The 57,671-nt window shown below is 69.4% G+C and carries 43 protein-coding genes and 1 tRNA gene (2 of these 44 running past the window's edge); 13 read left to right on the top strand and 31 right to left on the bottom strand.

Annotated features, from left to right (window positions below):
• From ACIQCZ_RS30690 to ACIQCZ_RS30650, 9 genes are all read right to left on the bottom strand, one after another.
• Window positions 1-2,058: the 5' portion of a hypothetical protein gene (locus tag ACIQCZ_RS30690; protein WP_402286934.1), read on the bottom strand. The gene continues 183 nt to the left of window position 1, outside the view; 2,058 of the gene's 2,241 nt are visible here — the first part of the coding sequence; it begins with the start codon at window positions 2,056-2,058; its stop codon lies beyond the left edge, outside the window.
• The gene (locus tag ACIQCZ_RS30685; protein WP_402286932.1) at window positions 2,055-2,756 is read right to left on the bottom strand and encodes an ABC transporter ATP-binding protein; all 702 of its coding nucleotides are present in this window, start codon (window positions 2,754-2,756) and stop codon (window positions 2,055-2,057) included. The genes ACIQCZ_RS30690 and ACIQCZ_RS30685 overlap by 4 nt, the downstream gene beginning before the upstream one ends.
• A 686-nt stretch (window positions 2,757-3,442) precedes the next feature.
• A complete protein-coding gene (gene rbsD, locus ACIQCZ_RS30680; protein WP_402286929.1) occupies window positions 3,443-3,832 on the bottom strand; it encodes a D-ribose pyranase in 390 nt (129 codons plus the stop codon).
• Window positions 3,829-4,749 carry a ribokinase gene (locus ACIQCZ_RS30675; protein WP_402287237.1) on the bottom strand — a complete coding sequence of 307 codons (921 nt, stop codon included), beginning with the start codon at window positions 4,747-4,749 and terminating at the stop codon, window positions 3,829-3,831. The genes rbsD and ACIQCZ_RS30675 overlap by 4 nt, the downstream gene beginning before the upstream one ends.
• Window positions 4,750-4,789: 40 nt before the next feature.
• A complete protein-coding gene (locus tag ACIQCZ_RS30670) occupies window positions 4,790-6,763 on the bottom strand; it encodes a substrate-binding domain-containing protein (protein WP_402286927.1) in 1,974 nt (657 codons plus the stop codon).
• Complete coding sequence (locus ACIQCZ_RS30665; RefSeq protein WP_402286925.1) at window positions 6,753-8,303, bottom strand: sugar ABC transporter ATP-binding protein; 1,551 nt, start codon at window positions 8,301-8,303, stop codon at window positions 6,753-6,755. The genes ACIQCZ_RS30670 and ACIQCZ_RS30665 overlap by 11 nt, the downstream gene beginning before the upstream one ends.
• Window positions 8,300-9,316, bottom strand: coding sequence for a LacI family DNA-binding transcriptional regulator (locus ACIQCZ_RS30660; protein WP_402286923.1), 1,017 nt, complete (start codon window positions 9,314-9,316; stop codon window positions 8,300-8,302). Before ACIQCZ_RS30660 ends, ACIQCZ_RS30665 begins: the two co-directional genes overlap by 4 nt.
• A gap of 652 nt (window positions 9,317-9,968) precedes the next feature.
• Entirely contained in the window at window positions 9,969-12,086 is a 2,118-nt protein-coding gene (locus tag ACIQCZ_RS30655; protein WP_402286920.1) for a PQQ-dependent sugar dehydrogenase, read from the bottom strand.
• A gap of 63 nt (window positions 12,087-12,149) precedes the next feature.
• Complete coding sequence (locus tag ACIQCZ_RS30650) at window positions 12,150-13,112, bottom strand: hypothetical protein (protein ID WP_402286918.1); 963 nt, start codon at window positions 13,110-13,112, stop codon at window positions 12,150-12,152.
• 734 nt (window positions 13,113-13,846) lie between these two features.
• Between ACIQCZ_RS30650 and sph the strand changes: the two genes are divergently transcribed.
• A complete protein-coding gene (gene sph, locus ACIQCZ_RS30645) occupies window positions 13,847-14,827 on the top strand; it encodes a sphingomyelin phosphodiesterase (protein ID WP_402287235.1) in 981 nt (326 codons plus the stop codon).
• A 203-nt stretch (window positions 14,828-15,030) separates the two neighbouring features.
• Here the strand turns inward: sph and ACIQCZ_RS30640 are convergent, their stop codons facing one another.
• Genes ACIQCZ_RS30640 through ACIQCZ_RS30630 form a run of 3 tightly spaced genes read right to left on the bottom strand, consistent with a single transcriptional unit; the run spans window position 15,031 to window position 19,497 of the window.
• Entirely contained in the window at window positions 15,031-16,680 is a 1,650-nt protein-coding gene (locus tag ACIQCZ_RS30640) for a GMC oxidoreductase (RefSeq protein ID WP_402286915.1), read from the bottom strand.
• 19 nt (window positions 16,681-16,699) lie between these two features.
• The gene (locus ACIQCZ_RS30635) at window positions 16,700-17,644 is read right to left on the bottom strand and encodes a cyclase family protein (RefSeq protein WP_402286913.1); all 945 of its coding nucleotides are present in this window, start codon (window positions 17,642-17,644) and stop codon (window positions 16,700-16,702) included.
• The gene (locus ACIQCZ_RS30630; protein ID WP_402286910.1) at window positions 17,605-19,497 is read right to left on the bottom strand and encodes a glycoside hydrolase family 15 protein; all 1,893 of its coding nucleotides are present in this window, start codon (window positions 19,495-19,497) and stop codon (window positions 17,605-17,607) included. The genes ACIQCZ_RS30635 and ACIQCZ_RS30630 overlap by 40 nt, the downstream gene beginning before the upstream one ends.
• Before the next feature lie 546 nt (window positions 19,498-20,043).
• On the opposite strand from ACIQCZ_RS30630, the gene ACIQCZ_RS30625 reads away from it, so the two are divergent.
• The 3 genes from ACIQCZ_RS30625 (at window position 20,044) to ACIQCZ_RS30615 (ending at window position 24,418) form a co-directional block, all read left to right on the top strand.
• A complete protein-coding gene (locus ACIQCZ_RS30625; RefSeq protein WP_402286907.1) occupies window positions 20,044-20,883 on the top strand; it encodes an SDR family oxidoreductase in 840 nt (279 codons plus the stop codon).
• 169 nt (window positions 20,884-21,052) lie between these two features.
• A complete protein-coding gene (locus ACIQCZ_RS30620; protein WP_402286905.1) occupies window positions 21,053-22,888 on the top strand; it encodes a molybdopterin-dependent oxidoreductase in 1,836 nt (611 codons plus the stop codon).
• A gap of 507 nt (window positions 22,889-23,395) precedes the next feature.
• The gene (locus ACIQCZ_RS30615; RefSeq protein WP_402286902.1) at window positions 23,396-24,418 is read left to right on the top strand and encodes a tellurite resistance/C4-dicarboxylate transporter family protein; all 1,023 of its coding nucleotides are present in this window, start codon (window positions 23,396-23,398) and stop codon (window positions 24,416-24,418) included.
• Between the two features lie 247 nt (window positions 24,419-24,665).
• Here ACIQCZ_RS30615 and ACIQCZ_RS30610 read toward each other — a convergent pair whose 3' ends face one another.
• Window positions 24,666-25,343 carry a GAP family protein gene (locus ACIQCZ_RS30610; RefSeq protein WP_402286900.1) on the bottom strand — a complete coding sequence of 226 codons (678 nt, stop codon included), beginning with the start codon at window positions 25,341-25,343 and terminating at the stop codon, window positions 24,666-24,668.
• 561 nt (window positions 25,344-25,904) lie between these two features.
• Between ACIQCZ_RS30610 and ACIQCZ_RS30605 the strand changes: the two genes are divergently transcribed.
• From ACIQCZ_RS30605 to ACIQCZ_RS30570, 8 genes are all read left to right on the top strand, one after another.
• Window positions 25,905-26,495 (top strand): hypothetical protein, encoded by a 591-nt coding sequence (locus ACIQCZ_RS30605; RefSeq protein ID WP_402286897.1) that lies wholly within the window; start codon window positions 25,905-25,907, stop codon window positions 26,493-26,495.
• A gap of 109 nt (window positions 26,496-26,604) precedes the next feature.
• Window positions 26,605-27,963, top strand: a complete 1,359-nt coding sequence (locus tag ACIQCZ_RS30600; RefSeq protein WP_402286894.1) for a Dyp-type peroxidase — start codon at window positions 26,605-26,607, stop codon at window positions 27,961-27,963.
• Window positions 27,964-28,014: 51 nt separating this feature from the next.
• The gene (locus ACIQCZ_RS30595) at window positions 28,015-29,145 is read left to right on the top strand and encodes a catalase family protein (RefSeq protein WP_402286891.1); all 1,131 of its coding nucleotides are present in this window, start codon (window positions 28,015-28,017) and stop codon (window positions 29,143-29,145) included.
• A gap of 537 nt (window positions 29,146-29,682) precedes the next feature.
• Window positions 29,683-30,720 (top strand): NlpC/P60 family protein, encoded by a 1,038-nt coding sequence (locus tag ACIQCZ_RS30590; RefSeq protein ID WP_402286888.1) that lies wholly within the window; start codon window positions 29,683-29,685, stop codon window positions 30,718-30,720.
• A gap of 197 nt (window positions 30,721-30,917) precedes the next feature.
• Window positions 30,918-31,616 carry a DUF1326 domain-containing protein gene (locus tag ACIQCZ_RS30585; protein ID WP_402286885.1) on the top strand — a complete coding sequence of 233 codons (699 nt, stop codon included), beginning with the start codon at window positions 30,918-30,920 and terminating at the stop codon, window positions 31,614-31,616.
• Between the two features lie 1,082 nt (window positions 31,617-32,698).
• On the top strand, window positions 32,699-33,550 hold the full coding sequence (locus ACIQCZ_RS30580; RefSeq protein ID WP_402286882.1) for a hypothetical protein: 852 nt from the start codon (window positions 32,699-32,701) through the stop codon (window positions 33,548-33,550).
• Window positions 33,551-33,658: 108 nt separating this feature from the next.
• The gene (locus ACIQCZ_RS30575) at window positions 33,659-34,189 is read left to right on the top strand and encodes a carboxymuconolactone decarboxylase family protein (protein WP_402286880.1); all 531 of its coding nucleotides are present in this window, start codon (window positions 33,659-33,661) and stop codon (window positions 34,187-34,189) included.
• Window positions 34,190-34,276: 87 nt separating this feature from the next.
• Window positions 34,277-35,551 (top strand): MFS transporter, encoded by a 1,275-nt coding sequence (locus ACIQCZ_RS30570; RefSeq protein WP_402286877.1) that lies wholly within the window; start codon window positions 34,277-34,279, stop codon window positions 35,549-35,551.
• A 557-nt stretch (window positions 35,552-36,108) separates the two neighbouring features.
• On the opposite strand, the gene ACIQCZ_RS30565 is transcribed toward ACIQCZ_RS30570, so the two are convergent.
• The 5 genes from ACIQCZ_RS30565 to ACIQCZ_RS30545 form a co-directional block, all read right to left on the bottom strand.
• Window positions 36,109-37,704, bottom strand: a complete 1,596-nt coding sequence (locus tag ACIQCZ_RS30565; protein ID WP_402286874.1) for a multicopper oxidase family protein — start codon at window positions 37,702-37,704, stop codon at window positions 36,109-36,111.
• 73 nt (window positions 37,705-37,777) lie between these two features.
• Window positions 37,778-38,212 (bottom strand): hypothetical protein, encoded by a 435-nt coding sequence (locus tag ACIQCZ_RS30560; RefSeq protein ID WP_402286871.1) that lies wholly within the window; start codon window positions 38,210-38,212, stop codon window positions 37,778-37,780.
• Window positions 38,213-38,447: 235 nt separating this feature from the next.
• On the bottom strand, window positions 38,448-39,359 hold the full coding sequence (locus ACIQCZ_RS30555) for a M56 family metallopeptidase (protein WP_402286868.1): 912 nt from the start codon (window positions 39,357-39,359) through the stop codon (window positions 38,448-38,450).
• Window positions 39,356-39,724, bottom strand: coding sequence for a BlaI/MecI/CopY family transcriptional regulator (locus ACIQCZ_RS30550; protein WP_376219597.1), 369 nt, complete (start codon window positions 39,722-39,724; stop codon window positions 39,356-39,358). The genes ACIQCZ_RS30555 and ACIQCZ_RS30550 overlap by 4 nt, the downstream gene beginning before the upstream one ends.
• 474 nt (window positions 39,725-40,198) lie before the next feature.
• Window positions 40,199-40,283, bottom strand: a tRNA-Leu gene (locus ACIQCZ_RS30545).
• 138 nt (window positions 40,284-40,421) lie between these two features.
• On the opposite strand from ACIQCZ_RS30545, the gene ACIQCZ_RS30540 reads away from it, so the two are divergent.
• Window positions 40,422-40,853 carry a hypothetical protein gene (locus ACIQCZ_RS30540; protein WP_402286864.1) on the top strand — a complete coding sequence of 144 codons (432 nt, stop codon included), beginning with the start codon at window positions 40,422-40,424 and terminating at the stop codon, window positions 40,851-40,853.
• Here the strand turns inward: ACIQCZ_RS30540 and ACIQCZ_RS30535 are convergent.
• The 13 genes from ACIQCZ_RS30535 to ACIQCZ_RS30475 all read right to left on the bottom strand — a co-directional run.
• Window positions 40,823-41,974, bottom strand: coding sequence for a sugar phosphate isomerase/epimerase family protein (locus ACIQCZ_RS30535; protein ID WP_402286861.1), 1,152 nt, complete (start codon window positions 41,972-41,974; stop codon window positions 40,823-40,825). The genes ACIQCZ_RS30540 and ACIQCZ_RS30535 overlap by 31 nt on opposite strands.
• A 49-nt stretch (window positions 41,975-42,023) precedes the next feature.
• The gene (locus tag ACIQCZ_RS30530) at window positions 42,024-43,433 is read right to left on the bottom strand and encodes a nucleotide pyrophosphatase/phosphodiesterase family protein (RefSeq protein WP_402286858.1); all 1,410 of its coding nucleotides are present in this window, start codon (window positions 43,431-43,433) and stop codon (window positions 42,024-42,026) included.
• Complete coding sequence (eboE, locus tag ACIQCZ_RS30525) at window positions 43,430-44,605, bottom strand: metabolite traffic protein EboE (RefSeq protein ID WP_402286855.1); 1,176 nt, start codon at window positions 44,603-44,605, stop codon at window positions 43,430-43,432. Before eboE ends, ACIQCZ_RS30530 begins: the two co-directional genes overlap by 4 nt.
• A 4-nt stretch (window positions 44,606-44,609) precedes the next feature.
• Window positions 44,610-45,458, bottom strand: coding sequence for a TatD family hydrolase (locus tag ACIQCZ_RS30520; RefSeq protein ID WP_402286853.1), 849 nt, complete (start codon window positions 45,456-45,458; stop codon window positions 44,610-44,612).
• Complete coding sequence (locus ACIQCZ_RS30515; RefSeq protein ID WP_402286850.1) at window positions 45,458-46,123, bottom strand: EboA domain-containing protein; 666 nt, start codon at window positions 46,121-46,123, stop codon at window positions 45,458-45,460. Before ACIQCZ_RS30515 ends, ACIQCZ_RS30520 begins: the two co-directional genes overlap by 1 nt.
• Before the next feature lie 22 nt (window positions 46,124-46,145).
• A complete protein-coding gene (locus ACIQCZ_RS30510; protein ID WP_402286849.1) occupies window positions 46,146-47,003 on the bottom strand; it encodes a sugar phosphate isomerase/epimerase family protein in 858 nt (285 codons plus the stop codon).
• The gene (locus ACIQCZ_RS30505) at window positions 47,000-48,202 is read right to left on the bottom strand and encodes an SCO3242 family prenyltransferase (RefSeq protein WP_402286846.1); all 1,203 of its coding nucleotides are present in this window, start codon (window positions 48,200-48,202) and stop codon (window positions 47,000-47,002) included. The genes ACIQCZ_RS30510 and ACIQCZ_RS30505 overlap by 4 nt, the downstream gene beginning before the upstream one ends.
• Complete coding sequence (locus ACIQCZ_RS30500) at window positions 48,199-49,317, bottom strand: inositol-3-phosphate synthase (protein WP_402286844.1); 1,119 nt, start codon at window positions 49,315-49,317, stop codon at window positions 48,199-48,201. The genes ACIQCZ_RS30505 and ACIQCZ_RS30500 overlap by 4 nt, the downstream gene beginning before the upstream one ends.
• A gap of 151 nt (window positions 49,318-49,468) precedes the next feature.
• Window positions 49,469-53,197: a ThuA domain-containing protein gene (locus ACIQCZ_RS30495; RefSeq protein WP_402286841.1), complete on the bottom strand. Its 3,729-nt coding sequence runs from the start codon at window positions 53,195-53,197 to the stop codon at window positions 49,469-49,471.
• A 349-nt stretch (window positions 53,198-53,546) separates the two neighbouring features.
• A complete protein-coding gene (locus tag ACIQCZ_RS30490) occupies window positions 53,547-54,551 on the bottom strand; it encodes a sugar phosphate isomerase/epimerase family protein (RefSeq protein WP_402286838.1) in 1,005 nt (334 codons plus the stop codon).
• Between the two features lie 12 nt (window positions 54,552-54,563).
• Window positions 54,564-55,802, bottom strand: coding sequence for a Gfo/Idh/MocA family protein (locus ACIQCZ_RS30485; RefSeq protein ID WP_402286835.1), 1,239 nt, complete (start codon window positions 55,800-55,802; stop codon window positions 54,564-54,566).
• A gap of 68 nt (window positions 55,803-55,870) precedes the next feature.
• The gene (locus tag ACIQCZ_RS30480; protein ID WP_402286832.1) at window positions 55,871-56,908 is read right to left on the bottom strand and encodes a substrate-binding domain-containing protein; all 1,038 of its coding nucleotides are present in this window, start codon (window positions 56,906-56,908) and stop codon (window positions 55,871-55,873) included.
• A 135-nt stretch (window positions 56,909-57,043) separates the two neighbouring features.
• Window positions 57,044-57,671, bottom strand: the 3' portion of a protein-coding gene (locus tag ACIQCZ_RS30475) for an ABC transporter permease (protein ID WP_402286831.1). Its footprint extends 422 nt past the window's final position; 628 of the gene's 1,050 nt are visible here — the last part of the coding sequence; its start codon lies beyond the right edge, outside the window — the gene reads right to left on this strand; the stop codon is at window positions 57,044-57,046.

Here is a 57,671-nt window from a genome sequence, read left to right as displayed (position 1 = left end):
CAGGACCGCAGCGACGCAGAGGGGCACGGCGAGGGTCCACGCGGCCACGCTCGCGTACACCCTTCTGCTGCCGCTCACCACGGAGACCGGGGCGATGGAACGGGCGAATCGCACGACCTCGGCGAGACAGTTCAACCCTGCCGCCAGCGCCACCAGGGCCACTCCCGCAACGCCGAGCAAGGTCACCCACCGCAACTGGGAGGACAGCAGGGCGGCGCCCCCGATCCATCCTTGTCCCACGCTCTCCACCAAGGCACCGGGCCCCAGTACGGCCAAAGCGTCGCGTTTGAGCTTGCCCAGCGGCAGCGCATCGCCACTCGGCGAGTACACGACGAACAAGTTGCCCTGACGCGGAGCAAAGGGGGCACGACTCACGCCAACCTGCTTGACGGAGGCAGGCAGCAGGGCGCGCAGGGCCGATGTCGCTCCGGAGAGAGGCACATCCCGGTCGCCCCGCGCGCTCGGGCACTCAAGGCCAAGGCCCCTCAGAGCACCGCAGCTGCCGCTGACCGTGACGGCTTGTTTCACCTCGACGGGGCCGTCCGGCCCCTCCCTCACCTCGCCCGCGCCGTTCGCCAGTCCCAGTGTCGAGTCCAGCAAGGCCACCTCGGCCCCGGGGGGCAGCTTCTCCAGCCATGGTCCGGTCCTCTTTTCGGCACCGTGCGGCAGCTGGACCGTGAGGATGCTGTGCCCGAACCGTTCCCGCATGTCCAGGGCTCCCTGAACGGAGGCGCTGTGCATGCTCGGATACACCTGCACCACGCTCAACAGCCCAACCGCTATCACCACGCCCGCCACCAGGCGTGACAGATAGCCGGGGCGTCCTTGAGTCCAGCGGCCCGCGAGCAGTGTTCCCGGATACCCGCGGCGGCGCCCCAGTTCCGTGACGCCACGGCCCGCTGCGGCGAGCAAGAGGGCAATAGCCGCAGGCAGGGTGGCCAGTGCACCGACCGTGCCGAGCAGCGATACGAGTACGACGGTCTGGCTGGCGCCGTAAGTCGCGAACGCCGTCGGCGACCAGCTCAGGATCCCCAGGAACACAGGGCACAAACCGGCCCCCACCTTCACCAGACGCCCCCGGCCCTCGCCGCGTGGGCGGGTGGACCGGCCGGGCCCCGCCCACTGGTGCATCAGGACCACCAGAAGGGCGAGCAGCACCGGAGCGACCACCACGGAACAGACCAGTTGCCCCGCGTGAGCCCGCATGTCGGCGGCTGCCAGCACATAGCCGACCCAAGGAATCCGCAGATCCGTTACCAGGGCCGCTGTCATCACCGGCACCGTCAGTACCGTGCCGAGAAGCAGAGCGGGTGCCGCCTCACCGGTGCTCAGCAGCGCCAGTTGTCGGCGTGAGCCACCCATTGCACCAAGCAGCGCCGTACGGCGGTCACGTCCCGCGGCACCCAGCCGGGTGGCCACCACCGCGAACAGGCCCGCAGGCAGACCGAGCATCGCGACCAGCAAAGTGAGGAAGACGGACAGCGATCGCACCGTGGCAAGGTCCCCGAAACCTCCCGCGTCCTTGGCCCCGAACCCTGTGGCGAGCATGGCGTGCTCAACCGTGAGTCGCCCCTGGACCGGTCGCGCATAGGCGTAGCGCTCGCCTGGACTCGCCAGCCCTTCCGGCCCGATGCCACCCACAACATGCCCGTACCGGTCTCCGATCCCGTCGGCGGCGAGCGCCGGCGACAGCACCGCCTCGCCGGGGCCCGGCCAGCGTGCCACCCCAGGGGGCAGCGGGGCGTCGGAGGTCACCGGGTCCACAAAGACGACCTCGACCTGACGGTCATTCACATCATCGAGGAACAGCTGGATTCGGAGCGGAGCCTCTGCGAGCGCCCGACCTTCTTGCAGACGCATGACGGGCGTGCGCGCCGCCCCGCGTTCCGTGCGCTCCTCGTATGTGGCGACGGCCGCCGCCGCGGCCAGCAGGGTAACCGCGAGCACCGCCGTGGCGATCGTCAGGGCAACGAAGCGCACACGACCGTCCACGGAGCCGTGACCGGCAGCACGTCCCATGCGCAGCAGCTGGCTTCCCAGGGAACTGTTGGCTCTCACCGGGCGCCGCCTCGGAGCACTGACGCCCCCTGCTCCACGAGCCGGCCCTCGTGAAGGGCGAACCGTTGGTCGGCGCGCGCCGCCACCGACTCGTCGTGCGTGACCACCAGAACCGCGCATCCCCACTGTTCGGGGAGGGAGAACAAAAGGTCAGCCACGGCCTCCCGATTGCGCGCGTCCAGCGAGCCCGTGGGCTCATCGGCCAGGAGCAGAGCAGGACGGTTCACCAGGGCTCGCGCCACCGCGGCCCGCTGCCGCTCTCCACCGGACAGTTCCGCGGTCGTGGTTCCCTCCACGGGCACGCCGAGTTCCAGGAGCAACCGACGTGCCCGGCCGAAGGCCTCACCCCGCTTCACACCCGCCAGGAGCGCGGCCAGCGCGACATTCTCAACCGGCGTCAACTCGGGCAACAGTAAGCCGAACTGGAACACCATGCCCATGGTGTCGCGCCGATGCCTGGCCAGACTCCGCGGCTTCAGCCGAGCGAGGTCCTGGCCGGCTATACACACTTCGCCGTGATCCCAACGGATCAGCCCGAGAACACAGTTGAGCAGAGTGCTCTTTCCTGTGCCACTGGGCCCGGTCACAGCCATCGACCGACCGGCGGGGAGAGTGAGATCCACCCCATCGAGCAATGCTCTGCCTGCCACGGAGTAGCAGAGGTCGCGGACTTCCAGAACGGGGTGGTTCACTTGCATCACACGGTCTCTCTCAGCCGGCCGGTCGGTCGCGAGGGCGACAACAGGTTGCGGACGCGATACCAATCGGGCTGACCGTCGCGACGGAGCCCCTCAGTACGCCTCGGGTCAGTGACTCATCGCCACATATACGGAGCAGTCGTCCGGCTGGGCCATCTGGGATTCACATATCCTCGCCTTGATGACCCAACTCCCAGTACCGGAGTAGGTCTCGGTGCCGGACCCGAGCTTGTTCCACAGGTTCCGTTGGGTGCCGGAACTCGCACTACGGTAGTACTGAGCGTAGACCGGGTTGGCATCAGAAGTACTGTCCCAGGCTCCCACCTTGGCACCGTTGGCCGTCGAATTGTCATAGACCCGAGCCTGGCCGGTGCCGGAGAGCGTCGCTGTCTGGTATGCGAGCGCCGGAGCCGCCCCAACGAGCACGAGAAATCCGAGCACCGACGCGGCGATCGCTCGGCCGGACCGTCCACACGGGCGTCCAGGTCCGCGCGCCGGCTGTGGCGGCTCTTGACCATGAGCGGATAGCCGTTCTCCGGCCGCTCCGCTCCGTGGAGGGCTTCGGACAGCGCGACCAGGGTCCTGGTCCGGGCGTCGGCAGGCCGGCACCTTCGGTCAGGGCGGTGATCCGGCTCCATTCCCGGCACGGCTCCCTCGCAGCGGCCCCCAGTGTCTCGCGGCCTCTGTCAGAAGAAGACCCCGCAGCGCAGCAGCACGTTCGCGTACGGTCGCGCCTCCCCGGTCCGTACCACCAACCGGGCGCCCGCCGAGAGCGACTTGAGTTCCTCGTGCGGTACGTGGGTGAGTTCCGGGAGGCGCTCGTCCAGGAGCCGTGCGGCCTCCGGGTTGGCCTTGCGGACCTCGTGCGCCGCCGTCGCGCCCTCCACCACCAGTTCGTCCAGCAGCCCGTCGACCACCTCGGCGAACGACGGGACACCGGCCCGGAAGGCCAGGTCGACCACCCTGGGACCGGGCGGAATGGGCATGCCCGCGTCGCAGATCAGTACCCCGTCGCCGTGGCCCAACTCCGCCAGCGCCCCGGCGAGATGGCGGTTGAGGATTCCCTTCTTCTTCACGGCCCGGAGACTTCCTCTGCGGTCGGGAACGACGCCTGCGCGCCCTGTCTGGTGACGGCTGCCGCGCCCACCCTGACGGCGAAGGCCGCAGCTACGGTGAGCTCCTCGCCCAGACCCAGGCGCCAGGCCAGAGCGGCGGTGAACGCGTCACCCGCCCCGGTCGTGTCCACGGCCTCGACCTGAGGGCTCGGGACGGTGACCAACGCACCCGTACGGCTGTCGGCGACGAGCGCGCCCGCCGCGCCCAGCGTGACCACGACCGACCGCGGGCCGAGCTTCAGCAGCCCTCGCGCCCACTCCCGGGGCGTGGCCCCAGCGGCCTCCCCCAGTATGTAGCGCGCCTCGTGCTCATTGACCACCAACGGGTCGCAGACGGCGAGCACGGAGTTGGGCAGGGGCGCGGGCGGGGACGGGTTCAGTACCAGCCGGGTGCCGGGTGACATTGCACCCGCCACCTCGGCGACGGTGTCCAGCGGGATCTCCAGCTGCACGGAGACGACCCGGGCCGCCTCGAAGAGGGGCCCGGCCGCCCGGATGTCCTCGGGGGTCAGCCGGCCGTTGGCCCCGGGCGACACCACGATGCTGTTGTCGCCCGAGGGGTCCACGGTGATCAGCGCGACTCCGGTCGGTGCCCCGCCCACGAGCACGCCACTCGTGTCGACTCCCGCCGCCCGCTGCGAGTCCAGCAGCAGGCGGCCATGGGCGTCGTCGCCGACCCGGGCAAGCAGGGCGGTGCGGGCCCCGAGACGGGCGGCGGCGACCGCCTGGTTCCCGCCCTTGCCGCCCGGGTGGACGGCCAGATCGGAGCCGAGCACGGTCTCACCGGCGGCGGGGCGGCGTTCGACACCGATGACCAGGTCGGCATTGGCCGAACCCACGACCAGCAGGTCGTACCGGTCGTGCTCGTTCTCGTGCATCATTCCTGCTTTCCGTGGTCGGACAGTGCTCGGGTCCCGCTCAGGAGAAGTCGGCGACGTTCTTCTCGGTGACGACCTTGACCGGCACCTTCACCGTGCTGTCGACCTTCTTGCCCTCGGCGGCCTTCACCGCGTTCTGCACGGCGATCCTGCCCAGTTCCCTCGGCTGCTGAGCCACGGAGGCGTACAGCGTGCCCCCCGCGACCGCCTTCAGGCCGTCCGGGGTTCCGTCGAATCCGACGACGGACACGGACGTTCCCGCCTTGCTGCCGAGTGCCTTGACCGCGCCGAGTGCCATCTCGTCGTTCTCGGCGAAGACACCGGCGACGTCGGGGTGGGACTGGAGCAGGTTGGTCATGACGTCCAGACCCTTGGTGCGGTCGAAGTCCGCGGGCTGCTTGGCCACGACCTTGATGCCGGGGTACGCCTTGAGTCCTTCGGCGAAGCCCGCTCCGCGCTCCCGGCTGGCCGAGGTGCCCGCGGTGCCCTGCAGGATGACGATGTCGCCCTTGCCGCCGAGCTTGTCGGCCAGCGCCTTCGCCGCGAGCTTGCCTCCCGCGACGTTGTCGGAGGCCACCAGCGTCGCGGTCTTCGCCTTGTTGACGCCTCGGTCCGCGGCGATCACCGGGATGTCCGCCTGGTTGGCGCTCCGGACGGCGGGGCCCGCCGCGTCGGAGTCCACCGGGTTGACGATGATGGACTTCACTCCGGAGCTCGTGAAGTTCTGCAGCTGGTTGGCCTGTTGCGACGCGTCGTTCTGCGCGTCGGTGACGGTGAGGTCGACCCCGTCCGCCTTCGCCTCCGCCTGCGCGCCCGCCTTCATCTGGACGAAGAACGGGTTGTTGAGCGTGGAGAGCGACATGCCCACCTTGGTGATCCCGCCGGAGGAGCCACGGTTGAGGTACGACACCCCGCCCACGACGACGGCCACACACAGCGCGGCGATCCCGAACTTCACCGCTCCGGCTCCCTTGCGGCCGGACCCCGGCGAGCCCGGGGCGCCGGAGGAACCTGTCGAGGTGGCGGCCTTGGCCCCGGCCTTGCGGCGCAGCGTGTCCAGCAGCACCGCGAGGGCGATGACCACACCGATGACGACCTGCTGCCAGAAGGCCGAGACGGACAGGAGGTTGAGTCCGTTGCGCAGCACGGCGAGGATGAGCGCGCCGATCAGGGTGCCGGACGCCTTGCCGACGCCTCCGGCCAGGCTGGCGCCGCCGATGACGACCGCGGCGATCGCGTCGAGCTCGTACCCCTGCGCGGCCTGCGGCTGGGCGGAGGTCAGACGGGACGCGAGAACGATGCCCGCGACCGCGGCGAAGAGCCCGGACAGGGCGTAGATGGCCAGCTTCTGGCGCTTGACGCGCAGTCCGGAGAGGCGGGCCGCCTCCTCGTTGCCGCCGATCGCGTACATCGAGCGTCCGATGTAGGTACGGGCGAGGATCAGTGCCGTGATCAGGCCCATCGCGACCATGACGAGGACCGGGACGGGCAGCCAGCCGCCGAGCGTGTCACCGAGGACGGAGACCGAGTCGGGGAAGGCGATCGGGCTGCCCTGGGAGATGACCAGGGACAGGCCGCGCGCGATGGAGAGCATGGCCAGTGTCGCGATGAACGGCGGCAGTTTGCCGTACGAGACGAGGGCGCCGTTGACGAAGCCACAGGCGATGCCCGTAGCGACGGCCAGCACGACCGCAAGCCAGACGGGCACGCCTTCCGACGTCGCCGACCAGGCCAGCACGGTCGCGGAGAGCGCGGCGACCGAGCCCACGGACAGGTCGATGCCGGCCGAGACGATGACGAAGGTGACGCCGAACGCGAGGATCGCGGTGACAGCGGCCTGCACACCGACGTTCAGCAGGTTCTGGGTGGTGAGGAAGTCGCCGGAGAGCAGCGACATCGCCACCAGCAGGACGACCAGGGCGCTGAGGGCGCCGTTGTCGAGCAGGAGGCGGCGGATCGTGCGTCCTGCGGCGCCACTCGCGCCCGAATCGCTCTTGAGCGTGTCAGTGGCCACGGGGGCTCTCCTCTTCGTTCACAGCCGGAGTTGTTGCGGGAGTCGCTATGGGGGCCGCGCTGACGGCGAGCGCCATCACCGCGTCCTGGGTCGCTTCGTGCGCGGGGAGTTCCCCGGCGATGCGACCCTGGGCCATGACCAGCACCCGGTCGCTCATGCCGAGGACTTCGGGCAGGTCGCTGGAGATCATCAGAACGGCGTGGCCGGCGGCCGTCAGCTCGTTGATGAGCTGGTAGATCTCGACCTTGGCGCCCACGTCGATGCCGCGCGTCGGTTCGTCGAGGATCAGCACCCGGGTGTCGGCGAGCAGCCACTTGCCGATGACGACCTTCTGCTGGTTGCCGCCGGAGAGCGTGCGGACGTGCTGGCCGAGGCCCGCCATCCGTACCCCGAGCTGTTCGGCGATCCGGGCGGCGGCCGTGCGCTGTCCCTTGAGGTCCACGAGCCCGGAGCGGCTCGCCGAACGCAGGGTGACCAGGCCGAGGTTCTCCTGCACGGAGGCATCGAGGACCAGCCCCTGGGCCTTGCGGTCCTCCGGCACGAGACCGATCCCGGCGCCCATGGCAGCGGTCACGTCGTACTTGGCCAGCCGCCGGCCCCGTACGTCGACGGTGCCCGTGTCATAGGGGTCCGCGCCGAACACGGCACGCGCGACCTCGGTGCGTCCGGCGCCGACGAGACCTGCGAGGCCGACGACCTCGCCCGCCCGTACGTCGAAACTGACGTCGTGGAAGACGCCGTTGCGGGTCAGCCCGCGCACGGCGAGCAGGGGGTCTCCCGCTTGCGGGCGCTCCCTCGGGTACTGCTGCTCGATGCTGCGGCCCACCATGAGCTGTACGAGCTCCGCCTCGGGGGTCGAGGCGGGTACCTGGTCGATGCTGCGGCCGTCGCGCAGCACCGTGACCCGGTCGCCGAGCGCCGCGATCTCTTCGAGGTGGTGGGTGATGAAGATGATGCCCACGTCCTCTTCGCGCAGCTGTCGCACGATCCGGAAGAGTTTCTCGACCTCCTCGGACGTGAGTACCGCCGTCGGCTCGTCCATGATCAGCACGCGTGCTTCGAGGCTGAGCGCCTTGGCGATCTCCACCATCTGCAGCCGGGCGATGCCCAGTTCGCGCACCTTGGCCTTCGGTGAGACGTGCAGGCCGACACGGTGCAGCAACACCTCGGCGTCCGCCTCCATGCGGCGCCGGTCGATCATCCCGAGGCGGCGCGGCTGCCGGCCGAGGAAAATGTTCTCGGCGACGGTGAGATCGGGTACCAGGTTGAACTCCTGGTAGATCGTGGCGATTCCGAGCCGTTCGGCGTCCTGTGCCCCGTGGATGCGGACCTCACGCCCCTGGGCCAGGATCCGGCCGCTGTCGGGGCGGTAGGCACCGGAGAGCATCTTGATGAGGGTGCTCTTTCCCGCTCCGTTCTCACCGAGCAGGACATGCACTTCGCCGCTCCGCAGGTCGAAGTCGACGCTGTCGAGGGCGACCACGCCGGGAAAGGTCTTGCGTACGCCTTCGATGCGCAGCAACTCGTCCTGGGTGCTCACAGGCTGCTCCTCCGGTTCGAAGCGTGTTCGCCGCAGGAGCTGCGTACGACGAGACGGGCGGGAAGGGTCACGGACTGCGGGGTCCGTCCCTCGATGAGGTCGACCAGCGCGCGCACGGCGCAGCGGCCGAGCTCTCCGGTCGGTTGGGCGATCGCCGTGATCGGAGGGGCGGTGTGCACGAACCACGGGATGTCGTCGAAGGCCGCCAGCCCGATGTCCTGAGGAACGCTCAGCCCGTGCGCGCGGATCGCGTCCAGCGCGCCGAGCGCCATCAGGTTGTCGGCGGCGAACACGACCTCGGGCGGTTCGGGAAGGGCCAGGAAGCGTTCGGTGACGCGGCGCCCGCTGTCCGCCCGGAAGTCACCCTGGCCGATGTAGGCGTCGGGCAGCGCGAGCCCGTGCTCGCGCAGTGCCTCGCGGAAGGCGTCGACCCGCTCGTTGCCCGTGGTGGTGGCTGCCGGACCCGCGATGATGGCGAGCCTGCGGTGACCGAGACGGTGCAGGTGGGCGACCAGGTCCCGGATCGCGTCGCGGCCGTCGGCGCGCACCACGGGGACGTCCACGCCCTCGATCCAGCGGTCCACGAAGACCATCGGCGTACCGCTGTCGCCCGGGCCCGGCAGGAGCGGGGAACTTCCGTCGGCCGGGGAGACGAGGAGTCCGTCGATCCTGCGGTCGAGGAGCGTCCGGACGTGATGGTCCTGCAGGTCGGGCTGTTCGTCGGCGTTCCCGATGATGACGCTGTAGCCGAGCGCGCGGGCCTCTTCCTCGACGAAGCGGGCCAGTTCGGTGAAGTACGGGTTGAGTACGTCACTGATGACCAGGCCGAGGGTGCGCGTCTGATCGGTGCGCAGCGAGCGGGCCACGGCGTTGGGCCGGTAGCCGAGGGAGTCGACAGCGGCAAGGACGCGTCTGCGCGCGTCGGGGCTGACGGAGGGATGGCTGTTGAGAACGCGGGAGACCGTGGCGACGGACACTCCCGCCTCGGCCGCGACATCCTTGATGCTCGCCATTTCCGGACCACCTCCTTGTGGTTTCCGTGAGCCTCGAAACCAGCAGCTCAGCGCCGTGGAATCGATTACAACGATGATTGGAAACGATTACATGGCTGAAAACAACCCCCTTCTGAGCGTCCGAGATCGGATCGTGACCAAAGTGGGGCGCGTCACACGAAGCCTCTGCCACGCGACGTCGAGGACGCCGGCTCCACTGCCCGCGGACCCGAAGGAACGGAGCGGCCGGGAGGGGCCAGGAGTAGCCGGGAAGGGGCCGGGGAGAGAGGCCGGCGGCAGAAGGGCCGCGAGAGGCTGGAGGGCGAACAGACCGCGAGGGGCCATGAGCGGCCGGAGGGCGAACAGCCCGGACTCCGGCAGCCGATGGACACCCGCTTCCACACGACACGATTCCGCGGATGGTCGGGGCCGGGCGCACGGCTCACACCGGTGCCCACAACATGGTGGCACCCGAAGCCTGATACTTCGTCGACATGCGTACCGGCACCCACGAAGGGGCCGGTCCCGCACGGGGCCTCGACGGCGACGGTCAGCGGCGGTGAGTGACCGCCGGCCCGGGCGTCGTCGCGCGACGGGTCCGCCGAACCGATGCGGACGGTGTGACGGCGCGGGAGCGGGAGCGGGCCGATGGTGTCAGCCCGCTCCCGCGAGGTCAGTCGCCGGCCGGAGTGCCCGTCACCTTCAGGTGACGGATGCGGCCCGTGTTGTCGAAGGATCCGAAGCCCACCCGACCCGAGGCGAAGACCGGGTCGGTGGCGGTGATCAGGGGGTTGGGGCTGCCGTCCAGGTAGACGGCGGTCTCACCGGTGTCGGCACAGTGGGTGAGGCGCACCTTGTGCCATCCCTCGTCCTTGATCGCCGGAGGAGCGCCGAAACTGCCGTTCCACTGATCGTCGATGCGCAGCCGGTCGGCGTCGTCGACCGTGAACATACCGTTGTGCGGGTAGATGCTGTTGTCGCTCGACAAGTGCGCGTACTGGTATCGGGTGTCCGACTGATAGTCCCAGATGAGAATGACGTCACGGTTGGTGATCTCGACGGGGGTGTCGATCCGCACCTCCGCCTCGACGGTGACGGAGGAATGGCGCGGGCCGGCGGTCAGGACGGCGTACTCGAAGGGACGCCGCGGCCCGGGGCGGGCGACGCCCGGCTCGGTCAGGATCGTCTCGCGTTCGGTGTAGGCCCACTTGGCCGGGGTGACCGGCGCCCAGTTGTCGGGGCCGGTGGTGTGGGTGGAGGGGGTGTTGCCGACCTCGCAGTCGGCGAAGGTGCGGGTCCCGGTCACCTTCCAGACCTTGCCGTTGGCCTTCGAGACGATGTACAGGCCGCCGCTGCGGTCGGAGCCGAAGCGCAGGTCGACACGTTGGTCCCCGGCGAGGTCGCGCATGGTGACCGTCTTCCCGGTGGACTTGTCGAAGAGCATCAGTTGCTCAAGCGGCGCGAGCCCGGCGCCGCGGCGCATGTCGCGGGTGTCCGCGGCCAGGATCCGGCCGTCCACGAGGTCGCCGAAGATGTACTTCCCGCGCAGCGCCGGCGCGTCCTTGCCGCGGTAGACGGAGCCGCCGGCGATGGCGCGGCCCACGTCGGACCGGCAGTTCCAGTCGGGTCCCGGGTCGTGGTCGTAGGCGGCGACCGGGTAGGTGTAGCCGTACTGGGCGTCATCGGCGGGGAGGGGGAGGATACGGGCGCACGGGTCGGTGGCCTCCTTGTCGAACACGAAGGGGCCCTCGCGCTCGCTCCAGCCGAAGTTGTCACCGGCCTTGACCTCGTACACCGACTCGATGGCGTGCTCGCCGATGTGACCGAGATACATACGGTGGCTGCCGCCCGTGTCCCAGCTGAAGCGGTGCGGGTCCCGCATGCCTATGGCGTAGATCTCCCCGAGGGCACCGGACTCGCCGACGAACGGGTTGGACGCGGGGATGCCGTACCGGCCGTTGGCGCTGTCACGACCCGCGGGGTCGATCCGCAGGAGCTTGCCGTGCGGGAGTGTCAGGTTCTGCGGCTCGCTGTTGCCGACACCCTGCCCTCCGTCGCCCACCGCGAGGTAGAGGAGGCCGTAGTCCTCGTCGTGGGGCTTGGCCGTCGGGTTGAAGTCGATCTGCTGAATGCCGTGCACCTGGCCGGAGAAGCCGATCCGCAGCACCTCGCGACGGGTGCCGTGGAAGACGGCAGCGGAGGGGTCGTCGGCGGTCCACTCGGTGACGATGCCGTGATACGTGAGTGTGCCCGCCTGCCGGTAATCGGGGATCTCGGTGGCCTGCGAGGCGAGTTCGGTATGAACGGTGTAGAACCGCCCGTTCGCCGCGAACTCCGGGTGGAACGCTGCGTACCCGAGACCCTGGCCGAGACCGCGGCCCGAGAAGAAGTGCGAGAACGCCGCCTTGACGTCCAGGTAGGGGTGCGGGGTACCCCCGGACTTCCGCGTCGCGGCACCGGGGTCGGTGAGGTAAAGGGTGCCGTTGAGGTCGGGGGTCGCCATCCGGCCCGAGCCGTCGGGAAGTTCATTGATGGTGTTGATCCGGGCGTGGCGCACCAGGCGCGGATCCGTCGGCGCCGGGACGGGATCCGACTCGGGGAACTGTGCGAACTCCTGCAGGACGAGGCCTGTCCTGGACTGGACGGGCTTCTGCGGAATGGGGTCGGTCAGGGCGGCTGTCGTTGCGGCGGGCTCGTCGGCGTGGGAGGGCGCGGCGAGACCGCCGACAGCGAGGGCTGCGACGGCGGCCACGGCCGCCCAGCTCTTTCGGTACGTACGTCGTGAGGCCATGCGGATCCCTTCGGGCTGGCGCGACAAGGAGGTGAGGAAAGGACGATCCGAGGACGAGAACGGTCAGTGGCCCCGCGTCATGCGCCGGTACTCCGCCGCCACCGCTCCGGCCGGCACCGGGCGGTCCAGGAACAGGAGGTCGTCCATGCGGCAGTCGCAGGCATTGCTCTCCCGGGTGTTCTGGGGAAAGCTCCCGCCGATCTTGATGCCGCGGGGATCCGTGGGCGAGGCGCGGTGGGGCGCAGGCGTGGTGGCGAGTTCCCAGGGGTCGCCCGGCGTGACGTAGAACCCGTCCAGGGGCTTGCCGTCGCGGTAGAGGGCGAGGGTGCCGTCACGGAAGTCGAATGTCGCAGCCAGGTGGACCCATTCACCGAGGGGCAGCAGTTCTTCCCAGGGGGCGTCGGCGGCGAAGGTCTGGGAGGCGCCGCCGTCCAGGCGCCTGCCCAGCGCGACCAGCTTCAACTCACCTTTGACCTGAATGAGTTCGAGCAGAGCCCGCACCGCGTGGCCGTCAGAGGTTCCGGACAGTACGCCGGCCAGCCCGATCGCGTTGTAGCGGTCGCCCGGGTCGGCCGTGTTGGAGTTGAGGGCGGGATTGTCGCCCGTCATCTTGAACCAGCCCATGACGGTGGCACCCCGGGCACTGTTGAAGGCCCCGAGGGACGCCATGCCCTCGGCGTCCCAGGCCCCGGCCTTCCAGTCGTCGTTGCCCGCGGTGGCCGGATTCTGCTGGCGTACTTGCAGGGCGGGTGAAGCGCCCGGGTACGCCTCGTCGGCCACGCGCATCGCGGAACCGCCGTTGATCAGGCTGAGCGTGGTGCCGGAACGTCCGATGTCCTGCTCGCGACCGGGGTCGGCGGGGTCCGGGTGTCCGAAGTCGTACGCCGCCACGGCTTGGGCCCGCAGCGGTGTGTGAACGGTCGAGGGGCGGGCCGCCTGGGCCGGAACCGTGGCGGCGGCGAGCGAGGCGGTCGCGGCGAGCGCGGCGACGGCGAGTGAGTAGCGTCTGGTGCGGGGCGGTGTCATTCAGCCTCCCAGCGGCAGCGAAGGGACGGTCGACCGGGGTTTCCCAGCCGACAGAAAGCGCTTTCGTCCGCGTGCAACGACCATGTTGGTCCCTCGCGACAGCCCTGACAATGGGCGTGTACTCGCCAATTTTTTGCGCACCCTTCCGCGGCGGCGCAAACCTCCTCGTGCACCAGAACGCAACCCGCGAGCGACTCGTCGGAACGCGGGCGCCGCCGGCTCACCGCGGTGTACGAGCCGCTCGCCCGAGGTCCGGGCGGGTACGGCGGATGGGCGAAGCGGCCCGATGCGCGACCGCGCAGGCGCCGGTTCACGACGGACTGCAACGACCCCTGCGACAAGTTGGCGCTCAAATACGCCAGTTGACCACGACTCCGATCACGACCACTGCCGGCCGGACGCCCGCTACGGGCGAATCGAAAGGGCTCCCTGGCGGCCTACCACGGCATCACGTTGCTCAAAGTGCTTCCGCGGGCGGGGACTTGGCCGGACCGAGGCGTCCAAGCCCCGTACCGACGGACCCACCACGGTCCGTCAACAGCGTCCACCCCACGCCTTCACACCTGTACAGCCGGGCCATGAGCCGCACGCACATATCCGCGCCGACCAAGGTTTCGTTCGTCGGTACGCCCATGGAAAGAGTCCCGGCATCCGATGTCTACCCATGGGTAACTCCCGCTGGTTGGATGTGTGTCGCCTGTTCCACCCCCCGTCAGCAGAAGCAGGAGACCACCGTGCCGCTCACCGCGCTCCGCCGCACCTCCGGCGTGACCCTGTCCGCCGCGCTCGCCGCCGTCACCCTGATCGCCAACGCCCCTCAGGCATCGGCGGCCGACGTCCCCTCCCTGCGGGTGCTCACGTACAACACGTTCCTCATGAGCCAGAACCTCTACCCGAACTGGGGACAGGACCACCGAGCGGCGGAGATACCGAAGGCGTCCTTCTTCCAGGGCCATGACGTGGTCGTGCTCCAGGAGGCGTTCGACAACTCCGCCTCCGACTCGCTCGCACGGAACGCTTCCACTCAATACCCGTATCAGACACCGGTGGTGGGCCGGAGCAGGAGCGGCTGGGATGCCACGGGAGGTGCCTACTCGGCCACCACTCCGGAGGACGGTGGGGTCACCGTCCTGAGCAAGTGGCCGATCGTCCGCAAGGAGCAGTACATCTACAAGGACGCCTGCGGCAGCGACTGGTGGTCCAACAAGGGCTTCGTCTACGCCGAACTGAATGTCGACGGCAACAGGGTCCATGTGGTGGGGACCCACGCGCAGTCGACCGACTCCGGATGCAAGGCCGGCGAGGCGGCGCAGATGCGCAGCCGGCAGTTCAGGCAGATCGACGCCTTCCTCGACGCCAAGAACATCCCGGCTTCCGAACAGGTCATCGTGGCGGGCGACATGAACGTCGACTCCCGCTCCCCCGAGTACGCGTCGATGCTCGCCGACGCCGGACTGACCGGAGCCGATGCCCGCACCGGGCACGCCTACTCCTTCGACACCCAGGACAACTCGATCGCCGCCGACCGCTACCCCGACGACCCTCGCGAGGACCTCGACCATGTCCTGCACCGCGCCGGGCACGCGAAGCCGGCCGGCTGGACGAACGAGGTGATCAAGGAGCAGACCGCGCCCTGGACCGTCTCCAGTTGGGGCACGAAGTACACGTACACGAATCTCTCCGACCACTACCCGCTGATCGCTTCCGCCCGATAGCGGATCCGAGCCCCGCACACCCGTCACCCCGCACACCTGTCACCCCGCTCGCCCCGACCGAACCCCGTCGGCAAGACCATCGGATGCTGCGAGGCGGAGTGCCGCACGCCCGGCCCCGCCGCTCGGATCCAGCGCCGACAAGCCGTCGCAGGCCGCATCGATCAGTACCACCGAGCAAGCTGATCGCCCGGCAGAACCACGGCTCACGGGCTGCGCAGACATTCTGGAGCCGTACGGGGGGAGGAGGCACCGAGGCGTTCGGTGATGTGGTCGCCGACACGCAGGGCGTTGGCGATGGCGGTCAGGGAGGGGTTCACTGCGCCGATGCTCGGGAAGAAGCTGGTGTCCACGACGTAGAGGTTGTCCAGGTCGTGGGTCTTGCAGCTGGTGTCGAGCGCTGAGGTGCGCGGATCGTTGCCGAAGCGCACGGTGCCGGCCTGGTGGGCGGTGGCGCCGATGGGCATGTCCTTGTGCAGGTAGAGGGTGTGCGGCAGCAGGTAGTGCCTGTGCATGCCCAGGTGGCCGAGGATGCTCTGCAGCTTGCGGCGCAGGTGGGTGACGGCGGTGGTGTTGTTGGTCTCGTCCAGAGCCAGGTGGATGTTGCCGTCGCTGTCGAGGGTGACGCGGTTCTCCGGGGCGGGCAGGTCTTCTCCGCACAGCCAGAAGTCGACCGCGTGCTGGGCAAGGACTTCGAAGGGCATGTCCGGGGAGGCGAGGCCGGCCCAGCGGGGTGCTTCGCCGCGGATCTGTTCGGCGTCGGACTTGCCGAGCATCTGGATACCGCCGAGCGGGTAGTCGAAGTCGTCCGCACCGAGGTACCAGTCATTGACGGCGAGGGTCTTCTGGAAGCGGGTGTTGTTGGGCTCGTGGGAGACGGCCATCAACGCCAGGTTGTTGTGGCGCATGTAGTGGCGGCCGACGACGTCGGAGCTGTTGGCAAGGCCGCGCGGGTGACGGTCGTTGGCGGAGCGCAGCAGCAGGGCGGCGGAGTTCACCGCGCCGCAGGCGACGGCCACGATGTCGCCATGGAAGCCGGCGGAGGAGCCGTCGGGGAGTTCGGCGACGACGTTGGTGACGTTGCGTCCGTCGGCGTCGGTCTCCAGGCGGCGCACGTTGGCACCGGTCACCAGGGTGACGTTGGGGTGTTCCAGCGCGGGGTCGACGCAGATGACCTGGGAGTCGGACTTGGCGCCCAGCAGGCAGGGGAATCCGTCCACCCGGTCGCAGCGGATGCAGGCACTGCGATGGGTGGGGCGCCCCTGCTCATCCTGGGTGAGGTTGACGCCGATGGGGAGGTGGAAGGGGCGCAGTCCCTGCTTCTCCAGGTCGTCGCTGAGTTGCTGGATCCTCGGCTCGTGCTGGACCGGGGGGTGAGCGTACTGGGCGCTGGTAGGTCCTTCGGTCGGGTCCTCTCCGTGGCGCCCGTGGACGAGGTAGAGGTGTTCGGCCTGGGTGTAGTACGGCTCGAAGTCCTGGTAGCTCAGGGGCCAGGCGGGAGAGATGCCGTCGTGGTGGCGAAGTTTGCCGAAGTCCTCGGGGCGCAGCCGGAACAGTGCGGCCCCGTAGAACTTGGTGTTGCCGCCGACGTAGTAGTTGACCTCCGGTGGGAAGGTCCTGCCGTTCTGGTCGTACCACAACTCAGGGGCGCGGTACTTGGCCTTGACGAAGACCGCGGAGGATTCCCAGTTGTCGCGCTCGCGCGGCAGGTAGTCGCCGCGTTCGAGAATGAGAATGCGCTTGCCGGTGCCGGCGAGGCGGTAGGCGAGTGTGCCACCGCCCGCGCCGGTGCCGATGACGATGACGTCGTAGTGCTGTCCTGTGTCGGGGTGCGGGCCGGTCGGTTCGTCCTGCATGGTGTTTCACCTTCTTCACTCAGAGGATGGCGATCGGGTTCACGGGGGAGCCGGTGGCACCTGGGAGCCGCAGCGGCGCGACGACGCACAGGAAGGACCAGCGGCCCTGCTGCGCGCACTGCGGCGCCAGCTCTTCGAACTGCAGGTAGTCGAGGAGGTGCAGTCCCAGGGCATGGACGGCGAGCACGTGTACGGGAAAGGCGACGCCGTCGACGGTGCTGGGTGCCGGGTCGCTGTTGCTGTCACAGCCGAGCGCGGCGATCTGCCGTGCGGCGGCGAACTCCATGGTGGTGGGGTGCAGCCCGGCGCGTGCGCGGGTCACGTCCCAGGCGCCCAGGTCGATGCGACGCCGCCGGTGCCCCACGCGCACGAAGAGCAGGTCGCCGCGGCCGACCCGGACGCCCTGGGCCGCTTCGGCGGCGGCGAGTTCCTCGGTGGTGACCTGGGTGCCGGACTCCAGCCACGGCACGTCGTTCAGCCGGGGGATGTCGAGCAGTACGCCGCGTCCGACGATGCCGTCGTGGGCGAGGTCGAGGGAGAGGGCGTCGGCCCCGGTGGTGGTGAAGGAGTCGGCGGGGAGGTTTCCGTAGAGTGTTCCGTCCCAGATGACATGGCAGAGGGCGTCGATATGACTGTCGACGTCATTGTGGACGTTCATCGCGAAGCGGTCCCGGGCGAAGTGGAGCCCGTCGCCGAGCGGTTCGCTGTCGACCGGGGCGGTGAGCCGGTGCCGAGCCGGGTCCGGAGCATCGGGTGCCGGGGCCGTCTGCACCGGCGCGGCCAAGGAGACTGCGCGTCCGGTGCGGACTTCCGCAGCGGCGGTGAGCACCTGCTGTGGGGTGATCGTGGCCAGGGCACCGCGCTCCGGTCCGCCTGCGCGTGCGGCCTGCAGACGGCCGTGCAGCAGGCGGAAGTCCGTGGCGCTCAGAGCGAGCGGTCCGCCGGATTCCGTCCGGTGAGCCATGGGGCTGGTTCCTCGCGTTCAGGCACGCCGCCGTCCTGCCGGCGGCGGTCGAGGGCGTCGTCGAGGTTGGAGGCGGCCATGATGAGCGAGAGGTGGGTGAAGGCTTGGGGGAAGTTGCCCAATTGGGCACCGTCCGGGCCGATCTCCTCCGCGAACAGGCCCACGTGGTTGGCGTAGGTGTGCATCTTCTCGAAGGTGTAACGGGCCTGGTCGAGCCGACCGGTCCGGGCGAGTGCGTCGACATACAGGAAGGTGCACAGGCTGAAAGTGCCTTCCGAGCCGCGCAGGCCATCGGGTGAGGCAGCCGGGTCGTAGCGGTAGACGAGGCTGTCGGAGACCAGCTTGCGGTCGATGGCGTCCAGGGTGGACAGCCAGCCCGGGCCCAGCGATGGCAGGAAGCCCACCCGGGGGACCAGCAGCAGCGAGGCGTCGAGCACATCGCCGTCGTAGTGCTGCACCAGGGCCTGCTCGGTCTTGCTCCAGCCGCGCTCCATGACCTGGGCGAGGATGGCGTCGCGAGCCGCGGTCCAGCGTTGGACGTCGGCCGGGCGACGCCATTCGTCGGCCAGGCGCAGCCCGCTGTCGAAGGCGGCCCAGCACATCACCCGGCTGTAGGTGAAGTTCTGGCGTCCGCCACGGGTCTCCCAGATGCCTTCGTCCGGGCGGTCCCAGGAGTCGGCGAGCCAGTCGAGGGTGCGGGCGAGCGCCGTCCATTCGTCGTAGCCCACGTGCATGCCCAACTGGCGGCTCTCTGCCAGGGCGTAGAGGGCCTCCCCGTAGATGTCCAGCTGCAGCTGGTCGGCGGCGGCATTGCCGGCTCGCACCGGGGATGAGCCGCGGTAGCCCTCGAAGTGGTCGAGGATCTCCTCGTTCAGCCGGGGGTCGCCGTCGACCCGGTACATGATCTGCAGGGGCTCACTGCCGGGGCCGCCCTGCTCGTGCAGCCGCTGGCCGAGCCAGCGGACGAACGCGACCGCCTCCTCGACGAAACCGAGGTCGACCAGGGCCCGCACCGACAGCGCACCGTCCCGGACCCAGGTGTAGCGGTAGTCCCAGTTGCGCTCGCCACCGACCTGCTCGGGCAGGCCCATGGTCGCCGCCGCGACGGGGGCGCCGGTGGGGGCATAGGTGAGCAGTTTCAGGGTGATGGCGGAGCGGTGCACCATGTCCGGCCACCGGCCACGGTAGCGGGAGGTGAGCAGCCAGCGGTGCCAGAAGCCGACCATCCCCCATAGTTCGCGGGCGAGCTCGTCCTCGGTCGGCTGCGGCGGAGCGGGGCCGCCTGCGCGGCAGACGGTGAACAGTGCTCCGGCGACCTGCCCCTCGCGCAGCGTCACCTCACCGCGGACGTCCCGGCCGTCGCGCTGCAGCGGGAAGGTGCTGCGCAGGTGGGCGGTGAGGTGGGGGCTGTGGAAGGTTGCCCCGTCAGGTCCCAGGTCGAGGGTGTGCTCGGCGCGGGCGTAGTCGAAGCGCGGTCGGCAGTCGAGGGTGAAGCGCACGGTGCCGCGTACTGCCCGGACGACCCGCACGAGGGTGTGCCGGTCGGTGGCCCGGCTCGAGGTGTCGGGGATCATCCCGTCGATCACCTCTCCGACCCCGTCGGGGGACATGAATCGGGTCACCAGTAGCGCGCTGCCCGGGTAGTACAGCTGGCGCCAAGTGCCCTGACCGCTGTCTTCGGGCGCCAGCCGGAACCAGCCACCGCGGTCGTGGTCGAGCAACGCGGCGAAGACGCTTGGCGAGTCGAACCGCGGGGCCGCGAACCAGTCGACGACGCCATGATCCGTGATCAGAGCGGCTGTCTGCAGGTCCCCGACCAGTCCATGGTCGGCAATGGGAGGATAGCGATCCATATCGCCAGTATCAGACCCATTTGGGTTAATTGCACACCGGGAATGACGCCGAGGCGAGCGCCCGGAGTTGTCATTCGGACACGATCCGCATTGCTGGCGGGAGGCCGCAGCTGACGGGCGGAGGAGTGAGTTGGTCCGCCTCCGCGTGATGAACCGCCCGGAGCCCATCGCCCAGGCTATGGCGCTGCCGGCCGGCAATCCCCGCCTGCTCAAGCTGCGGCTGTGCCGGGTGCGCGCCCCCGAAAGGAGGCGCGCGGCTCGCTGTTCCAGCTGCTGCCGAGCGTCACCGTCCTCAGCGTGGCGGGTTCGGCCACGCTCGGGACATAGCGAGCGGCCTGGCGGCGGCTCGCCGCGCGCCCTGGGCCTCGCCGCGCGCCCTGGCGCTGACGCCTCGCCCCCACCGTACGGGCGCGCTCCGCGTGCGGGGTCTGCCGACGCACCCGAAGGTGGGCTGCATGAACCTGGACCACCGCGCGGGCGGCGCTCCGGGGAGCAGCTTGCATCCCGGGCCGGGCCCGGGCGACGGACAGAGACGGAGACCCACCCGTGGCAACCACCGCCAGCGAAACCCGGCCGCTTGCCGCCTTGCCGCTGCTGAAGGGACAGAAGGCACTGGTGACCGGCGCGAACTCCGGCATCGGCAAGGCCACCGCCATCGGCCTGGGCCGGGTCGGCGCCGATGTCGTGGTCAACTACGTCGCCGGCAAGGAGGCCGCCGAGGAGGTCGTCCGGGAGATCCAGAACTTCGGGGTGCGCGCTTACGCCCACGAAGCAGACGTCTCCCAGGAGGACCAGGTCGTCGCGATGGTCGCGCGCGTGGTCGAAGAGTTCGGCACCATCGACATCATGGTGGCCAACGCCGGGTTGCAGCGGGACGCGCCGGTCACCGACATGACTCTGGCCCAATGGCACAAGGTCCTGGACGTCAACCTGACCGGGCAGTTCTTGTGCGCCCGCGAAGCGGCCAAGGAGTTCATGCGCCGTGGCGTCGTCCCCGAGGTGTCCTGCGCGGCAGGGAAGATCATCTGCATGAGCTCGGTCCACCAGACCATCCCCTGGGCCGGGCATGTGAACTACGCGGCTTCCAAGGGCGGCGTGCTGATGATGATGCAGACCCTGGCCCAGGAGCTCGCACCCCACCGGATCAGGGTCAACGCGGTGGCGCCCGGCGCGATCCGCACCCCCATCAACCGCAGCGCCTGGGACACCCCCGAAGCCGAGGAAGCCCTGCTGCGGCTGATCCCTTACCGGCGGGTGGGCGACCCGGAGGACATCGCCCATGCCGTCGCGGTCCTGGCCTCGGACTTCATGGACTACGTGGTGGGCAGCACCCTGTACGTGGACGGCGGTATGACACTCTTCCCCGGCTTCGCCACCGGCGGCTGACGACGGCGCATGTGGAGAGCCTGCCGGCGCAGACCCCGGCCCAGGAACTGCCCGGGCGGGAACCAACCGATGGTCTTCACCCTCGCCGCCCACCCCACCCTGATGCCGCTCGCGGTGGCACTGCCTGAGCACACATCTGCACGCAGCTATTTGGAGTGACGAGGTCCTCATGAGTCGACCTGCGGGTCAACCAGACAGAAGGGGCAGGGCGGAGGAGGCGCGCGCGGCCACTGGCGCGGCATCGGGTTCCGACCCTCTCGGCGCCCCCGATCCCCTCGAGAGCGAACTCAGCCCTGCCGAGGACCGCGTCGTCGTCGCGGAGTGGTCGCGGCGGATTCCCCCGGTCAGGGCGCGGATCCCGGAAGTGCGCATCGGCAAGCGCTGGTACAGCACCGCCTGGCTGATCCCGATCAGCGTCGCGGGGCTGATCGTCTGGATCGGTGTGTGCCAGCAGTTGCGTACCTATTCGGCGGTGCAGAGCTGGATCGCCAGTCATCCCGGAACGGGCGACTTCCAGCCGCCGGTCACCAGCGGGTTCCCGTTGTGGCTGCGCATCCTGCACTTCCTGAACTTGCTGTTCATGCTGTTCATCATTCGGGCTGGGATCCAGATCCTGGCCGACCATCCACGGCTGCAGACGGACGCCGGGTGCATGCCCGGCCGGGAGCGACTGCGATTGCGCGGCCCGGTACCGCCTGACCGGATGGCACAGGAACCGCCGGAGCGTGCGTGGACGGCAAAGGACGACGCGGTCACCCTGCCTCGCTGGCTCGGCCTGCCGGGGATCCGGCACTCGATCGGCCTCGCCCGCTGGTGGCACTTCAGCTGCGACTTCCTGTGGGTCCTCACCGGTGTGACGTTCTACGTGCTGCTGTTCACCACGGGGCAGTGGGCGCGGCTGGTGCCGGTCGACTGGAGCGTCATCCCCAATGCCATCTCGACTGCCATCCAGTACGGGTCTCTGGACTTCCCCGCGAATAAGGGCTGGACGCAGTACAACGGCATGCAGATCATCGCCTACTTCGTTGTGGTCTTCATCGCCGCGCCACTGGCCTTCATCACCGGTCTGCTGCAGGCGCCGGCCATCGCCGCCAAGTTCGGGCTGGGCTGGGGTCGGGTCAACCGCCAGACAGCCCGCATCGTCCACTTCATGGCGCTGGTAACTTTTGTCGGGTTCATTTTCATCCACACCGTCATGGTCTGGATCACCGGGCTGCTCAAGAATCTCAACCACATCACCATCGGCATGAACACCGCTTCCTGGACCGGATGGTGGCTGTATGTCGTCTGGATGGCCATCGTGGTGGCCGTCTGGTGGGCCGCTTCACCGCTCACGCTGCGCTATCCGCGGGTAGTGCAGAAGACCGGCAGGTTTCTTATCGGCTGGGCAAAGGCGCTGTTGGAGAATGCGGATCCGCGCGCAACCTACCCGGACAAAGCGATCTCGCCGTTCTTCTGGCCCAACGGCACGCTGCCTGACAGTCAGGAATACGCAAACCTGAGGGACAACGGCTTCCGCGACTACAGCCTGCGCATCGACGGACTCGTGGACAAGCCCGTCACCCTGTCCTACGAGCATCTGAAGGCGATGCCCAAACAAGAGCAGACCACCCAGCACTACTGCATCCAGGGCTGGTCAGGCGTCGCCAACTGGGGCGGCGTACCAATGCGGGAGATCGTCGAACTGGTGCAACCATCGCCAAATGCGCGCTTTGCCGTGTTCTACTCCTTCGCTTCCGGCAGCGAGGGCGGGGTCTACTACGATGCTCACAAGATCGAGCACATGCAGCACCACCTGACCATCCTCGCGTACGAGATGAACGGTGAACCGCTCAATGAGCTACACGGTGCTCCGCTCCGGCTGCGTAACGAGCTTGAGCTGGGTTTCAAGCAGGTCAAGTGGATCCGGGCCATCGAGTTCGTCGAGAGCTTCTCCCATCTCGGCGCGGGGCAGGGCGGCTACAACGAGGACCATGAGTTCTACGGCTACCGAATGCCCATCTGACAGCCCATCGCCAGGAATATCTGCCGCCCCTGCGGCGCGCTCCGGCGAGGACGGCATCGCGTCGGGAGCAGTGCCATGCTGGCGAACGTGACCTGTCGCAGGAGCCATGAGGAAAGTACGCCCGGGGACGGCAGCCGGATCCTGGTGGCCCGTCTCCGGCCTCGCCGAACGCAGGCGAAGGCGAACCGCGGCGAGGGGCTGCATGACGTCGCCTCCGCCGTGCGACCGCACTGTCGGCACGCCCGTGAGCCGCGCTGTCTCAACGAGTTCCGCCGTCGCTGTCGGTGCGAAGGGGGGCGGTCCGGTCGCCCTGCAGCAGTGCGCTCGCAGCGTGAATTCGCCGTCCACGAAGGTCCGACACCGCTCAGCGCGACCCGGGGTGCTGATCGCGGCCGGCTCGCCGTCCTTGCCGAATGGATGGTCGGCGCCCAGGCCAGGTCCACGGGCGGAGTTTGAACGGCCTTGGCTACGCCCGCCCCCCGCCCACAGCGCCGCCTCCGGCGAGCCGTGCGCACAGCTGTGCGGAATCTGGATCCTGGGGCGTTCGCGTTCGTGATGGCAACCGTCATCGTGTCCAGTGCGCTCGACCGCGACGGCACCAGTGGCGCCTCGGCAGCACTGCTGGTGATCGGCCTGACCGGCTACGGGGTTCTGCTGCTCGGCAACGGCTGGCGGCTGCTGGGATGGCGACGACGGTTGCTCGCGGATGCGGTCGGGCCGCGCGGGTTCGCGTTCCTCAGCGCGGTCGCGGCCTCCGACATCCTGGCCGACCGCTTGGCGGCCGATGGGCATCAGGTGGCGGCTGCCGTGCTGCTGACAGTCGGAGTACTGGGCTGGCTGCTGCTGGGGTACGGAATCCCGCTCGCGCTGGTCGCAGCCGCGCGACGCCATCCCTCGCTGGACCAGGTGAACGGCACCTGGTTCCTTTGGGTGGTCGCCACCCAGTCTGTCGCCGTCGCAGCGGTCGCGCTCAACGGGCTGATGCCCGCAGCCCATGCCTTCCTGCCCGAGCTCGCCTCGGTGTGCTGGGCGATCGGGCTGATTCAGTTCCTTCTGCTGGCCCCGCTGGTCCTGTCCCGGATGCTCGTGCGGCCGATGGCACCGGCGGAGTTGATTCCCGCCTACTGGGTGTTCATGGGCGCCGGCGCCATCAGCGTGCTGGCGGGTGCTGCTCTGTTGCAACTGCCGGCGGCCGAGCGTCTGCTGCCGGCCGAGGTCATCTCCGCGCTCTGCCTCGTGCTCTGGTCCTTCGCCACCTGGTTCATCCCGTTGCTGATCGCACTCGGTGTCTGGCGATACCTGGCCCGGCATGTTCCGCTGCGCTTCTCGTCGAGTCTGTGGAGCATGGTTTTCCCCGTCGGCATGTACGGAGTCGCGACCCGGCAGTTGGGAAGCGCAATCGGGGTCTCCTGGCTCACCACACTCGGGGCGGCCGAGACATGGCTGGCGGCAGCATTGTGGGCCGTGGTGTTCCTGGCGATGCTCGCCTCGCTGGCACGCAGTCTCTGCCATACCGAAACGGCGCAATGAGCAGCGATCGCCCCCTGCCCCTCCCTCTGGCTGCCAGATCCGCGCCCGAGGGGCGGGCGGGGGCCGTGGTCCACACGGGGTCCACTGGCTCTGTCCCGCCCAGGATCACTTCTCGGATCAGCCCCTGGCCCGAGGCCCGCACCGGCGCTGCGGAAGCCTGATGCCGCGGAGGCCTCATCCAAGATCGCGATCTTCGCCGGTTCGCGCGCCCGTGATCGAATCACACCACCACGCCTGGCAAAGCCCGTCAGGAGATGAGGATGGAGATGCCGTCCCCGATCAGCTTCAGCCCGAGGACGAAGAACAAGACCGCCATCACGACGACATTGTGCTGAGCTGCCCAGTTCTTCCAGTTGCCGAGCGTGGTCTTGGCTCGCTCTCCCCCGAGGAGAAAGACTGCCAGCGGGGCCAGCAGGCCGAGGGTGGCGATCAGGACGAAGATCGCCAGTGATGCGATCTGCTGCCCGACCGGCAGTCCTGCTGAGCCGATCGCGGCGCCCGCGGCGATGGTCAGCGGTGCGTTCTTGGCGTTGAGCGCGGCCAGGGCCAGTCCGAGTGCGAAAACCTTGACCGGCGTGAGGCGGTCGATCGCGCCCATCCACTTCGGCAGCTGCGCTTGCGAGGGATCCCTTGGGCGTCGGCGCCACTGCCGGGCACCGAAGAGGACGAGAAAAACGCCCAGAGCGAGCTTGAGCGCTCCCACCCAGGTGGCCGGGTGATGGTGGGCGGAGGCGCCTGCCGGGGAAGCGATCGCCAGCATCACCGCGCCCAGTGCGGCAAGTCCCAGGATCCAGCCGACGGTGAAGAGGACGCCGTTGAGCCGTCCTCGGGGCGTGGCGAGTATGAGGATGACGGCGATGATCGGGAGGGGACTGACCGCGACGGCCGCCGCGAAACCCAGCACGTCACCGAGAACTGCGCCCATGGTTGCCTCCGGATGGCGATCCAGTGGAGCGGGCTTGGCGGAAGCGGGTGATCCAACCGTCAGTACGGTGCAACGGCTTGTTCTGTGGTCGGCTGCGCCGCGCCCTTGTCTTCACGGCTGTGCGAAAGTGGTTGCCCGATATGGCGACGGCGGCATACTCAGCACGTCCCACCGCTTCCATCTTCCTGCGCCCAGCCGGATCTGTCCTCGGGAGCCTCTCGGGACGCGAGGCCCCCGGGACGGGCCTGCCACACCCACTCTGATGCCGTCTCGGAACCGGTCGGCAACCTGGCATTCGAGGCTGCTTTTCCTGCTCAGCACCGTGCCGGAAACGCTGCACGGAACGTAGTCGCCCCTGGTGGGAGCATCGTGAAGTGATCAGGATGAACACTCGCCAGTGCCGGAGTTTCCCAGGGGAATCCGTCCTGGGTGAAAGCGTCGATCAGGGTTGAAAATGCGAGGCAGGGCATCCGCCGTGAGGATTGACATGTGAGGGCGATGGCGCTCCATGTTCGGGTGCTTGGCGACCCTCGCACCGATCCGTGGCGGGAGAATCACACGATGACTGCGACGAGAGGTGCAGCCCGGTCAGCGCGCCCCGAGCGGCCAGGCAGGTCGGATGGGGTCTGCAGCGAGTTCACCGTCTTCACCGAGATCAAGCCGGGCCATGCGGAAGCGTTGCGTGAGGATCTCGCCGCGATGGCTGACGCGGCGGCTGCCGAGAGGACGCATGCGGCGGTGCGCCAGATCGGCACCTTGCACGACGCACGGCATGTGATCTTCGACAACGACACCCGGTTCATGTTCGCCAGCGTCTTCGACGGCTCCTGGGACACCTACATCGACGACTTCGCCAAGACGGTGGTCGGGGAACGCTTCGACAAGGTCTTCTCGCACAGCGAAGGGTTCCCCGGCGTCAAGGACCCTGGGGTGAAGGACTGGTTCCTCGCCCACCAGGAGCCCGCCGGAGTGTTCGTCAGCGCCTATCCCGACCTGACCGTTCAGCAGATCTACAAGGACCAGCGCGTGGACGACGCATTCCAGGAGGTGCTGGACACCCCCGAGTTCCGGTCGGCCCTGGAGAACCCGGCCAACGCGGGGTTGGTGGCCACGCCTGCCTTCCAGAAGCTGTTGGAGGAAGCCTCGGCCTAGAACCCGGACACGACCAACCCTCGGAACCGACCCGACGTTGGACCGCATCGGCGGGTACGGCCGCTGCGGGGCTGCCCAGGCAGAGACCGATGAGGAGGCACAAGCGATCATGAACAGCACGGACAGCAGCAGCGCGGCCGGCGTGAGCGTCGAGATCGACGATGTCCAGAGCGGGGCGCTGCGGCCGAGGCCCGTGCCGTACGAGGGAAAGTTCGTCTTCCTGCGTGTCGATGACCGTCATGCCGGGCGCGCCCTGCTGCGGCGGCTGCTCCCGGTGGCCTCGGGTGGTCTGCCCGGCGCGGACCGAAGCCAGGATGCCTGGGTCGCCGTGGCGTTCACCTATGAGGGGCTGAGGGCCCTGGGGGTACCCCAGGATTCGCTGGACAGCTTTCCGCGGGCGTTCCGTGAGGGCATGGCCGCCCGGGCGGAGCTGATCGGCGACGTGGGCGAGAGTGCACCGGCCCACTGGGAGGCACCGTTCGGAACGGGCGATGTCCACATCGCGTTGAGTGCCCTCTCCCCAGATACGGCACAGCTGGACAAGGAACTGAACCGGGCCCGTGTCGTCTACGAGGAGACACCCGGTGTCCAGGTGATCTGGCAGCAGGACGTCCACCAGCATCCGACCGGGCGCACCACGTTCGGCTTCCGTGACGGCATCAGCCATCCGAACATCGAGGGCGTCGGGCTGCCCGGCTCCAACCTGCTGGAAGCCCCCATCAAGGCCGGCGAGTTCATCCTCGGCTACCCCGATGAAACCGGCAGCCTGCCGCCCATGCCCAGCCCCGATGTGCTGGGGCGCAACGGGACCTACGCGGCCGTCCGCAAGATCCACACCAACGTGGCGGCCTGGCGCCGGTACCTGCGCGCGAACAGCTCCAGCGCCGAGGAGGAGGCACTCCTGGCGGCCAAGATGGTCGGTCGCTGGCCGAGCGGAGCGCCGTTGACACTGACCCCGGAGCACGATGATCCGGAGCTGGCGGCCGATGCGCACCGCGTCAACAACTTCCTGTACCGGGAGAACGACGACCGGGGGTACCGGTGCCCCGCCGGTGCGCACATCCGGCGCACCAACCCCCGTGATTCCGCCATCATCGGCGATGCGCGGATGCACCGCCTCATCCGCCGTGGCACCACCTACGGCCCGCCGCTGCCGGAGGGCGTGCTTGAGGACGACGGCGCCGAGCGGGGCCTGGTCGGAGTCTTCCTCGGGGCCCATCTGGAACGGCAGTTCGAGTTCATCAAGGCCGAATGGGTCAACGACGGCAATTTCATCGGCTACCCCGGCGAGAAGGACCCAGTAGCCGGGCATCACGGCGGAAGGGGCAGCGTCACCATCCCGGAGAAGCCGATCCGGCGCCGTCTGCAGAACCTGCCCAGCTTCGTGGTCACCCGGGGCGGCGAGTACTGCTTTGTGCCAGGGCTGCGCGCTTTGCGCTGGCTCGCCGAACTGGAGGACCGAGGGTAGATCCAAGCCCCTGAGGTGCGATCACGGTCTCCGAGAGGAGAGGTCGAAGTCATGGCAGCACAGTTCGTCCGCTACACACCAGACATCGAAGACGCCGACCCGGACTTCGACCGCAACGTGCGGACGGTGATCGAGAAGACCGAGAGCTACATCGCCGAGTCGGTTGAGGCCGGCGGCACCGGGCGGGCCCTTCGGGACGCTCATGCCAAGGGTTACGGGCTGGTCCGTGCGGAGGTGGAGATCCTGGACGGGCTGCCCCCGGAGTACGCCCAGGGGATCTACGCGACCCCCGGAACGCACGATGCGCTCATTCGCTTCTCCAACGGCTCGCCTCACACCGGAGCCGACGCACGACTGGGCGCCGCCACCGGACTGGCGCTGAAAATGTTCGACATCCCGGGCCCGACCCTGCTGGAAGACGAACCGGACACGGGCACCTTCGACTACGCCAACATCAATGGACCGATCTTCTTCTGCAACACAGTCGAGCACTACCTGTTCATCCAGGAACTGTTCCTGAACGCGCCGGCCTACTTCTCCCAGGGCCGTACCGGAGCACATCGCTTCTTCACCGAGTTCGTGACCGGAAAAGGAACGCTGGACCAGGACGACTGGGCATGGGACGAGTTCCTGGCCTTCCTGCGTCTGACCAAGACCCCTCCGGCGAACCTGCTGCTTTCGAGCTACTGGACCATGGGTGCGGTCCGGCACGGGGACTACATCGCCAAGGTGCGCATCGCGCCCGACCCGTCCTTCGCCGCCGCGGTGGTCCGGCGCACCATCGACCGGACCTCGGCGGCGGAGGCCTTCCGACCGGCCCTGCAAGCCGAGCTGCAGGAGCGGCCTTACGCCTTCGACATCCAGGTCCAACTCTGCACCGACCTGGAGCGCATGCCGGTGGAGGACACCACCGTGGAGTGGCCCGAACAGCTCTCGCCTTTCGTCACCGTGGCCAAGCTGCGCCTGCCGCAGCAGGACATCTCCGAGCCGGAGAATCTGGAGAAGATGGACGCCCTGTCCTTCACGCCTTGGCGGGTCACCGCCGAGCACGCGCCCCTGGGCAACATCATGCGTGCCCGCAAGGAGGTCTACCGGCGATCCTCCATCGCGCGCCACAAGCTCAACCAACAGCCACGCACAGAGCCGCGCAGCGCCGACGAAGTACTTGGCCCGGCCCAATGAGGCCGACTGATGTATCGGCAAGCGACCCCACCCAATCTGTGAACTCAAGGACCAGGAACAGGCCCTCTGCCCGGCCTCACCCACCCACGCACCGTCTGCCTACGGGAAGTCGTCGTGTCCCGGGCCCTGGATCAGTGGATCGCCCGAGCCTTCACCCCTGACCGGCTCACCGCCACCATCGAAGCCCTCACCCTCGCAAGCACCGCAGCAAGCACCCAAGAGGCTGCAGGTCAGCGCAGGTGACTTCGGCAGCTCGCCACGAATGTTGCACAAGGGGCCGGACCGCACCGAGAGAGCGAAAGTGCTGTTGAGCTTCCGTCGTGTCCCGAGCAATCGCGGCGCCGCGTGACAGTACCCCTCCGCGAACACTCGGTTGAAACTTATCCACTAAGGAGTTTAGTCTCAGCTCGGTCCTTCGAACTGTCGATCGCCCGTTGGGGGTGGCGGCGAAGGATTCGCCGCATCCGTGCCGTGCGGACGGAGCTGGGATACCGGAGTGGTCCTGGCAGGCGGCCGAGGAAGAAGGAGTTCGCCTCAGTGGCGTCCCATCGTCGTCCTAAGCAGCCCGGCCAGACCTATGTGACCGTGCTCACCGCAACAGCTGCGGCGACCGTTGCGTTGTCGGCGCAGTCGGCTTCGGCCGACCCGCTTCCCGATCCGAGCAAAAAGGGTGTCCAGGCTCAAGTCGACCGTCTCTACGAGGAAGCAACGCAGGCCACCGAGAAGTACAACGGGGCCAAGGAGACCGCCGGCAAGTTGGAGAAGGAGGTCAAGGACCTTCAGGAAACCGCTGCTCGTAAGCAGAGCGGTCTGAACGGCCTCCGGAACCAGGTCGGTTCCATAGCAGCGGCTCAGTATCGCAGCGGCGGCCTTGACCCCTCCGTCCAGTTGCTGCTTTCTTCGGACCCCGACGGTTTCCTCGACAAGGCGTCCGCGATGGATCGCCTGAGTGCGCAGCAGGTCGCCGCGCTCCAGCAGTACGAGTCGCAGCAGCGCGGTCTCCAGCAGCAGCGGCGCGAAGCTACGGAGAAGCTCCAGGACCTGCAAAGTGTCCGCAAGGGGCTGGGTGACAGGAAAAAGGAGATCCAGGGCAAGCTGGCCCAGGCCCAAAAGCTCCTCAACACTCTGACAGCGGAGGAACGGGCCAGGATCGCAGAGAAGGAGGAGCGGGCGAACCGGTCCAGCGAGCGGGTGCAACTCGGCAACGAGGCCAGTGCGTCACAGCGTGCCGCAGCGGCGTTCAGCGCCGCCAAGAGCCGGGTCGGCCTTCCCTATGTGTGGGGCGCTTCAGGACCCAACTCTTTCGACTGCAGCGGTCTGACGTCCTGGGCGTTCAACCAGGCAGGGGTGTCTATCCCCCGTACCTCGCAGGCTCAGGCCAACGTCGGTTCGCGCATCAATTCGCTGAGTGCACTCAAGCCGGGCGACCTCATCATCATGCGGACAGACCTCAGCCACGTTGGGTTCTACGCCGGCAACGGACAGATCCTGCACGCTCCGAAGCCGGGCGCCCAGGTGCGCTACGAGTCGATCGCACGGAGTGGAATGCCGTTCATGTGGGGCGTACGGATCTGACCGCCGGCACGCGCGAGCAATGGGGCAGTTCCGCTCCACGCCATGGTGACCGCACCATCGATCCCTGGCCACGAACACCCAGGCAACTCAATCAACTAGATACCCCCGGGGGGTAGTTGACGTGCGGGCGCCTCGGGCCCTAGCCTTCCTCCTATCCGATATACCCTCTAGGGGTATCAGCGATCTGGGAGGCCACCATGTGCACCACTTCCGCCACATCGCAAAGCGCCCCCGCCGTCGTCCGAGCGGGCACGAATGACGGCACACTGCCCGACTGGCACCTACGGGGCGAGTGGTTCGACGTGTGCAGCTGCGCACTACCCTGCCCCTGCACGTTCGCCCAGACACCGACCCACGGCGACTGCCTCTTCACGCTCGTCTGGCAGGTTCACGAAGGGCACTTCGGGGACGTGCGCCTGGACGGCCTGGGCGTGGTGGCACTGGGAGAGTTCGCCGGGAACATGTGGGTCGGCGACCCGGACGCCACGATGAAGGTGATGCTCTACATCGATTCCAAGGGCGACCAGGCCCAGCGTGACGCGCTGGAGCAGATCTTCGCCGGTCATGTCGGCGGCTGGCCGGGCCAGTTCGGCTCGCTCATCAGCGAACTGCGCGAGGTACGGTACGCTCCGGTCCTCTTCGACGCCGCCGAGGATCTCTCGTACTGGCGGGCACGTGTCACCGACAAGGTCTCCGTCGGCGCGACCGCCCTCACCGGTCCCACTGCCGACCCCTCCCGTCGCGTCCAACTGGTCAACGCCCCGGGTGCCGAGGTCGGCCCCGGCCAGATCGCCACCTGGGGCGTCGTCGAGAGCGACCACGCGGAAGGGTTCGACTTCTCCCATGAATACCGCGGGGGATCCAGCAAGCACTTCCCCTTCGACTGGCGCCCCTGACCGCGAGGCCGGGGGCGGGAAGGCCGGTCGAGGGTCTCGTCCAGCGATTGGTCGGCGGAACCGGACCGCTCGGCCACACCGGCAATATTCCGGCCCCGCGTTCAGGGCGCCGGCGTATTCACGGCATGGCGCGCCCGTACCGTGGCGCATATACAGCACGACGTGAACTCCAAGACCGAGCACGTGAATCGGGCCGCAGCAGCCGGACACCCCGCGAGAAGGAGAGACCTCGGTGAGCACATTGCCGAGCACCCCCGTGGACCGGATCACGGAGAGGCCGTAGAGCGAAGGCCGTTCGCTCGCCACAGCCGACAACGGCGTCAAGGACGCCGCCGCACTCGCCCAGGCCGGCCTCGGCCTTGCCATGGACACCGGCGCCGACGCCGCCATCGAGGCCGGCGACCTCACCCGTCCGCAGCGACGTGCGCGCCGCCGCCCCAACCGCTTGGCCCGCAAGTCACTGCACCATCAAGTCCACCCTGTTCCGCGGGCATCACGACCGTCGGGGCGAGGCCGAGCTGCCTGCGCCTGTTCGGCTTGAACCGGCCGTGGCGTGGATCCAGAACACCGCAGCCGGGTGGCCCGCCGGACGCCAATTCCCAGGTCTGGCGGGCCACTTAGCGCCCGCTACCACCAGAAGATCCGGCCACTGACCCACCAGGAGGCCCTCCATGGTCACACCGTCATGGACCAGCACGGCATACCGGGTAGCCAGCCATCCCCTCGTCAGGACGACAGCCACCGCCGCACTGCAGGCTCTGGCGTCCCATCTCGCACAGCAGAACAGCCCTCGCCCGTCCTGCGGGAACGCGTGTGCCGTCATGCGCGCAGGCGGTGCCAGTTCCCCTGCTGCGCGTCGGCAGATGCACTGACCCGTTCACGCCGTCCGGCCGCGGCAGCCATGCCGCACCAGCGCCACGGTACCGGCAGGCGGGTGACTCCACCCGGTGGATCCACGTCGGTAAGCCCTCTCGCAAGATGTCACCCGTCGAGACTCCCGGAATACCCCCAGGGGGTATATGGTTGTGATCGTTGTCCTGAACGGACGACGTCAGAAGGCGCATCACACCAATGGAGACGTCATGAGGAATCACTCCGGCCACGACCAGACCAACCACGGCAGCCACGGCGGGGCCCGGCCCGGTGGACTGTCGGTCTCCGAGAACGGGTACACCCTCGAACTCGACTCGACGATCCTCACCGCCGGGGTGCAGCCGGTCAGCTTCCGGGTGATCGGCCCGGACGGGCAGGCGGTGACCGAGTTCATACCGGAACACGAGAAGGAACTGCACTTCATCGCCGTCCGGCGCGACACGGCCGGGTTCCAGCACGTGCACCCCGTGATGGACGAGAAGGGCACCTGGAGCGTCGAACTGGCCCTGGAACCGGGGAACTGGAGATTCTTCACCGACATCCACCCGACCGGCCATGACGGGACCATGACGCTGGGAATCGACGTCGCGGTCGCCGGACCGTACGACCCGCTGCCGCTTCCCGAGGCCACGAAGATCGCGCAGATCGGCGAGTACACCGTCGTGCTCGACGGCGAACTCCTGCCCGGCGAGGCGAGCGAACTGACCCTCACCGTCAGCCGGAACAACCGCCCCGTCACCGACCTGCAGCCCTACCTGGCCGCGTACGGTCACCTGGTGGCCCTGCGGGTCGGCGACCTGGGCTACCTCCACGTCCACCCGGAGGGCGAACCCGGTGACGGCACCACCGCACCGGGACCCGAGATCGCCTTCATGGCCGTCGCGCCCTCGGCCGGCACCTACCGCCTGTACCTGGACTTCCAGCACAACGATGCCGTCCGGACAGCCGAGTTCACCGTACGGACCACCGCGGTCACGCCCCGTCCGGACGCGGCACACCTTGCCGCCGCCGAGCACGGGATCCACCACCAGGGCCACCACGGCCACCACGCGCACCACTGACCGGATGAACGCCACCGATCAGCTGCCGCGGCACACGGCGCGGCCAAGGGGCGCTCAGCCCGTCGCGCCCCACCGTCCCGTCATATCCCCGACATCGGAAGGAGCGTCATGCCACGCCTGACCCGACTCACGCCCGACACGGCGGTCGGCGCCTCGCGTGACCTCCTCGCCGACCTGGTGTCCCGCCACGGCCAGATCGGCGACATGGTCTCGACGATGGCGAACTCGCCTGCCGTACTGGGTGGTTACCTCCAGCTCAGCCGGGCCATGGGGCGCGCCGAGCTCGACCGCAGGATCAGCGAACGGATCTCGATCGCCGTCCAGGTCTTGCAGGGATGCGGACTGTGCCTCGACGCGCACGTCAGTGCCGCCCGCGCCTTGGGGGTGGGCGAGGAGGAGATCGAGCGGGCCCACGCGGGTACCTCGGCAGATCCCGCGATCGCGGCGATCATCGCCCTCGCCCTTCAGGTCTATCGCGAGCCGACGTCGATCACCGACGAACAGGTCGACGCGCTGCGCGGGCACGGCTACAGCGACCGTGCGACAGCCGACGTCGTCGGCGTCGTCGCGCTCAACGTCCTCACCGGCGCCTTCAACCTGCTCGCCGGCCTTGCACCGGGGAGCGACACCGGTGCGTAGAGAAGACACCCCACCTGCCTGTACTCGCGGGGCACGGCCACCGCCCAGGGGCCGCGCCCCGCCGCATGGACACGGAAGGAACCCGCCATGCGTCTGTTCGCCATCCGCGACTACCGCCACCTGTTCGGCGCCCAGGTCATCGCCCTGTTCGGTACCGGACTGACCACCGTGGCCCTCGGGCTGCTCGCCTACGACCTCGCCGGCCCGCACGCCGGCATGGTCCTCGGCACCGCCCTGACCATCAAGATGGTCCTGTACGTGGTCATAGCCCCGCTGGCTGCCGCGTACGTCGACCGGCTCCCCCGAAGAACTCTCCTGGTCCTCCTCGACGTGATCCGCGGTGTGGTGGTCCTGGCACTGCCGCTGGTCAGCGAGGTCTGGCACATCTACGTCCTGATCGGCCTGCTCCAGGCCGGATCCGCCGCGTTCACTCCGACGTTCCAGGCCGTCATCCCCGACATCGTCACCGACGAGTCCGAATACACCCGTGCCCTGTCCGCCTCGCAGGTCGCCTCCACCATGGAGAGCCTGCTCAGCCCCGTGCTCGCAGCCGTCGCCCTGACGTTCATGAGCTTCAACTGGCTGTTCCTGGGCACCTCCGCCGGATTCCTCGTCTCCGCCCTGCTCGTCCTGTCGACGCACGTCCCGGACGCCCGCCCCAGCACCCACACCAAGGCGTGGGAGAAGGCGGCGGCAGGCATCAGAACCTTCCTCCGGATGCCGCGGCTGCGCGGCATCATGGCGCTCAACCTCGTGGTCGCGGCGGCCGGTTCGATCGTCGTCGTCAACACCGTCAACTACATCCGTGACGAACTCGGCGGCTCACAGTCGGACGTCGCCTGGACGCTCGCCGCCTCCGGCACCGGAACCCTCCTGGCCGCCCTCGTGCTGCCCCGCGTTCTCGACCGGGTCGCTGCCCGCACCGTCATGATGACCGGCGCCGCAGTCCTCGTCAGTGGCACGACCGCCGCGGTGACGCTCATCGCGACCGGCCTCGCCACCTGGACCGGCACGGCGATCGTCTGGACCGTGATCGGCATCGGCATGGCGCTGATCATCACACCGACCGGCAAGGTCCTGCGCGCCTCCGTCGGACGGAACGCGATCCCCGAGGCATTCGCGGCCCAGTTCTCCCTGTCGCACCTGGCCTGGCTCATCACCTACCCCGTCGCGGGATGGCTCGGCACGACCGCCGGCTTCGCCCTCGCCTGGTCCGTCCTCGCGGTCCTCGCCGGGACGGGAGCGATCGGCGCCCTCCTCCTGTGGCCGCGCCACGACGGACGAGGAGTGACGACCGCACCTGCGACACTCGCCCGGCACGCACCCAGCAAGGACCGGTCCACCTTGTCCAAGGCCGCGTGAAGCGCCGCGCGCACGCTCTGACCGTCTGCGTCACACACTCGCTGCCGGCGGGACACACCGATACCCGAGAAGGCCGTGACCTCTGTCCCGCTCCGCGCGGGCGGCGGCCACGGCCTTCTCGGGTATCGGCGCCGCCATGGCCGTCCTCAGCGTCGTGGCCACGCTCGCCCGGCTCCTGGGCGACGTACCCGCTGTCGCCCTGGTCGCGCGACATACCTGGCCGACCATTCGGTGCTGGAGTTCCGTCGCCGTCGTTTCGGGGCCGGCCGCTGACCGCATCAGCTGACTACCGACGGCAGGCATGACCGGTGCGCTCTCGAATGAGGTACCGGACAGCGAGATCCTGGCAGGCCGGCTCGACGAGGTGGTCACCGCGAACGGCGGACCTGATGCCTGATGCCTGATGGCTTGCGGAGAACGTGGCCGTGAACACGGACGCACTGGTGGCCGCAGTGCGCCGGGCCAGTATGTACGAGGCTCAGCCAGTCGGCTGGGACTGAGTGAGGAACGGCCTGGCCAGGAGCCCCGGCCGGGCCGTTCTCCGTAGGTTTCCCGGTCTACTTGAGGTAGCCGAGGACGGTCATCATCCCTGACTCGGCGTGGTAGACGTTGTGGCAGTGGATCATCCAGAGCCCGGGGTTGTCGGCGTCGAAGTCGACGTCGAGCCGCTTCCCCGGCAGCACGATCGAGGTGTCCTTCCGTGCGCCGCCGTCGGCGAGCGCGTATGTGTGGCCGTGCAGGTGCATGGGGTGCCACATCGTCGTGCTGTTCACGAACGACAGTCGTACACGCTCGCCGGAGCGAGCCGCGTAGCGCTGGGCGGGGTCGTACTTCTTGCCGTTGATGGCCCAGTCGTACTTCATCATCGAGCCGGTGAGCTTGAACTCGATCGTCCGGTCCGGGCGCCCGGGCTCAAGTCGTACGGGCTCGGCTGCCTTCAGCTGACCGCCGTGGACGACCTTCCCTTCGAGCTCCTTGGGACGTACGGAGGCGCTGGGCGCAGCGCCGCCGCCGGTGCGCAGGACGGCGAGGGCAGAGCGGCTTTTGCCCTCGGCGAGTGCGGTGAGCGGGAAGGTGCCGTCCCCGACGGTCACGACGGCGTCGATGCGTTCGCCCATGCCGAGCAGGAGTGCGTCGGCCTGCGTCTGCTCGACGGGGTAGCCGTCGGTGTGCGTGACGGTGAGCTTGTGGCCGCCGAGGGCGACACGGAAGGCGGTGTCGCCGCCGGCGTTGATGATCCGGAGCCTGATCCGGTCGCCGGGCCGGGCCGTGAAGGTCTGCGGCCGGTCCGGCGTCCGGCCGTTGATCAGATAGTGCGGGTACCCGACGTCCCCGGCATCGCCGCCCAGCAGGTCGCTTGTTGCGCCCATGAGCATCCGGGAGGGCCCAGAAGGCTTCGGCGAGGGGGACTTGCGGGTGGTCATCGACATCTTCGACATGTCGTGGCCCTCCATACCACCCGATCCCCCGTGGTCCATGCCGCCCATGCCCTTGCTCAGCTCGGCAAGCACGGCATCCGGAGTGGAACCGTCGACGCCGTCGACCCAGTCGTCGAGGACGATCACCCACTCCTTGTCGTACTTGAGCGGTTCCTTGGGATCTTCGACGATCAGCGGGGCGTACAGCCCGCGGTCCTGCTGAACGCCTGAGTGCGGATGGAACCAGTAGGTGCCGGGGCGGGAGACCGCGAAGCGGTAGTCGAAGGAACCGCCCGGCTTGATGTCGCGCTGCGTGAGACCGGGGACACCGTCCATGTCGTTGCGCAGGGCAAGTCCGTGCCAGTGGACGGAGGTGGCCTCGGGAAGGTTGTTCGCGAGGGTGAGCGCCAAGGTGTCGCCGGCGGTGACCCTGACTTCCTTGCCGGGGAGGTCGTCCCCGTATGCCCACGACCGGACCATCCGTCCTCCGCCGAGGTCGAGCGGGGTCTCGACAGCGGTCAGCTTGAACCGCCGTTCCGGGCCGGGCTTGCGGAGGGCTTCGGTCGCGGCGATCTCCTTGCTGTCCGGGCTGAGGTAGTCGGCGCTCGACGACATCCCACTCCCTGCGGAGGAGTGGTCCATGTCGCTCATGGAACCTGAGCAGGCTGTCAGCAGACCGGTGCCGGCGGCTGCGAGGCCGGCACCGAGGACGGTACGACGAGTGAGTCGGGACATGACTGTGAAACCTCTTGAGGTGGTCGTTGCATGAACAGGGCGTTCCGCTCACGATGTGCAGCGGCCGGTCCGTCTACACGCGCAACAACGAGAGGCGGGTCAGCAGGGACCTGGGGGGCTCGGGAGGCGGGATCACACAGAGGGCGTAGGCAAGCCGCACGGCAGCCGGCAGCTCGCCGGCCGCACAGCGTCGGCCTCGTCGTACGAGCGCGCCACGGACCGCCAGCACGATGCCGACCCCGGCACCGAGCACCGCCAGGCACACGCCCGCGAAGCCGACCCCGTGCGCGGGGGCGGGATCAGGGTGCGTGGCATGGCCGGCGTCGGCCACCACATGCTCCATTGCGGCGGCCACATGCCCGCCTGATACGTGCGTGGCATCCACATGCTCGCCGAGGTGGCCGAGGCCGTGCATCAGCACGATGCCGACGAGCAGCGCGGCGGCGAGCACAAACCGGCCCCACCATGTCGCCGCAGCCCTCGGGCGCCTCGTCACCTCGGATCCCACCCACTCATCATACGGTGAGGGGGTATGCGGTGCGTCAGTGGGAGCGGTGACGGTGGTGCCTGTGGCGACCATGGGCCGGGTCACGCTGCACATCGGAGCCCGTGGGGTTGCCCGCTTTACATCAACAGCCGGTCCTTGGTGGCGCCGGTACCCGTACGGAAGTGGTCGGCCACGCACCGTTGGCAGTATCGGCCGATGGTTCGTTCCCATTCGGGACTTCTCTGGGTGACTGTGGTCAGCCGAGACCGGGCGGGCAGGCCACCAGCAGCGGGAGCACAGGAACCGCCGCAGCCATGGCGGCGATGGACCACCACAGCGCGGGGTGCGGCGCTTCGCGCGGTTCCAGGACCCGCCTCGCGCGGATCAGGACGGATCGGCCGCCCGCTGAGAACGCTCCCTGCGGGGTCTGCGCCGCAGCCATCTCGTACATCGCGGTGACGAGCACCTCGTGGGAGTGGCTGCGCAGTGCGCGATCGTCCGCGACCATCTCCAGCAAGAGCGCTGTCTGCTCCCGGAGGTGGCAAGCCAGCGGCAGCCGACGGAACACGGAGTGGAAGGCCTCAGCAGCGGCCAGCGCGAGGTGGTGACGGCCCGCGATGTGCGCCTGCTCGTGCTTCAGTACGGCATCGAGCTGCTCGGGCGTCAATCGTTGTACCGCCGCGTCGCTGATCACGATCCGTGGGCGGCGGCCGGGCAAGCAGTACGCGGCGGGAACGTCGTACGGCAGGACTGTGGCACGCAGCCGGGCCGAGTGGCGGCCCACCAGGTCCACGGCTTCCCGATGCCGTGCTCGGACTCTGCACGCTCGTACGACGTGCCAGGAGAAGCTCGCGACCAGGGCGAGCGCGAGGGCAGTCGGCAGAGCGATGGCGAGCCGGTGCGCCGTGTCGGGATCGGGCCGACCGGCACTCGCTTCCAGTCCGCAAAGATGCAGCAGGCCTGAAAGGCTGACGTGCAGATGCTCTGTCGGCAAGGCGAGGCCGCAAGCGGTGAGCGTGACAGCGACCGAGAACGAGACCGCCAGGGATTGCCACACCGCTGCCGCCAGGGCGGGAGCGCGATGAGGCCAACTGCTGCGCAGCAGCACTCTCGGGGCGATGAATCCGATGGCTGCCGTGTAGCCGATCAGAGCAGATGCCGAGATCACGGTTTGGCCTGTCGCCCTACGCTGCGAAGCGCCCTGCGGAGGGCGGCTACCTCGTCCTCCGACATGCCCTCGACGAAGTGCACCAGCGCCGCCGAGCGGTCCTTGCTGGCTCCGAGGCCGTCCTCCATCAGCGCGGCAGCGTACGCCTCGCGGCTGCGGACCGGTGTGTACAGCCAGGCACGTCCCTGCTTGCTGCGCGACAGCCAGCCCTTGGAGTACAGGATGTTGGTGACGGTCATCACGGTGGTGTAGGCGAGAGGGCGGGTCTCGTTGATGTCATTGACGACCTCGCGCACGGTCGCAGGACGATTCCACGTCCAGAGCCGATCCATGATCTCCGCCTCAAGGTCCCCCAACCGCCGCATTGCTCCGACTTCCTTCTGCCGCCCAGTACGCAGATCCATAGTAGACGGGCGTCCGTTCAGGCCTCGCGTACAGATACACCGAGAAGGACACCCGCGCCACAGACGGCGACCTCGACAAGCCGGTCAGGCCGACCGGCGCCGAGCAGGCCCACACCATCCTCAGGGAGATGCCGACGACACCGACGGTTTCGAGTCCGCGTACCTGGCCGTGCGGCGCGCCTTCCACGCCGCCGAGGCCGTCATGGACCTCTCCCCGCTGCCCAAGCATCGCCTCCCGCGCGCGGAGGCCCTGCGTCTGGAGCGGGAGGCCGACCAGGAGCAGCTCGCCGCACGCCCCCCGCCCCCCGAACAGCACAAACACATCCGGCCCTCTGCGAACCCGCAGAGGGCCGGACCCATATCCACCACAACAACAGAGCCGGTCAAAGCGACAAGTGTCGCTTTGACCGGCTCTGTTCGGTCGGTTGACCGTTGTGTCCGAGGGGGGACTTGAACCCCCACGCCCGATAAAGGGCACTAGCACCTCAAGCTAGCGCGTCTGCCATTCCGCCACCCGGACCAGGTGGTCGGCCCCGGTTTCCCGCGGCGACATGGAAAACAATACCAGGGGTTCGGGGTACCCCTCACCTGCGTTTCCGGTGGTCAGTGCGGTGCGCCGGACGCCGTGGGCGCGATCCGGCGCACACGGCCGCACCACATGCGCAAACCGTCGCAGTGCGGCTACGGACAGTGTCACCGAGGGGCAGGGCATCAGGGCCTGGCCCGCTTCGGTGCGATCCGGGCCGGGAACGTGCACAGCGAGTGGCTCTTCCGGTTCAGCGAGTGGCCCTTCCAGCTCTTCGCCTTCTTCTCCGGTTTCGGCGGTGGTCTCGGCGCGAGGGTGGTCGAAGCGTGGGACTGCAACGGTGCCTGCGCCCTGGCCGGCGGCGGTCCCGCGGCCGGCCGCGCGGTTCCGGTGCCGGTCGGGCACCGTACGCTCCTGGTGACGGCCGTGGAACGTACGGTGCCTGACGTCACCGGGCGGGCGTTCGCTCTCTTCCCCGGCCGTCAGGAGATCGGGGTGAGGCGCGGACCGCCCCTCCGGCGGCGCCGATCGTTCTACTTGCGCAGCCCGGCCAGGTTGTCGTAGCCGATCCGCGCGTGGTTCAGGGACTGCGCGGGGACGGACGAGCTCGGTGCGTTGTCCTGCTCGACCATCGGGTTGTGGTAATTCTTCGCCCCGACGCGGCGGAAGAAGGTCCGGTAGTCGATGTCCCCGGTGCCGAAGGGGACCATGTCGTAGCCCTCGCCGCTGGTGGTGTTGACGATGCCGTCCTTGGCGTGGAACAGCGGGTAGCGCTTGGTGTTGCAGCGGACCAGTGCCGCCGGGTCGAAGATGTTCTCCTGCTGCGACCCGTCGTGCGCGGTGTAGGTGTGGAACTTGTACTGGGCGACGTGCGCCCAGTAGATGTCCATCTCCAGCCATACGGTCTTCGGGTCGGTGGCCTGGAGGAAGTATTCGAGCTTGCGGATGCCGGAACTGCGGGTGGGGCGGCCCTGGGCATCCAGCGGACCGCCGTCGAGCAGGAAGCCGTAGGCCGCGTCGTGGTTGTGGGTGTACAGCTTGATGCCGGCGCCGTGAGCGATCCGTCCCAGCGTGTTCCACTTTTCGGCGGCCACGTCCCAGTCGGCACGATACGCGCTGCCGGTGGGGTCGCCGCCGGTGCCCATGTGCTCCATGCCGAGAATGTTCGCTATTTCGAGGTGGCGCTTGAACTGGTCCAGATCGCTCTGGCTCAGCGGCCAGGACGACGGGATGAAGCCGTGGTTGCCCTGGGCGCGCAGGCCGTACTCGTCCAGCCATGAACGCAGCAGCTTCGCGCCCTCCACCGATTCGAGGCTGCTTCCGCCGGGTGCGTTGGCGTGCTGGCCGTACCCGGCGAACTCGACCTGCTTGTAGCCGTAGCGGGCCAGCTCCCTGAAGACCTCACGGAAGCCCGAGGGAAGGTCGGTGGTGAGCGGATCCCGGCCCGTGGCGTCACGCACGGTGTACAGGATGATTCCTCGCTTCGCCGCCGGGATCAGCGCCTGGCCGACGCCCTGCCCCCTGCCGGATGCGGTCTGGGCCAGGGCCGGCGACGCACCGAAGGCGGGCGCGGCGATCGCCGCTGTCGCGGCGGCCGTGCAGGTGCTCAGAAAGCGGCGGCGGCTGACGCCGAGGCTGCGGCGCAGGGCGCCGTCCGTTCCGGATTCGTCGTTGTACGCGGTCACGGTCTCTCTCTTTCTCGAAGATGCTCGAAACGCTGTGCACGGACCGATCTCATGCGAGGCCGGCAAGCGTGAGGAGCAAGGACTTCACCTCGGTGGCCCGGACGGGTCCGGTGAACGCGTGGGGGGTGGAGCACAGGATGAGCGGCCCTTCGTCGTCGCTCGTGGGAAGGCGGCCGTGGCTGCCGCGAATGGGTGAGGGGTCCAGCGGGACGACCGCCATGCGGTAGCGCATCCCGAGCTTCTTGCGGGCGACGGCCGCGGCGGCCTTGACCCGGACGTACGGGTCCTGGGGATCCAGGAACAGTTCGACCGGGTCGTAGCCGGGCTTGCGGTGGATCTCGACGAGCTGCGCGAAGTCGGGCGCGTGGGCGTCGTCGAGCCAGTAGTAGTACGTGAACCAGGCATCCGGGTCCGCGACGGCGACCAGTTCGCCGGAGCGCGGATGGTCCAGGCCGTGGGCCTTCTTGCCTTCGTCGTCGAGGATCTGCTCGATCCCGGGGAGGTCCCGCAGGGCGTCGCGCGTGGCTTCGAGGTCCTCGGGACGGCGTACGTAGACATGGGCGAGCTGGTGGTCGGCGACGGCGAAGGCACGGGAGGCCATCGGGTCGAGGTACTCCATGCCGTCCTGGGTGTGGACCTCCAGGAGACCGGCGCGACGCAGGGCCCGGTTGATGTCGACGGGCCGGTCGACGCGGGTGATGCCGTATTCGGAGAGGGCGACGACGGTGCGGCCTTCGCGGCGCGCGTCGTCCAGGAGGGGCGCCACGGCGCGGTCCAGGTCGGCCGCGGCCCGGTACGACCGGGGGTCGTCGGGGCCGTAGCGCTGCAGGTCGTAGTCGAGGTGCGGGAGGTAGCACAGGGCCAGGTCGGGGTGGCGGGTGTCGAGGATGTGCCGGGTCGCGTCGATGATCCACTGCGAGGAGACGAGGTCGGCGCCGGGGCCCCAGAAGTGGAACAGGGGGAAGGTGCCGAATTTCGCGGTGAGTTCGTCGTGCAGGGCGGACGGCCGGGTGTAGCAGTCGGGTTCCTTGCGGCCGTCGGCGTAGTACACGGGACGGGGGGTGACGGTGATGTCGGTGTCGGCGCCCATCGCGTACCACCAGCAGATGTTGGCGACGGTGTAGCCGGGGTGGGCGCGGCGGGCGGCGTCCCAGAGCTTGTCACCGGCGACCAGGCCGTTGTGCTGGCGCCAGAGCAGCACGTCGCCGAGCTCGCGGAAGTACCAGCCGTTGGCGACGATCCCGTGCTCGGCGGGGGTGGTGCCGGTGAGGAAGGTGGACTGGGCGGCGCAGGTGACGGCGGGCAGCACGGTGCCGAGGGGGGCGCGGGTGCCGGACCGTCCGAGGGCCTTGAGGTGCGGCATGTGGTCGAGGAGCTGCGGGGTGAGGCCGACGACGTCGAGGACGAGGAGGGGGGTGGGTGTCGCGTCCTGCCCGGCAGCAGGCCCGGCGTGGGTCATGGGAGCTCCTTGAGACCGAGGTCGACCAGGAGGTCGCGGGCGAGGGTGAGTTCGGCGGCGATGCCGTCGGCGAGCTGGGGGCGGGTGCGGGGGCGCAGTGCGGCGGGCAGCGCCTGCCAGGTGTACGTCTCGACCTCCAGGTGCCTGGTGAGGGGCCGGGCGCCGCCGACCAGTCGGGTCAGCGTGGAGCGGAGCACGGGAAGGGTGGAGGTGAGCGGCGGTGCGGGGGGTGCGTGCAGGGGGACGTGGAAGTGGGCGCGCCACGGGGCTCCGTCGGGCAGGGCCCGGCCGGTGACCGCCTCGTCGAGGTCGTCGGTTCCGCGCAGTCCGGCAGCCGTGCGGGTACGGGTCTGGTGGAGGAAGCGGGGTTCGGCGAAGGCGGCGAGCGCGGCGCGTACCTCGGGGAGGTGGGGGTGTTCGGCATGCAGCGCGGCGGAGAGCTGTGCCTTGACGACCGGGACGCCGGCGGCACCGAGTGCGTCGACGGCGGTGTCGGGGTCCTCGAAGGAGGTCGCGAGGTGGCAGGTGTCGATGCAGATGCCGATGCGCCGGTGTCCGACGGCGGTGAGCGGTGCGACGGCGTCGGCGGTGGTCTCGACCGTGCAGCCGGGCTCGGGTTCGAGGCCGATGCGGATGGACTTGCCGGTGAGCTCGGCCAGTGCGTCGAGGCGTTCCGCGAGGGTGGTGAGCGCGGTGTGCGCGAGACCGGCGGCCTCGGCGTCGGAGTCGAACGGGGTGCGCCAGGCGATCGGGAGGGTGGAGATGGTCCCTTCGGTGACGTCGTCGGGGAGCAGCCCGGCCAGGAGGCGGGCGAGGTCGGTGGTGTGGGCGAGCCGCTCCGGGTCCGTCCAGTCCGGCTTGTACACCCGGTACTTGACCTCGTCGGCGCCGAAGCCCTCGTACGGGAAGCCGTTGAGGGTGACGACCTCCAGGCCGCGGCGGTCCAGTTCGGTGCGCAGGGAGCGCAGCTGGGACGGGTCGTTGATCAGGCTGCGGGCGGCGTCCCCGGCGAGCCACAGGCCGATGCCGAGCCGGTCGCGGCCGAGGCGCTTGCGAACGGGTTCGCAGTGGTCGCGCAGTTGGGTGCGGACCCCGTCGAGTGTCTCCGCCGGGTGGACATTGGTGCAGTACGAGAGGTGGACGGTGGAGCCGTCGGGGTGGCGGAAGCGCATGGCCTCACTCCCCGCCGCGCAGGATGGAGTTGCCCTCGTGGAGTGGTTGCGGCGCGGTGATGTCGAGCTGGAGCCGACCGCTCTGCCCGTAGAAGGCGACGGGGTTGCGCCAGAGCACCTGGTCGACGTCGTCCTCGTCGAACCCGGCGGCGAGCATCGCGTCGCCCACCTTGCGGGTCTTGAGCGGGTCGCTCCTGCCCCAGTCGGCGGCCGAGTTGACCAGGATCTTCTCGGTGCCGTGGGTCTTGAGGACCGCGATCATGCGGTCCTCGTCCATCTTGGTGTCGGGGTAGATGGAGAAGCCGGCCCAGCAGCCGCTGTCGGTGGCGTCCTTCACGGTCGTCTCGTTGAGGTGATCGAGCAGGACCCGCTCCGGGGGGAGGTGGGATTCGCGGATCACGTCGAGGGTGCGGTGCAGACCGGCGAGCTTGTCGCGGTGCGGGGTGTGCACGAGCGCGGGCAGGCCGTGGTCGGCGGCGAGCTGGAGCTGCGCGGCCAGGGCGGTGTCCTCGGCCGGGGTCATGGAGTCGTAGCCGATCTCGCCGACGGCGACGACGGAGTCCTTGACGAGATAGCGCGGCAGGGCGTCCAGGACCGGGGCGCAGCGCGGATCGTTCGCCTCCTTGGGGTTGAGGGCGAGCGTGCAGTGGTGGGCGATGCCGTACTGGGCGGCGCGGAAGGGCTCCCAGCCGAGCAGGGCGTCGAAGTAGTCGAAGAAGCTGGCGGGCGAGGTGCGGGGCTGGCCGAGCCAGAAGGAGGGTTCCACGAGGGCGCGGACGCCCGCGTCGTACATCGCCTGATAGTCGTCCGTGGTGCGGGAGGTCATGTGGATGTGGGGGTCGAAGATGCGCATCAGGACTCCTCCGTGGGGGCGGCAGGGCCGGGGGTGGTGAGGCCGAGAACGCGGGTGAGATCAGCGGGGACGTCGCGGTTCGCCGCAATGCGTTCGGCCGCGAAGTCGCCCAGCATGCGGGCGAGTTCGGCGTCACCGCGGGAGCGCCGTGCCAGTTGGCCGACGGCGTCGACGGGGACGCCGGTGAAGAGGCATTTGAGAATGGCGTGGCGCCAGTTGTGCGCGTCGAGATGGACGGCGGCGTACGGTCCGACGGCCGCGGCGACGAGCCGGGTGTCATTGGTGCGCAGTGCGTCCTCGACGAGCGGGAGGGCGGTGGGGCCGAGGTCGAGCCGGTGCAGGGCGAGCAGGACGGCGCGTCGTTCGGCGGCGGTGCCCTGCTCGTACAGCCGGGTCAGGGCCGGCAGCGCGGCGCGGGCCTCGATGAGCAGGAGGACCCGTACGGAGTCGGCGTGTTCGAGTCCGCAGTGGCGGCCGGCGGCGGCGTACCGCAGTTCCCACGGCGGTACGGCGTACGGGCCGCCGGGCTGTTCGGTGCCCTCGTGGGCGGCGGCGTGCTCGGCTTCCGCGAGGGCCTCGTCGAGCCAGGCGCGCGCGGCTCCGCCGAGCTGTGCGTCGAGTTCCTCGCGGGTCAGCAGCGGGGCGGTCGTCGGGGTCGTCGGCATGGCGTTGCTCCCTTCGGCGGTTTCAGCGGCTCGACGGGCTGTGCTTGCGGAGGAACTCGATCGAGGTGCGGGCGAGTTCGGGACCGGCGTGGGAGTGCCGGGGCAGTTCGACGACGGCGAGGCCGCGGTACCCGGTGTCCGGCAGGGCGTCGAGCGCTTCGAGAACGGGCGGGAAGTCGATCTCGCCCTCGCCGAACGGGAGGTGTTCATGGACGCCCCGGCGCATGTCCTCGATCTGGACGTGCCGCAGCCAGGGGGCGGCGTCGCGGACGCAGTCGACGGGCGCGACCGGTTCGAGGCACTGGCAGTGGCCGATGTCGAGGGTGAGTCCGAGAGACGGTGGGTCTCCGCTGAGGACGCGCAGGTGGTGGAAGTCGGCGAGGGTGGCGAGGAGGTGTCCGGGTTCGGGTTCGATCGCCAGGGGAATGCCGGCGCGGTCGGCGGCGTCCAGGACGGGCGCGAGGGATTCGGTGAGCCGCTGCCACGCGGTGTCGGGGGTGGTGTCCGGTGGGGTGATGCCGCTGAAGCAGTGCACGGCGTGGGCCCCGAGGTCGGCGGCGACGCCGACGGCGCGGACGAGCAGCCGCGTGCGGGCGGCGCGAGCCTCCGGGTCCGGGTCGAGGAGGGACGGGCCGTGCTTGCGGCGGGGGTCGAGGACGTAGCGGGCGCCGGTCTCGACGGTGACGCCCAGGCCCAGCTCCCGGAGCCTGGAGGCCACCTGGCGGGTGCGGGCGGCGAGATCCGGGGCGAGGGGGTCGAGGTGCATGTGGTCGAGAGTCAGGCCGACCCCGTCGTACCCGAGATCGGCAAGGAGGCCGAGGGCGTCGTCCAGGCGGAGGTCGGTGAGCCCGTTGGTGCCGTAGCCGAAGCGGATCGTCATGTGGGGCTCACCTTCCGGGCGAGAGTGCGGGCGAGTGGGACCAGTCCCATGACGGCGAGCCCTGTTCCGGCCGCTCCGGCTCGGACGGCCAGAGCCGCCTGGAGCGGGATCATGGCCCGGATGCCGCCGCCGACGGCGCGCTGGGTGAGCGGCGGGGACGGGTTGAGGGCGGCGTGGAGGAGGGGCCCGGCGGCGGTGCGGAAGTAGGCGCCGGTGAGGGCGGTGAGGAGGAGGCGGGGGGCGGTCGTGACGCCGGGCGTCGGCGACGGGTCCGACCGGTACGCCTTTTCCTTTCCGCCGCACCCCGTGTCCCGGGTCGCGGCCTCGGCGCCGCGCGGCCCGCGTCGCTCGCGCAGGGCCGCGGCTCCGAGTGCGGCCGTGGCCGCGAGCGCGGCCAGGGGGGTGATGGTGGATCCGCCCTGCGCCTCGTGGCGGGAGACGGCGGTGACGGCGTACGTGTGGGCCCCGAGCAGGCCGGCCGCCGGGAGTGCGCCGAGCACGGAACCACGCGCGGCGCCGCCCGCGGCGGAGGCCGGACCGGAACCGGAGGCCGGGATCACGGCCGCACCCGGACGCGATCCGGAGCCCGAACGCGAGACCGGGACCGGAACCCGAACCGGAACCCGAATCGGAAGCGAGCCGAAGGGCGGAACCCGGCCCGGGACCGAGAGCGATTCCCGTCCAGAACCCCGTCCCCGCCCCGACCCCGCACGCGAGCCCCGGTCCGGACCCTGCCCCGCCGTCCCCGTCGTCGCCCCGGTGGCGGTGGCGCCGAGCAGCAGGTCCAGGCCTCGCGCCGCCGCCATCGCCGCCGGTCCCGCCGGGGTGTGCTTGAGGCGGAGGTCGTACGCCCAGACCGTCGCCGCCAGTCCCGCGGCAACTGCGAGGGCGGGGCGGCCCGCACGGGCGGCGAGGCCCAGGCCCGCGGCCGTCAGCGCGCCCGCCGCCGCGAGGGCCGCGCCGGGAGAGATCCGCCCCGAGGGGATCGGGCGGTGCGGGCGGTCGACGGCGTCCTCGTCACGGTCCGCCCAGTCGTTGAGCGCCATGCCCGCCTCGTACAGACAGAGCGAGGCGCCGACGGCGAGCGCGGTACCGCGGTCGGGACGCAGGCCCGTCGCCGCCGCCCCCGCCAGCGCGTCCCCGGGGACGGTGAACAGCGCCGACACCCGCAGCAGTTCCGCCCAGGCCCGTACCGTCACTTCTCCCCCCGCAGCGTCTCGGCGAAGGCGAGCAGCGCCGTGTACTGCTCGAAGAGCGCGGCGGGTCCGCCGTCCGGATCCTTGAAGTAGAAGCCGAGCTGGGGCAGCGGGCCGGTCAGTCCCTTCTCGTGGGCTCGGGCGACGAGTCTGGCCAGGTCGAGGACCAGTGGTGCGGCCAGTGCGGAGTCGCAGCCCTGCCAGGTCGTCTGGAGGACCATGCGCGCCCCGAGGAATCCGTCGAACGCGATGTGGTCCCAGGCCGTCTTCCAGTCGCCGAGTGCCGGCACGTCGTCGATGTGGACCTCGCCCTCGGGCGCGGTTCCCAGCGTGTCGGCGAGGACGCGTTCCTTGCCCGCGTTCTTGGCCGCGGCCGCGCCCGGGTCGGCCAGTGCCGCTCCGTCGCCGCCCCCCAGCAGGTTGGTGCCGGACCAGGCCCGTACGGGCAGGGCCCGTTGCACGAACATCGGGGCGAGCACGGAGCGCAGCAGCGTCTGGCCGGTCTTGCCGTCGCGGCCCGCGTGAGGAAGTCCGCAGTCCGCGACGGTGTCCTGAAGGGCGGGGGTGCGCAGCCCGGTGGAGGGGGTGAAGTTGATGTACGGACAACCGGCCCGGAGCGCCGCCGCGGCGTACAGGGAGCTGGCGGGCAGCCGACGGCCGCCGGGGGCCGGGACGGGTTCGGTGGAGGCGACATTGATCACGACCGTCCTGGCCAGGCCGTGGCGCTGTCCGAAGTCGGCGAGGTCGGCGGCGAAGGCGGTGATGAGCGCCTCGTCGTCGCGGGTGTCGCCGGGCAGCGGTCCGCCGGGCCGGATCTCGGCGTCGGCGGCGTCGAGTTCGGAGCGTACGGCGGCGGGAAGGCCGTACGGCAGGACTCCTCCGGCGGCCAGCGCCTCGGCACGTTTGGGCAGCGGGCAGCCGACGGTGTCGTGCCCGCCGAAGACCAGTGAGGTGAGGGCGGGCAGTCCACTGGCCGCGAACGGCGGGGTCTCGGTGACCATGCCGGCCGCCGGGTGGAGCCCCGCCGCGACCGCCGCGCATCCCGCCGTGGCGGTGGTGGCGACGGAGCCGCGTGCTCCGATGAACCAGACTCCGGTGCGAACGGCGGGTGCTGTCACTGGCTGCCTCCCTGGCTGGGGATCCTGGCTGGGCAGAGCGGGTGGCGCTGTGCGACGGGGGAACGGGATGGACGAGGGGCTGGGTCTCGCGTGGTGACGGCGGGCGGGGAGGACGGACCTTCCCCGCCCGTCGTCGGCCGGGTGCATCGCCCTACGTGGAGGGCAGCTCCTTCAACTGGATGTTGCGGAAGGACACATGGTCATCGGCACCGTGGTTCTGCAGGCCGATGTATCCGTTCTTCAGGCTCCGCACCGGATCGGTGTTGGTGAAGTCGTTGATCTTCACCCCGTTGAGGAAGACCTGGAGACGTTCGCCCCGGACCTTGATCTCGTAGCTGTTCCACTGGCCGGGCGGGCGCAGCGCCTGGTCGCGGGCCTTGATGTCCGCCGCCTTGAAGGTGTAGATCGAGCCCGTGGTGCGGTCGGGTGCGTCGGTGGCGTCGATCTGGACCTCGTAGCCGTTGTTCACCGCGGACCAGGGGTCGTCGGACTCCGGGAAGCCGACGAAGACACCGGAGTTGTCGTCGCCCTCCATCTTCCAGTCGAGCTTGAGCGAGTACGCCCCGAGCTCCTTGGCCTGGTAGGTGAGCAGACCCATGCCACCCACGGAGCGCAGTTCACCGTCGACGATGTCGAACTTGCCGGGACCGGCCTGCTTCCACCCTTCGAGCGTCTTGCCGTTGAAGATGGACCGGTAGCCGGTGTCGGGCTTGCAGTCGGCTTTCACCTGGCCGGCCGCGTACCGCATGCCGCCGAGCAGGAGCTGACGGAAGGCCGGTTCGGCGTACGACTCCTTGGTGTGGCCGAGTCCGGTGTAGAAGGAGCGGCCGCCCTGGTAGCTCTGGCACCAGGTGATCGGGTGATCGCCCTTCATGGTGCCGCCGGTGTAGGTCGTCTCGTCGAGTGTGGCGAGGACCTTGGCCTGACCGCGCGGGTTGGTGCGGTAGTTGTACCACTCGTCGGTGCGGTTCCACTCGTCGTCGAGGTGGGCGGTCGCCGGGTGCTTGTGGTCCTCGACGCGGACGGTGGCGGGCTGGATCGCGGGGTGCGAGGAGAAGTACGCGCCGACGAGTCCGCCGTAGAACTGCCAGTCGTACTCGGTGTCCGCCGCCGCGTGGACGCCCATGTAGCCGCCCCCGTTGGCCACGTAGTTCTCGAACGCCTTCTGCTGATCGGCGTCGAGCACGTCACCGGTCGTCGAGAGGAAGACGACGGCGTCGTACCGCGCCAGGTTCGCGGTGGTGAACTGGCGGGCCTCCTCCGTCGCGTCGACGGTGATGTCGCTGCCCTTGCCGAGTTCCTTCAGCGCGGCGATGCCGTCGGGGATCGCGTCATGGCGGAAGCCGGCCGTCTTCGAGAAGACCAGGACCCGCTTGGCGGTCTTGCCGGCGGTGCTGTGGGTGAGTTCGAAGTCGTCGACGTCGTACAGCGCTCCGTCGCCTCCCTTGAAGACGAGGAAGAGCTCGGTGGCCTTCTTGGGAACGTTCCGCAGCGGTACGTCGACGTCCTGGAAGTTCTCCCAGCCACCGGTCACCGGCACCGGGGTCGAGCCGAGGAGCGTACCGGTCACCGAGCCTGCCCGGACTTCCAGGAAGCCTCCGCTGCCACCGGACGCGATGCGGGCGGTGAGCTTGTTGGAGTCGCCGAGGATGTACGGCTTGAAGGAGATCCAGTCGTCGTTGTGGATGTCGCCGACGGTCTTTCCGCCGTTGGCGGTCGCCTTGTCGTAGACCTTGATCCCCGACGAGGCGCTGAAGTGCTCGGCCTGGCGGTGCCGCGGCTGGAGCTGGGCCTGGTCGTGACCGGACAGGGATGCCTGGCCGCCGCCTCCGCCGTCCGTGTAGGAGGCGTCGATGACCCCGAAGATGTTGGCGTTCGGGTCGTGGCCGCCGTCGACGGCGGTCTTGATCGTGCCGGTGCAGCCGTTGACGGTGGTGATGGGGTGGCCGTGGCTGTCGTGGCCGAGGACGAAGCGGACCTCGACCTTGGAGCAGTCGATCGTGCCGTCCTCGGGATCGGTGACGGTCACCTTGAACGGGATGTCGTCGCCGAAGCTGAACAGCTGCCCGTCACCGGGGAGTTTCAGCTCCACCTTCGGCGCCGTGTTGCCGACCGTGACATGGACACTCGCCGAGGCGGTCCGGCCGGTCGGGTCCTTGGCGGTGACGGTCGCCGTGTAGGTGCCGTTCTTCTTGTACGTGTAGGTGGGGTTGGCGGCGGTCGAGGTGCCGCCGTCACCGAAGTTCCAGGCGTACGTCAGGGGATCGCCGTCGGGGTCGACGGTGCCCTCCGAGGAGAAGTTCACCTTGAGCGGTGCCGTGCCGGAGGTCTTGTCGGACGATGCCACCGCGTTGGGAGAGCGCCCGCCGGTGGCGTTCTCGATGCGGTAGAGGGCGGAGTTCGCGTCGCCGCCGAACCAGCTGGTGCCGTAGTCGAGTACGTACAGCGCCCCGTCGGGTCCGAAGGCCATGTCCATCACCTGGGTCCCGGTCCACGGGACGGGGTTGATGGACCGGACGGTGCCGTCGGCGTCGTGCTTGATGGCCTTGATCCAGCGCCGGCCGAACTCTCCGGCGAAGAACTGCCCGTCGTAGGACTCGGGGAACTTCACGGGCGAGTCGAGGTCGGCGTCGTAGTGGTAGACGGGTCCGCCCATCGGGGACTCGGATCCGGTGCCGAACTCGGGTACGGATCCGCCGTCGTAAGGAATCCAGGCGGGCTGGGCGGGCGGGAGGTCGACGAGACCGGTGTTGTGCGGAGAGGTGTTCTTCGGCGCGGCGCAGTCGAAGGACGCGCCGGACGTCTTCGTCGCGAAGTCGTAGTCGACGTACGCGTCGTTGTTCCCGGTGCAGAACGGCCAGCCGAAGTTGCCCGGCTCGGTCACCCGGGCGAACTCGACCTGGCCCGACGGGCCCCGCTTGGGATCGGCCGCGCCCGCGTCGGGTCCGTAGTCGCCGACGTAGAGGATGCCGGTGGCCTTGTCGACGGAGAAGCGGAACGGGTTGCGGAAGCCCATCGCGTAGATCTCGGGGCGGGTCTTGTCCGTACCGGGTGCGAAGAGGTTCCCGTCGGGGATGGTGTACGAGCCGTCGTCGGCGACCTTGATCCGGAGGATCTTGCCGCGCAGGTCGTTGGTGTTGCCCGCGCTGCGCCGGGCGTCGAACGCCGGGTTGCGGTCGGGGCGCTGGTCGATCGGGGTGTAGCCGTCGGAGGCGAACGGGTTGGTGTCGTCACCGGTCGACAGGTACAGGTTGCCCTGGGCGTCGAAGTCGATGTCGCCGCCGACGTGGCAGCACATGCCGCGCGAGGTCGGGATGTCGAGGATCTTCTTCTCGCTGGCGTTGTCGAGAGTGCCGTCGTCCTTCAGGACGAAGCGCGACAGGCGGTTGACGCCGTCGAACTTGGCGAAGTCGGCGGCCGTGCCGTTCTCGGGGGCGTCTCCGGAGGGGGTGTCCAGCGGGGGCGCGTAGTAGAGGTAGATGGCCCGGTTCTTGCTGAAGTCGGGGTCGATCGCGACGCCCTGGAGCCCCTCCTCGTCGTGCGAGTACACGGGGACGGACCCCACCACGCGGGTGTTCCCGCCGCTGTCGGTGAGACGCAGCTCGCCGGTGCGCGAGGTGTGCAGCACGCTGCGGTCGGGAAGGACGGCGAGGGTCATGGGCTCACCGGTCTCGGCTGCCCCCTTGGCGAGGGTGACCTGCTGGAATTCCTCCGCCGCCGCGTCGGCGGCGGCCGGCGAGGACGGTCCCGTCGCGGCCGCTCCGGGCGAGGCGCCCAGCGCGAGGGTTGCCGCCGCGAGCAGGCCGCCGGTGAGCAGCGCGAGGGATTTGCGGGCGCGGAGCCGCGTTCGGTTCCTGCTTCTGGTTCTTGTTCTGTGCACGAGTGTCCTCCGGAGAGTGCCGGTTGTACGGGCGGGTGCTGCCGTGCCGTTCTGCGCGGGGACTGCCGCGCAGGTCATATGGGGCCGATGGGGCGCCTGTGACCCAGGTCATGTCATGTACACGTTGTGGACGGTAGACCTGTTCGTCCGGGACGGATAGCCCTTGCGCAACGGTCGTGTCGAACTTTTTCCTGCGCCAGGACAAAGTGGGGTGAGGGCAGGGCTGAGCGCGGGACGGCCGCGAGTTCCCGCTCCCGGCCCACCCCTCCCGAACCGGCGCTCGGCCGGATTCCGGCTCCTCCGACGACGGAGGAGCCGGTCCCGGGGGCGGCGCCCCCGGACGGACCCCTCAGTCCCCACCTCCGAACGCCGCGTCGAACGACGCCGACGGCGGCTCGAAGTCGTACCGCTTCAGCGTGGCAAGCGCTTCCGGCGCGCCCGCCAGCCGGTCCATCCCCGCGTCCTCCCACTCCACGGACACCGGCCCCTCGTACGCGATGGACCGGAGCATCCGGAAGACGTCCTCCCAGGGCACGTCGCCGTGTCCGGCGGAGACGAAGTCCCAGCCGCGCCTCGGGTCGCCCCACGGCAGGTGGGAACCGAGACGACCGTTCCGGCCGTCCAGGCGCCTGCGTGCCTCCTTGCAGTCCACGTGGTAGATCCGGTCCCGGAAGTCGTACAGGAAGTTGACCGGGTCGAGGTCCTGCCAGACGAAGTGGCTCGGGTCGAAGTTCAGCCCGAATGCCGCCCGGTGGCCGACGGCCTCCAGGGCGCGGTGCGTGGTCCAGTAGTCGTACGCGATCTCGCTCGGGTGGACCTCGTGGGCGAACCGCACGCCCTCCGCGTCGAAGACGTCCAGGATCGGGTTCCAGCGATCGGCGAAGTCCTCGTACCCGCGCTCGATCATGTGCGGCGGGACCGGCGGGAACATGGCGACCAGGTGCCAGATCGAGGATCCGGTGAATCCGATGACGGTGCGCACCCCGAAGGCGGCGGCCGCGCGGGCGGTGTTCTTGATCTCCTCGGCCGCCCGGCGACGTACCCCTTCGGGGTCGCCGTCGCCCCAGATCCGCGCGGGCAGGATCCCCTGGTGCCGCTCGTCGATCGGGTTGTCGCAGACGGCCTGGCCGACGAGGTGGTTGGAGATCGCCCAGCACTTCAGCCCGTACTTGTCGAGCAGCTGCCGCCGCCCGTCCAGGTAGCCGGGGTCGGACAGCGCCTTCTCGACCTCGAAGTGGTCGCCCCAGCAGGCGAGTTCGAGTCCGTCGTAGCCGAAGTCCCGGGCGAGCCGGCAGACCTCCTCCAGCGGCAGGTCGGCCCACTGACCGGTGAAGAGTGTGAAGGGACGGGGCATGCGCGGGACCTCCTAGAGGACTACGGGGGTGTGTACGGAGTTCTTCTCGGCGCTCTCCTCCACCGCTGCGAGCACCCGTTGCACCTGCAGGCCGTCGGCGAACGACGGTGCGGGGGCGGTCCCTTCGGCGATCGTCCGCACGAGGTCGCGGGCCTGGTGGACGAAGGTGTGCTCGTATCCGAGGGCGTGACCCGGCGGCCACCACGCCTCCAGGTAGGGGTGTTGGGGCTCGGTGACGAGGATGCGCCGGAATCCCGCCGTGGTGGCGGCCTCGGTCTGGTCGTGGAAGGACAGCTCGTTGAGCCGTTCCAGATCGAAGGCGAGCGAGCCGCGCTCCCCGTTGATCTCCAGCCGCAGCGCGTTCTTCCGTCCGGCCGCCATCCGGGTCGCCTCGAACGAGGCCAGCGCCCCGGACGCGAGCCGGCCGGTGAACAGCGCCGCGTCGTCGACGGTGACCGCACCCCGCGCGCCCGGGTCCGCGGCTCCGGAGAGCCCGGCCGAGGCCCCGGCGAGCACCGGCCGTTCACGCACGAACGTCTCGCTGACCGCGGACACCCCGACCAGCGGCTCCCCCGCCAGGAACTGGGCCAGGTCCACGATGTGCGCCCCCAGGTCGCCGAGCGCTCCCGAGCCCGCGTGTTCCCGCTTCAGCCGCCAGGTGAGCGGTGATTCGGGATCGACGAGCCAGTCCTGGAGATAGGTGGCGCGAACATGTCGCAGGGTGCCGATCCGGCCGTCGGCGATCAGCTGCCTGGCGTAGGTGATCGCGGGCACCCTGCGGTAGTTGAAGCCCACCATCGCGACCTGGCCGCGGACCGCCGCGCGCTCCGCGGCCTCGACCATGGCCTCGGCCTCGGCGACCGTGTTGGCGAGCGGCTTCTCGCACAGCACATGCTTGCCGGCCTCCAGGGCGGCGATGGCGATCTCGGCATGGCTGTCGCCGGGGGTGCAGATGTCGACGAGCTGTACGTCCTCCCGGTCGATCAGGGCCCGCCAGTCGGTCTCCGCGGCCGCCCAGCCATGGCGGGCCGCGGCCGCGTCGACCGCTGCCCGGTCACGGCCGCAGATCGCGGCGAGAGCCGGTTTCATGGGCAGTTCGAAGACGTGTCCCGCGGTGCGCCAGCCCTGTGAGTGGGCGGCGCCCATGAACGCGTATCCGACCATGCCGACTCCGAGCACCGGCACACTCGTCGTCGGCCGGTCCGTCGGCGGCGCTGCGGCCTCCTGATCCGTATCTTCCCTACGGGCCATCCGGGCTTCCTCCTCGTCGGTCGTTCGATGGGGGCGGCAGGAGGGTCAGCACCCTCCCGCGGGGCGGATCAGCTGAAGCCCGTCGGCAGGTACTGGTCGATGTTCTCCTTGGTGACCACGGCCGAGTAGAGCGTGAGATTGGTCGGGATCTCCAGCTCGGCCAGGCCGCCGAGCCCCTTGCCCTGTCCGAGGGCGCGGGCCAGGTCGATGGCGGACGCGGCCATCGTCGGCGGATAGAGAACGGTGGCCTTCAGCACACTGTTGTCGGCCTTGATGGCGTCCATCGCGGACTTGGCGCCGGCGCCGCCGACCATCAGGAACTCGTCGCGGCCCGCCTGCTGGATGGCGCGCAGCGCGCCCACACCCTGGTCGTCGTCGTGGTTCCACAGGGCATCGAACTTCTTCTGCGCCTGCAGCAGCTGGGCCATCTTGGCCTGGCCCGACTCGACGGTGAAGTCGGCGGCCTGACGTGCCACCAGTTTGACGTTGGGGTAGTTCTTCAACGCGTCGGCGAAGCCCTGGCTGCGCTGCTTGGTGAGCTCCAGGTTGTCGATGCCGGCCAGCTCGACGACCTTGGCGTCCGCCTTGTCCTTGAGCTGCTCGCCGATGTACGTACCGGCGTTGAGACCCATGCCGTAGTTGTCACCGCCGACCCAGCAGCGGTAGGCCTGCGGAGAGGCGAAGATCCGGTCCAGATTGATGACGGGGATGCCGGCCCGCATGGCCTCCAGGCCGACCTGGGTCAGCGCCTTGCCGTCGGCGGGAAGGATGACGAGGACGTCGACCTTCTTGTTGATGAGGGTCTTGACCTGGCCGATCTGGGCGGCGGTGTCATTGGAGCCCTCGGTGGTCTCCAGTGTCACCTCGGAGTACTTCGCCGCCCGTGACTTGGCGTTCTCGTTGATGGCGTTGAGCCAGCCGTGGTCGGCCTGCGGGCCGGCGAAGCCGATGGTGACGGGCTTGCCGGGCTTGTCGTCGGCGGCGGGGACGCTGCTCTGCGCGGTGTCCTTGGTCTTGGGTTCGTTGCTGGTGCAGGCGGTGAGCAGGGCGCCCGCGGAGACGGCCGCGGAGCCGAAGAGCAGTCGTCTGCGGCTGGTTTCTGGCATGGCTGTCAAACCCTTCATCCGATACGTGACGTGTCACAGGTGGCGTTCGGGGCGGGGGGGGTGGGTGGGGCGGAGTGACGGAGCCGACGGGGGCGGGGCGGGGCGCGGGCCCGTCCGGGCCTGATCCGCCGGGTCTCAGGTCTCCCCGTGCGCGGAGGTGCGGCGCTGGACGAGGACGGCGGCGACGATGATCGCGCCCTTGGCGATCTGCTGCACATCGCTCTGCAGATTGTTGAGCGCGAAGATGTTGGTGATGGTGGTGAAGACGAGGACGCCGAGTACGGAGCCGACGATCGTGCCGCGCCCACCGCTGAGCAGGGTCCCGCCGATGATCGCGGCGGCGATGGCATCGAGCTCGTACAGATTGCCGTTGGTGTTCTGCCCCGAGCCGGACAGGATGATCAGCATGAACGCCGCGATGCCGCAGCACAGCCCGGAGAGCAGATAGAGGTAGAGCCGCTGCCGTCGTACGTCGATGCCGGCCAGCCTGGCCGCTTCCGCGTTGCCGCCGACCGCGACCGTACGCCGTCCGAAGGTCGTGCGGTTCAGCACCAGCCAGCCGATGACGGTCACCGCGGCGAACATCATGACCAGGGGCGGGATGCCGAGGACATAGGAGTCGGGCAGACCCAGGTCCAGTACGGACTGGACCGTGACGATCTGGGTCTTGCCGTCGGTGATCTGGAGGGCGAGCCCCCGGGCCGAGGCGAGCATCGCCAGCGTCGCGATGAACGGCACCATCCGGCCGTACGCGATGAGCAGT

Origin of the sequence: Streptomyces sp. NPDC093149, from assembly GCF_044754145.1 — a bacterium.
GTDB lineage: Bacteria > Actinomycetota > Actinomycetes > Streptomycetales > Streptomycetaceae > Streptomyces.
The sequence above is the reverse complement of the archived record's forward strand: the minus strand, read 5'-3'. Positions and strand labels throughout refer to the sequence as shown.

Bases quoted from the DNA above. Each gene is read 5' to 3' on its own strand.
- ACIQCZ_RS30685 (WP_402286932.1), bottom strand. From the start codon at position 2,756: ATGCAAGTGAACCACCCCGTTCTGGAAGTCCGCGACCTCTGCTACTCC.
- ACIQCZ_RS30675 (WP_402287237.1), bottom strand. From the start codon at position 4,749: ATGCACGAGAACGAGCACGACCGGTACGACCTGCTGGTCGTGGGTTCG.
- ACIQCZ_RS30660 (WP_402286923.1), bottom strand. From the start codon at position 9,316: ATGGCGAGCATCAAGGATGTCGCGGCCGAGGCGGGAGTGTCCGTCGCC.
- ACIQCZ_RS30655 (WP_402286920.1), bottom strand. From the start codon at position 12,086: ATGGCCTCACGACGTACGTACCGAAAGAGCTGGGCGGCCGTGGCCGCC.
- ACIQCZ_RS30650 (WP_402286918.1), bottom strand. From the start codon at position 13,112: ATGACACCGCCCCGCACCAGACGCTACTCACTCGCCGTCGCCGCGCTC.
- ACIQCZ_RS30640 (WP_402286915.1), bottom strand. From the start codon at position 16,680: ATGCAGGACGAACCGACCGGCCCGCACCCCGACACAGGACAGCACTAC.
- ACIQCZ_RS30635 (WP_402286913.1), bottom strand. From the start codon at position 17,644: ATGGCTCACCGGACGGAATCCGGCGGACCGCTCGCTCTGAGCGCCACG.
- ACIQCZ_RS30630 (WP_402286910.1), bottom strand. From the start codon at position 19,497: ATGGATCGCTATCCTCCCATTGCCGACCATGGACTGGTCGGGGACCTG.
- ACIQCZ_RS30620 (WP_402286905.1), top strand. From the start codon at position 21,053: ATGAGTCGACCTGCGGGTCAACCAGACAGAAGGGGCAGGGCGGAGGAG.
- ACIQCZ_RS30610 (WP_402286900.1), bottom strand. From the start codon at position 25,343: ATGGGCGCAGTTCTCGGTGACGTGCTGGGTTTCGCGGCGGCCGTCGCG.
- ACIQCZ_RS30605 (WP_402286897.1), top strand. From the start codon at position 25,905: ATGACTGCGACGAGAGGTGCAGCCCGGTCAGCGCGCCCCGAGCGGCCA.
- ACIQCZ_RS30600 (WP_402286894.1), top strand. From the start codon at position 26,605: ATGAACAGCACGGACAGCAGCAGCGCGGCCGGCGTGAGCGTCGAGATC.
- ACIQCZ_RS30595 (WP_402286891.1), top strand. From the start codon at position 28,015: ATGGCAGCACAGTTCGTCCGCTACACACCAGACATCGAAGACGCCGAC.
- ACIQCZ_RS30585 (WP_402286885.1), top strand. From the start codon at position 30,918: ATGTGCACCACTTCCGCCACATCGCAAAGCGCCCCCGCCGTCGTCCGA.
- ACIQCZ_RS30580 (WP_402286882.1), top strand. From the start codon at position 32,699: ATGAGGAATCACTCCGGCCACGACCAGACCAACCACGGCAGCCACGGC.
- ACIQCZ_RS30575 (WP_402286880.1), top strand. From the start codon at position 33,659: ATGCCACGCCTGACCCGACTCACGCCCGACACGGCGGTCGGCGCCTCG.
- ACIQCZ_RS30570 (WP_402286877.1), top strand. From the start codon at position 34,277: ATGCGTCTGTTCGCCATCCGCGACTACCGCCACCTGTTCGGCGCCCAG.
- ACIQCZ_RS30565 (WP_402286874.1), bottom strand. From the start codon at position 37,704: ATGTCCCGACTCACTCGTCGTACCGTCCTCGGTGCCGGCCTCGCAGCC.
- ACIQCZ_RS30550 (WP_376219597.1), bottom strand. From the start codon at position 39,724: ATGCGGCGGTTGGGGGACCTTGAGGCGGAGATCATGGATCGGCTCTGG.
- ACIQCZ_RS30540 (WP_402286864.1), top strand. From the start codon at position 40,422: ATGCGCAAACCGTCGCAGTGCGGCTACGGACAGTGTCACCGAGGGGCA.
- ACIQCZ_RS30530 (WP_402286858.1), bottom strand. From the start codon at position 43,433: ATGACCCACGCCGGGCCTGCTGCCGGGCAGGACGCGACACCCACCCCC.
- eboE (WP_402286855.1), bottom strand. From the start codon at position 44,605: ATGCGCTTCCGCCACCCCGACGGCTCCACCGTCCACCTCTCGTACTGC.
- ACIQCZ_RS30520 (WP_402286853.1), bottom strand. From the start codon at position 45,458: ATGCGCATCTTCGACCCCCACATCCACATGACCTCCCGCACCACGGAC.
- ACIQCZ_RS30515 (WP_402286850.1), bottom strand. From the start codon at position 46,123: ATGCCGACGACCCCGACGACCGCCCCGCTGCTGACCCGCGAGGAACTC.
- ACIQCZ_RS30510 (WP_402286849.1), bottom strand. From the start codon at position 47,003: ATGACGATCCGCTTCGGCTACGGCACCAACGGGCTCACCGACCTCCGC.
- ACIQCZ_RS30490 (WP_402286838.1), bottom strand. From the start codon at position 54,551: ATGCCCCGTCCCTTCACACTCTTCACCGGTCAGTGGGCCGACCTGCCG.
- ACIQCZ_RS30485 (WP_402286835.1), bottom strand. From the start codon at position 55,802: ATGGCCCGTAGGGAAGATACGGATCAGGAGGCCGCAGCGCCGCCGACG.
- ACIQCZ_RS30480 (WP_402286832.1), bottom strand. From the start codon at position 56,908: ATGCCAGAAACCAGCCGCAGACGACTGCTCTTCGGCTCCGCGGCCGTC.